This is a genomic window from Streptomyces olivochromogenes, from assembly GCF_001514115.1.
In the GTDB taxonomy this organism is placed as follows: Bacteria; Actinomycetota; Actinomycetes; order Streptomycetales; family Streptomycetaceae; genus Streptomyces; species Streptomyces olivochromogenes.
Map to the genome: position 1 here is coordinate 283,095 of NZ_KQ948452.1, position 56,057 is coordinate 339,151.

A 56,057-nucleotide genomic window follows, 5' to 3' on the forward strand; every position below is an offset into this window, starting at 1 on the left:
GTCCACGTCGACCACGGGCGTGCCGTCGAGGGGCCGTTCGCTGTCCGCCGTACGCCGGCCCGCCGTGTAGACCGGCGGGTGCTCCAGGAGCAGGCAGGTGTCGGGGACCTCGTCCAGGAAACGGGCGGCATGCACGCGGCGCTGCTCGTCCCAGGCCTCTTGGTACTCCACGGCCTCGGCACCGAATCCCATGCGGACGAACCGCAACTCACTCACGGCAAGCGCCTCCCTAGAAGCCTCAGAACCTTCAGAACCTGTGGTGTGGCAACCGGCGGGCCCGTTGCGCGGCAGGCGAAAGAACCTTTCGTCAGGTACGTAACGCGCCCACGCCACTGTACGTCCGGGCCGCGCGCGTCAGCCCAGCGGTCAATCCTCACACGATCGGATGAATGTATGCCGATGCCTGCGATCACGCGCTTACTCTCCGCTACATTCGCGCCGTCCACGAGGCCATAAGGGCTGCTCACAGGCAATCCGGGCACCCAGTGATGCCCGGAAGGCAGGAGACCGCACCGCAGATGACGGAACGACCCGCGCAGCGCACTCCCAATCGCCAGCTCGCCGCGCTCATCGCAGAAGCGGGGTTCTCCAACGCAGGTCTCGCCCGTCGCGTGGACCAGCTCGGCCTCGAACACGGACTTGACCTGAGATATGACAAGACATCGGTGACGCGGTGGCTGCGCGGGCAGCAGCCCCGCGGCACCACACCCGCCCTCATCGCCGAGGTGTTCACACGGCGCCTCGGCCGCCGCCTCACCGCGCAGGACCTCGGGCTCGACGCCTGCGCGCCCGTCTACGCGGGCCTCGAGTTCGCCGCGACTCCCGAGGAGGCCGTCGACATCGTCAGCGGGCTGTGGCGCAAGGACTCCGGCAGCCACGCCGAGCTCCGCAAGATCGCCTTCACCCCGGCGGGACTCGTCGTCCCCAGCCGCGACTGGCTGATCGGACGGGCCGACGACCGGGTGAGCCGCGGCGACCCGGCCGCCGCGCGCATCCCCGCCCAGGGCCGCCCCGCGGTCCCCCGCCAGCGCAGCCAGACCGAACGCGGCCCCGGCCAGAAGGTCACCGGCGGGGACATCGCCGCACTGCGCTCGGTGGGCGAACTGTTCCGCGCCCTCGACCACGCCTACGGCGGCGGCCACGCCCGCCAGGCCCTGGTCCGCTACCTGGAGCACGAGGCCGAGCCCATGCTGCGCGGCGCGTACGGCGAGCAGACCGGGCGGCGCCTGTTCGCGGCCGCCGCCGACCTCACCCGCCTCGCCGGCTGGACCTCGTACGACATCGCCGCGCACGGGCTCGCGCAGCGCTACTTCGTGCAGGCGCTGCGGCTGTCGCAGGCGGCCGGCGACCGGGCGTACGGCTCGTACGTCCTGGTCACCATGAGCCGGCAGGCGGTCTACCTCGGCCACGGGCGCGAGGCCGTGCAGCTCGCCCGGGTCGCGCAGCAGGGCGTCGGCTCGTCCGTGCCGCCCGTCGTCCAGGCGCTGCTGCACTCCGTGGAGGCGCGCGGGCACGGCGTACTCGGGGAGGTACGGGCCTGCACGGCGTCACTGGTGCGCGCCGAGCGGGCCCTCGAATCCGTCCGGCCGGGGGACGAGGCCCCGCACTGGGCACGGTTCTTCGACGAGGCGCAGCTCGCCGACGAGTTCGGGCACTGCCACCGGGATCTGCAGCAGTACCGGGCCGCGGCGCAGCACGCCGAGCGCTCGCTGCAGTTGCGGGCGCCCGGCTTCGCGCGCAGCCGGCTGTTCTGCCGGGTGGTGCTCGCCTCGGCACGGCTCGGGCTCGGGGAGCTCGACCAGGCCTGCCAGCTGGGCGCCGAGGCCGCGGGGCAGGCGGCGGAGATGCGGTCGGTCCGGGCCGTCGAGTACGTACGGGACTTCGAGCGGCGGCTCGAACCGTACCGGGACGCGGCACCCGTCCGGGGCTACCGGGATCGGGTGGCGGCCCTGGGCTGACTCAGGCCGCCGTTTCCAGACGCTCCTCCGCCGCGGCCGGACGGGAGCCCATGTCCCTGATGAGGGCGTGGGCGGCCCGGCGGCCCGAATGCAGGGCGCCCTGGACCGTGCCGGTGTCCCGGTGGTCCCCGCAGACGTACAGGCCCGCCAGGAGGCGTACAGGGCGGCGCAGGTCGTGCGGCGGGGGCATCGCGGGGACCGCGTCACGGGTGTGGTGGACCGCGAGGAGTTCCCAACGGGTCGTCGACGTGCCGTAGAGGCGGGCCAGTTGGGCGCGGACCGCGGTGTCCAGATGGGCGGCGGCCGGGGGAGTGCCCAGCACCGTCGAGGAGACGAGCGCCCGTCCGGCGGGGGCGCGGGACGGGTCGACCTGGCTGATGACCGCTGTCTGCGCCACCGGGCCGCTCCGGTCGGCGTCCAGCAGCAGGGCCGGGTCGGTCAACGGGGGCTCGTCCGTGGTGTGGTGCAGGACCGTCACCGGATGGAAGGCCGGGACGCGCAGACCGGGCAGCAACCGGGCCGCGGCGCGGGCTCCGGTCGCCAGCAGGATGGCCCGGCAGGTGAGTTCGCCGTGGTCCTTCGTCGTGACGGTGGTCGTGGAGACCGCGGTGACCTCGACGCCGGTGTGGACGGTGCCCGGGGGCAGGGAGGCCGCCAGGAGCTCCGGCAGGGTGTCCGCGCCGCCCTCCGGCAGGCACAGCCGGCCCGACGCGAACGAGTGCAGGGCCAGGTCGGCGGCGCGGCTGGAGGTGGTCAGGGCCGGGTCGCACAGCAGTGCGGCGAGCAGGGGGCGCAGAAAGCCGTCGACCGTACGGGGCGGCAGACCACGGGTGGTCAGCGCCTGTGCGGTGGGGAGGTCGGGGCGGCCGAGGAGGCGCTCGGGTGGTGTGACGGCGAGGCGGGCGAGGGCGGTGGCCAGGCGGGTCTGGTCGAGGTGGCCGCCGAGGGGGCCGGGGCGGGAGGACTGGCTCCGGGGGAGACGGGGGGCGCTTGCGAGGGCGCGTGCGGCAGTGAGTGCGCCCCTTGCGCTCCGGGGGGTGGTGGGGGCGGCGGCGCGGTGGTGACGGCCGTCGCTGTGCAGCAGCACGCCCGGGGAGAACGGGCGCAGGGCCAGGGTGTTCAGGCCCGGGGTGCGGTGCAGTTCGGGGTACGAGGTGGACAGGAGCCGGCCGATACGGTCGAGCCGGAAGCCGTCCACCTTCTCCGTCGTCATGCGGCCGCCCACGGTGGGGGCGGCCTCCAGAACCTTCGTCGTGAGGCCCGCCCTGGTCAGGTGCTGGGCGGCCGCGAGTCCCGCGGCTCCGGCCCCGACGATGACGACGTCCACATCCGCCTTGCATACGGGCTCTAGCACGTACCCCTCCTCGAGGTTGCGCGGCCGGTGGGAACGTCATGCCCCCAACGGGCCCTGGGGATACCCGAGTTCGGGTCGAGGGTAGGTGCGTCCGGAGCCGTGGACAGTCGCGCGTCGGGCGTGCACGGTCGCATGGGGGTGCACGGTTTCTTTGTCTGCGGGCCCGGTGGGGGTCGGTCGCGCAGTTCCCCGCGCCCCCGAGGCGGGGCTCCGCCCCGCATCCCCGGGGCGCCCGGATCGGTTTGGCTGCGGGCCGGTGGGGGTTGCTCGCGCAGTTCCCCGCGCCCCTGGGGCGGGGGCTTCGCCCCGCGTCCCCGCCCGTCCGCAGTCGTTCGGCTGACGGGCGGTGGGGGCTGGTCGCGCAGTTCCCCGCGTCCCTGAAGGCCTTCAGCCTGTCCGGCGTTTGAGGACGAGGCCGTTCAGGCCGATGGGGGGCTGGGGGCGGCAGCCCCCAGGGATGGGACGGGTAGGGGCGGCGGGGGCGAGGAACGTCTGTCAGTGCAGGGCCGCTCGCAATGCTCCCTCGATCGTCGGGAAGGCGAAGGTGAAGCCGGAGGACAGCAGGCGGGTGGGGTGGACGCGTTGGCTGCCCAGAATGTCGCCGGACATGTCGCCGAGGGCGAGGCGCAGGAGGGGAGCCGGGGTGGGGAAGACGGTGGGCCGGTGCAGGACGCGCCCCATCGCCTCGGTGATCTCCCGGTTGGTGAGGGGCGTCGGCGCGGTGAGGTTCACCGGCCCGGACAGCGACGGCGTGTCGATGAGATGCCGGATCGCGGCCACCTCGTCATGCAGGGAGATGTAGCTCCAGTACTGGCGGCCGTCCCCCATCCGCCCCCCGAGCCCCGCCTTGAAGAGCGGAAACAGCTTCCCCCACGCCCCACCCTCACGGGCCACCACCAGCCCCGTACGGGCGAAGACGGTACGGACACCCGCCTCCCGCGCCGGTGCCGCCGCCCCCTCCCACGCGACGCACACGGAGGGAAGGAATCCCTCCCCGGGCGGCGCCGACTCGTCCACCTCCCGGTCGCCCGTCTCGCCGTAGAACCCGATCGCACTCCCGTTGACGAACACCCCCGGCCGCTCGTCCAGAGCGGCCACCGCCGCGGCCAGCGTCGCCGTCCCCCGCACCCGGCTGTCCAGGATCTTCCGCTTGTACGCCTCGGTCCACCGCCGCGAAGCGACCCCCGCCCCCGCGAGATTGACCACCGCCGTGCACCCGGCGAGCCCCCCGGCGTCCATCCGCTGCCCGTCCGGATCCCACCGCACCTCGTCCTTCCCACGGGGCGCACGCCGTACGAGACGGACTACCTCGTGTCCGTCCGCGGTCAGGGAGCGCGTCAGCGCGGAACCGATCAGGCCGGACGCACCGGCGATCGCGATACGGGACCTGCGGGAATCCGGAGCGAGCGGTGAGTCGTTCATGCGCCCATCCTGCCGCGCGCGCCGGGAAAGCACGGGACGGGACCGCGCGGGCCCGCCGTAAAGTGACCTTCATGCCGGTACCGCACATACGCATCGCCACCCTCGACGACGAGGACGCGCTCGGCCGTCTCGACCGCGCCACCTGGTCCACCCTGCACGCCGTCCAGCCGCGCCCCCAGCCGCCGTACGAACCCTTCTACAACGAGCGGTTCGGCCCCCGGGACCACCACGTCGCCGAACTCGACGGCGTCCTCGTCGGCTACATCCGGCTGGGCTATCCCACGCCCCTGGCCTGCAACTCCCACGTCCGGCAGATCCAGGGACTCGTCGTCGCCGAGGAGGCGCGCCACGCGGGCGTCGGACGAGGGTTGCTGCGGGCCGTGATGGACGGGGCCCGACGGCAGGGCGCCCGGCGGATCACGCTGCGCGTCCTCGGGCACAACACCCCGGCACGGAAGCTGTACGAGTCCGAGGGCTTCGAGGTGGAGGGCGTCCTGCCCGAGGAGTTCCTGCTCGACGGCGACTACGTCGACGACGTGTTCATGGGCCGCTCTCTCTGAGCTACGAGGTGATCAGGTCGCCCGTGTCCACCGATGTCGTCGCGGCCGCCGCACGCTTGGCGTCGCCCGCGATCTCGTCGGCCGTCAGGACGTAACCCGTCTCGTTGTCCGAGGTCGAGCGGGCGAACACGACGCCGTACACCCTGCCGTCGGTGGTGAGGAGCGGGCCGCCGGAGTTGCCGGGGCGGACGGTGGAGCGGATCGAGTAGATCTCCCGGGTGACCATGCCCGAGTTGTAGATGTTCTGGCCCCGCGCGTTGATCCGGCCCGCGACCGTCGCCGCCTGGAGATCCAGACCGCCGTCCTGCGGATAGCCCGCGACGACCGCCGAGTCGCCGCGTTTGGCGCTGTCGTCGAAACGCAGGAGGGGGATCCTGAGGTCCGGTACGTACAGGACCGCGACGTCCTTGCGCGGGTCGAAGAACACCACCCGCGCCGAGTACACACGGCCCACGCCGCCCACCCGCACGGTCGGGTTGTCGATGCCCGCCACCACGTGGGCGTTGGTCATCACGTGCTGCGCCGCGTACGCGAACCCGCTGCCCTCACGGCCCTGGTTGCCCGCGGCGCCCTCGATCTTCACCGTGCTGCGCTTGGCGGCGCTCGTCGCGGCCGCGGTGACGCTGTCGCCGGAGGGCTTCGCGACACCCGCCGTCGGCTCGTTCTCGAACGGGTTGAAGACCTGCGGGAAGCCCGCCTCCGTCAGCGCCGAGGTGGCCCTCGAGAACCAGGTGGGCGTGGTGTCCGGCATCGCTGTCTGCACGGCGCCCAGCAGCGCGGAGTTGCGGATCGACTGGGTGATGAGGGTGGACGAGGAGGCGCCCAGGACGCTCGCGGCGACCCAGGCCACCAGCAGCACCGCCACCGTGTTCGCCGCCGCCCCGCCGACCCCGTCGGCCACCCGCAGCGGCCCCCGGTCCAGCTCGCGGCGCAGCTTCAGCGCCAGCCGGCCCGCCAGCTCGTGGCCCACCACGGCGGGCACCAGCACCGTCAGCACGGCCGTCACCGTCGCCGCCGACGTCCCCGCCGTCACCAGGTCCATCATCCACGGCAGCACCCATACGCCGATGACGGCGCCGCCCACGAAACCGGCCAGCGAGACACAGCCGGCGACCAGCCCGCGCCGGTAGCCGGACGCCGCGTAAGCAAGGATCACCAGCAACAGCAGGATGTCGAGCAGGTCCACGGAGCCGCCTTTCTCTTGGGCCCCTTAGTACGTGTGGGGCAGGCCCAGTGATCAGGCACGCGCGCGTGGAGCCGGGATACGGCCACGTGTGCGTGGACCTGTAAAAACGTCCCGGACCAGGACGATGGTTCCACCAGGTGGCACAGCACACATCGCGGAGGGATCGGAACCGGGTCAGGGTGGCTCCATGCGTGTCTTCCGAAAGGCGCGGGGGGCATGGACGCGGCTCGCACGGCGGGTGTGGGCGCGGCGTGCCGCCGTCGTCGTGCTCGGGTGCGTGCCCGGCCTGCTCGCCGTGCTCGCGCTGGTGGTGTGTGCGGAGGGGGTCGACCGGCCGGTCGACCCCGGGCGCGAGCGGCCGGTGGCCGCGCCGCTGCCCGCGGGTCCGCATCGCGCGGCGCGACCGGTCATCGTGCCTCGGTCGCGGTGGCTGGACGCCGGCAGCACGCACACGCAGCCGCCCGCCCGCTACGACGACCACGTCGTCGCGGTCTTCGTGCACCACACCGACTCACCGAACGCGTACCAGTGCGCCGACGTGCCCCGTATCCTCCGCGCCCTCTACGCCGGTCAGACCGGTGTCCGGCGGTGGGACGACATCGGGTACAACTTCCTCGTCGACCGCTGCGGCACGATCTACGAGGGGCGGGCGGGTGGGGTCGACCGGGCCGTCACCGGAGCGCATACGCAGGGGTTCAACCACGGCACCGCGGGGATCGCGGCCATTGGTACGTTCGGGGCGGGGACGCCGGTGCCGCGGGCGATGACCGAGGCGATCGCCGCGTTGGCGGCGTGGAAGCTGGGGCTGTCCGACGTGGATCCCCGTGCCAAGGTGCGGCTCGTCTCCAGCAACGACCTCAGCCGCTACACCGCCGGTACGAGTGCGGTGCTGCCCACGCTGGCCGGCCACGACGCGGGCTTCATGACCAACTGTCCCGGCGCCGCGCTGACGTCCCAACTCCCCCGAATCCGCGCCCGAGCCGCCAACCTCCAGGGCCGCTGACCACGCCGGTGCACTTCGGCTGCGACCCGGTGGGGGTTGCTCGCGCAGTTCCCCGCGCCCCTGAGGCGGGGGCTTCGCCCCGCGTCCCCCCGCCCGGTTCGTTCGGCGGACGGCCGGTGGGGGCTGGTCGCGCAGTTCCCCGCGCCCCTAAAAGCGTCAGCCCGTCCGGCGTTTGAGGACGAGGAACGCGTTCACAGACGGACCACAGTCGAGTCAACGGTGTCTCAGATCGCTGCTCTCTAGTGTCCTTCTCGTAACAGCCGACTGGAGGTGGGGAAGATGAGCAGCAGGCGTACCGAGAAGACGGGCAAGGCGAACAAGGCGGCCGGCGTGGGGGGTTGGAACACGGCTTTGCGGACCCCGTGGACCGTGGCCTGTGCCGTGGCGACGGTCCTCGTGGGACCCGCCGCGGCCACCGCCTCGGCACTGGACCGAGCCAACGCCGCACCCCCGTACCACGCCCACGAGAACCACGAGAACCACGAAAACCACAAGAACCACGAGACGCACTTCCCGTACGTCACCCCGTACGCCACGTTGCCTCAGTCCCTGAAGCGCTCCCACAGCCTGGGATAGCGCTCGGCCAGCACGGACTCGTTCTCGAAGTCGAGCGGCGTACCCTCCGGCTCGGGCGACGCGGGCGGAATGCCCAGGTCGGGCGCGACGACCCCGGTCAGCTGCTCGTACGCCTCGTCCGCGGCGTATCCGAGCTCCTCACCGTCCCCGTCGAGGTCCTCGTCGAAGTCGTCCAGGAGGTCGGCGAGCCCGTCGGGATCGTGCATCGCGCCCTCGAAGACCTCCCGGCCCTGGCCGATCAGCCAGCACCGGAAGAAGTCGAAGGCGTCGTCGCTCACCCCGTCGAGCAGGACCCACGCCGCGCCCCACAGATCCCAGCGGTAGGCGCGGTTGTAGCGGGCCTCGAAGTGACGGGCGAAGTCGAGCACGGCGTCCGGGTCCAGCTGGACGAGTCGTTCGACGAGCAGGTCGGCGTGGTCCTCGGGGTCGCCCTCGACGGCCTCGCGGGTCGTGTCCACCAGCTCCCAGAACTCCGTCTCGTCCATCACGGGTCCAGCATCGGGCCTGAACGGGAGTGACGCACGCGGAGTGCCGCAGATTGTTATGCGTGCACATGCCGACGGTAAAACCGCGGGCTACGAGGCGTTTTCCCGGTACAGCGCCGCCAGCCGCACCGCGTCCCCCGCGAATCGGTCCCGCAGCGCCGCGGGCGAGAGCACCTCCACCTCGGGCCCGAGCCCCGTCAGTTGCCCATGGGCGACCTCCTCGGACTCGACGGGGAGAGTGACCGTCACCCAGCCCCGCCCGTCAGGGTCACCGCACCCGCCCAGCGCCTGTCTCGCGGACGCGGGGTCGACGACGTACGCAAGTCTCCGCACGCCCTCCGGAGACAGCCGTACGACGGCCTCCGCCCGCAGGATGGAGCGTGCGAACCGCTCGGCCCGCTCCGCCCAGAACCCGGGCAGGTCGAACCCGTCCTCGCGGGTGAAGCACTCCGTGGCGGGCCGCACCTGCGTGAAGCGGTCGAGCCGGTAGACCCGGAAGGGGTCGGATCCGGCCGGCCCGGGCTCGGGCACCCGCGCGCACAGGTACCAGACGCCCGCCTTCAGTACGAGCCCGTACGGTTCGAGGACCCGCTCCACCTCGGCCGTCCCGCGCCGGTACCCCGCGGTGATCCGACGGTCGTCCCAGACCGCCTCCGCGACCGCGGGCAGCAGCTCGGGCGTCTCGGGCTCGTTGAACCACGCGGGCGCGTCCAGATGGAACCGCTGGCCCGCCGCCCGCGAGGCGTCCCGCAGGGAGGGGAGGAGGGCGGCGGACACCTTCAGGCGCGCGGCGGAGGCGGCGTCCTCCAGACCCATGTCCCGCAGGGCCCCCGGCACCCCGCTCAGGAACAGCGCCTCCGCCTCCGAACGCGCGAGGCCCGTCAGCCGGGTGCGGTAGCCGCCGATCAGGCGGTAGCCCCCGGCCCTGCCCCGGTCCGCGTACACCGGAACCCCCGCCTCCGACAGTGCCTGCGCGTCCCGCGTGATCGTCCGTTCGGACACCTCGAGCTCCCGCGCCAGCTCGGCGGCCGTCATCGACGGCCGTGACTGGAGCAGCAGCACCATCTTGATCAGGCGGGCAGCACGCATACGGCCATGATGCCGGGCCCCACTGACAGCGAAGGGGCGCCGCCGGAACGCCGAAGGGCGCGGCGGCCGTAGCCACCGCGCCCCTCGCGAAACACACGAAACGAAACGCAGGAAACAGGCGGACCGTCAGAGTCCGTAACGCTCCCGCGCCTCCTTCACCGCGGACGCCTTGACCTCGCCCCGCCGTGCCAGCTGCGCCAGCGCCGCGACGACGATCGACTGCGCGTCGACGCCGAAGTGGCGACGGGCCGCCGCACGGGTGTCGGAGAGGCCGAAGCCGTCGGCACCGAGCGAGGAGTAGTCCTGTTCGACCCACTGAGCGATCTGGTCCGGGACCTGGCGCATGTAGTCGGAGACCGCGAGCACCGGGCCCTCGGCGCCGTTCAGCGCCTGGCGGACGAACGGCACCCGCTCCTCGCCGCGCAGCAGGGCCGCGTCGGCCTCCAGCGCGTCGCGCCGCAGTTCCGTCCAGGAGGTCGCGGACCACACGTCGGCGGCCACGCCCCACTCCTCGGCGAGCAGCTTCTGCGCCTCGAGGGTCCAGTGGATCGCCGTGCCGGAGCCCAGCAGCTGGATGCGCGGGGCGTTGGCGACGGGGGACAGGCCCGCCGACTCGGCCGTGTTGAAGCGGTACAGGCCCTTGACGATGCCCTCGTCGATACCGAGGCCGGCCGGCTTGGCGGGCTGCGGCATCGGCTCGTTGTAGACCGTCAGGTAGTAGAAGACGTTCGAGTCCTCGCCCGGGGCCGCCTCGCCGTACATCCGGCGCAGACCGTCCTTGACGATCGTCGCGATCTCGTACGCGAACGCCGGGTCGTAGGACAGGGCGGCCGGGTTGGTCGCCGCGATGACCGGGGAGTGGCCGTCGGCGTGCTGGAGGCCCTCGCCCGTCAGCGTCGTACGGCCGGCCGTGGCGCCGACGAGGAAGCCGCGGCCGAGCTGGTCGCCGAGCTGCCACATCTGGTCGGCCGTGCGCTGCCAGCCGAACATCGAGTAGAAGATGTAGAAGGGGATCATCGCCTCGCCGTGCGTGGCGTACGCGGTGGACGCGGCGATGAAGTCCGCCATGGAGCCGGCCTCGGTGATCCCCTCGTTGAGGATCTGGCCGTCCTTGGCCTCCTTGTAGTACATCAGCTGGTCGCGGTCGACCGGCTCGTACGTCTGGCCCTTGGGCGAGTAGATGCCGAGGGAGGGGAAGAGGCTCTCCATGCCGAAGGTGCGCGCCTCGTCGGGGACGATCGGCACCCAGCGCTTCCCGGTCTCCTTGTCGCGGACGAGGTCCTTGACCAGGCGGACGAAGGCCATCGTGGTCGCCACGTTCTGCGAGCCGGAGCCCTTGTCGAAGGACGCGAACGCCTTGTCGGCGGGGGCGGGCAGCGGGGCGAGCGCGTGCGTACGGCGGGCCGGGGCCGGGCCGCCGAGGGCCGCGCGGCGCTCCTGGAGGTAACGGACCTCGGGGGAGTCGGCGCCCGGGTGGCCGTAGGGGACCACGCCGTCGACGAACTGGCTGTCGGAGATGGGCAGCTCGAGCAGGTCACGCATCTGCTTGAACTCGTCCGTCGACAGCTTCTTCATCTGGTGGTTGGCGTTCTTGGACGCGAAGCCCTCGCCGAGCGTGAAGCCCTTGACCGTCTGGGCCAGGATCACCGTCGGCGCGCCCTTGTGAGCGAGGGCGGCGCGGTAGGCCGCGTACACCTTGCGGGACTCGTGGCCGCCGCGGGAGAGGTGGAAGCACTCGGTGATCTTGTCGTCGGTGAGCAGCTTCGCCATCTCGACGAGCGCCGGGTCGGCGCCGAAGAAGTCCTGGCGGATGTAGGCGGCGTCGCGGGTCTGGTACGTCTGCACCTGCGCGTCGGGTACCTCGCGTAGGCGGCGTACGAGCGCGCCCGTGGTGTCGAGCTGGAACAGCTCGTCCCAGGCCGAGCCCCACAGCGACTTCACGACGTTCCAGCCGGCGCCGCGGAACTGGGCCTCCAGCTCCTGCACGATCTTGAAGTTGGCGCGGACCGGGCCGTCGAGGCGCTGCAGGTTGCAGTTGATGACGAAGGTCAGGTTGTCCAGGCCCTCGCGAGAGGCGAGTGCGAGTGCCGCGGTCGACTCGGGCTCGTCCATCTCGCCGTCGCCGAGGAACGCCCACACGTGGGACTGCGAGACGTCCTTGATGCCGCGGCTGGTCAGATAGCGGTTGAAGCGCGCCTGGTAGATCGCCGACAGCGGGCCGAGGCCCATCGAGACGGTCGGGAACTCCCAGAGCCAGGGCAGGCGCCGCGGGTGCGGGTACGACGGGAGGCCGTTGCCGCCCGCCTCCTGGCGGAAGTTGTCGAGGTGCTGCTCGGTGAGCCGGCCGTCGAGGAAGGCGCGGGCGTAGATGCCGGGGGAGGCGTGGCCCTGGATGTAGAGCTGGTCGCCGGAGCCGGGAGCCTCCTGGGACTCCTTGCCCTTGAAGAAGTGGTTGAAGCCGGTCTCGTAGAGCCAGGCCGCGGAGGCGAAGGTGGCGATGTGGCCGCCGACGCCGTGTTTCGCGCCCCGGGTCACCATCGCGGCCGCGTTCCAGCGGTTCCAGGCGGTGATCCGGGCTTCCATCGCCTCGTCGCCGTCCACGACGGGCTCGGCGGCGGTGGGGATGGTGTTGACGTAGTCGGTCTCAAGCAGCTTGGGCAGCGCGAGACCGTTGCCCTCGGCGCGCTCCAGCGTGCGGCGCATCAAGTACGCGGCACGGTGCGGCCCGGCCGCCTGGGTGACGGCGTCCAGGGAGGCCTGCCATTCGGCGGTCTCCTCGGGGTCGCGGTCCGGGAGCTGGTCGAGCTCGCTCGGCTGGATTGCGGTGGGGTCGGTCATTGCGCCGCCTTCCGGATGCGGAGGGGGGTTCCCTCATCGGCAAGGGGTTTTCGGGGGTGCCCTTATGTCTTTGGCAGGACAGGGCGGCGGGCTCCGGTGGGAGCCCAGCGCTGACTGTAACTCCCTGATCGATGATCGATCAAAGGGTTGAAGGCGAAAACCTCTTCGTAGCGCAAAAGTCGGCACGGGGTGCCTTGACGGCAGGCACGGGGTGCCTTGGATTCCCAGGGTTTCCCCAGGTGAGCGTGGGTGCGCTCGGCTGTGTCACGGGCGCGGCGCGCAGCCCAGCACATGCGCCTTCACCAGGTCGGCGATCAGCGGATCCCGGCGCCGGAAGGCGTCCACGAGCGCCTCGTGCTCCTCCGCGTACGACTGCTGGACGGTGCCCAGCCAGCGGATGGACAGGGCAGTGAAGACCTCGATGCCCAGGCCCTCCCAGGTGTGCAGGAGGACGGAGTTGCCCGCGGCGCGCACGAGTTCGCGGTGGAAGGCGACGGTGTGACGGACCTGACCGGTGCCGTCCGACAGCCGGTCGGCCTCGTACAGCGCCGTGACGTGCGGTTCCAGGGCCGAGCAGTCCTGGGCGAGCCGCTCGGCCGCCAGCTCGGCCGCGATGGCCTCCAGACCGGCCCGTACGGGGTAGCTCTCCTCCAGGTCGGCGGCGGTCAGGTTGCGCACGCGCACACCCTTGTTGGGCGCCGACTCGATCAGCCGCAGCGACTCCAGTTCGCGCAGTGCCTCCCGCACCGGGGTCTGGCTGACCTCCAGCTCGGTCGCGATCCGCCGCTCGACGATCCGCTCACCCGGCTTCCAGCGCCCGCTGACGATCCCCTCCACGATGTGCTCGCGGATCTGTTCGCGCAGCGAGTGGACGACGGGCGCGGTCATGAGGGGCTCCTTCGTTGGGGGTGGGCCGGCCCCAAGGGCGTTTGACCTTTAGACAATAAGGCCGCAGCCCCGTCGGAGAGAGGCGTACGGGGGCGCTTTCATGCAGGTGAGACGAGACTTACACGCTGTCAGAGCGGCCGCGGACGTAAAGACCCGTACCGGGTGGGGTCCGGAGGCGTCACGTCCGTGTCACCCGGAGAACCCGCGGGCCCCGCACGGAGTGTGGGTCGGCACAGGGGTTTCGGCGCGGGGGTCTCCACGGGGGGCTCCCGCGAACGCCAGGGGGTCGGCATGGGCGGATGGGGACGGAAGCGGGCGCTGCGCTGGGCTGCGGTCGCCGGGGCGGTCGCGGCCGTGGCGGCGTGCGGGCCCGTGGACACGGGGGCGGCCGTGCGGCCGAGTGCGACGCGGGCCCACGGCACCTCGGTCGGCTCCGGCGGGGCGTGTGTCTTCGTCAAGCCGGACGGCGCGCAGAAGTTCGGGCATGTCGGCTGGGGCTTCCGGATCACCGGCACCGACCGCTGGGTGTACGGCGCGGTGGAGAACCCGTCGAACGCGCTCTACACCCCGCCCGGCGGCGACATCGGCGCCTGGCACGCGGAGGGCACGTACGCGCGGATGCTCGGCGACATGTCACGTGACGCAAACCACCCAGGGAAGTCCACGCACCCGTACAGCCGCTACCGCTGCACGGACTCGGCGACCAGTGACGTGAACTCCGCCCGCGCCATGATCCGTACGGTCGAGAAGCGGGGCTTCCTCGTCGGCGTCGACCCGCGGACGGGGGACCTCGGCTCGCGCGACTGCCTGGACGCCACGTACGACGTCCTCAGGGCGTACCGGACGCGGCATCTGACACCCGCGTACCCGACGGAGATTCCGAACCTGTGGGTGGAGACGTTGGTGCTGTGGTCGGACAGCGCGCTGAAGCCGCGGTGACCTGCGGCGGAAACGCGAAGCCCCCGTCCGGAAGGTTCCGGACGGGGGCAGCGCGCGAGCGGGGGTGGTTACAGGCCGAGCTCGACCTCGAACTCGCCCGCCTCCAGGATCGCCTTGACCGCGGTCAGGTAACGGGCCGCGTCGGCGCCGTCCACCAGACGGTGGTCGTAGGAGAGCGTCAGGTAGGTCATGTCGCGGACGCCGATGACCGTACCCTCCTCCGTCTCGATGACGGCCGGACGCTTGACCGTGGCACCGATGCCGAGGATCGCGACCTGGTTCGGCGGCACGATGATCGTGTCGAAGAGCGCGCCGCGCGAGCCGGTGTTGGAGATGGTGAAGGTCCCGCCGGACAGCTCGTCCGGAGTGATCTTGTTCGCCCGGACCTTGCCCGCCAGCTCGGCGGTGGCCTTGGCGATGCCGGCGATGTTCAGGTCGCCCGCGTGCTTGATGACCGGGGTCATCAGGCCCTTCTCCGAGTCCACCGCGATACCGATGTTCTCGGTGTCGAAGTAGGTGATCGTGCCCTCGTCCACGTTGATCCGGGCGTTGACGGCCGGGTGGGCCTTCAGCGCCTGGGCCGCGGCCTTCACGAAGAACGGCATCGGGGAGAGCTTGACGCCCTCGCGGGCCGCGAAGGAGTCCTTCGCCTGCGCGCGCAGCCGCATCAGGCGGGTGACGTCGACCTCGACGACCGAGGACAGCTGGGCCTGCTCGTGCAGGGCCTTCACCATGTTGTCGCCGATGACCTTGCGGATGCGGGGCATCTTGACGGTCTGACCGCGCAGCGGGGAGACCTCAAGGGCCGGCGCCTTCTTGGCCGCCGGGGCGGCGGCAGCGGCCGGAGCCGGGGCAGCGGCGGCGGCCTTCGCGGCCTCGGCGGCGGCGAGGACGTCCTGCTTGCGGATACGGCCGCCGACGCCGGTGCCCTTGACGGAGGCCAGGTCGACGTAGTTCTCCGCGGCGAGCTTGCGCACCAGCGGGGTCACGTACGCGCCGTCGTCACCGGCGAGCGCGGCGGGCGCGGGAGCCGGGGTGACGGGCGCGGCAACCGGCGCGGGGGCCGGAGCCGGCGCGGCGGGCGCGACCGGGGCGGCGGCCTGGACCGGAGCCGGGGGCGCGACCGGGGCCGCCGGAGCGACCGGGGCCGGGGCGGGCGCCGGAGCCGCGGGGGCGGCCGGGGCCGGGGCGGCAGCGGCGGGGGCCGGAGCCGCGGGAGCCGGAGCGGCGGCCGGAGCCGCGCCCGGGGCACCGATGACGGCGAGCTTCGCGCCGACCTCGGCGGTCTCGTCCTCGCCGACCACGATCTCCAGCAGCACGCCGGCGACCGGCGCGGGGATCTCGGTGTCGACCTTGTCCGTGGAGACCTCGAGCAGCGGCTCGTCCTCCGCGACCTCCTCGCCGACCTCCTTCAGCCAGCGGGTGACGGTGCCCTCGGTGACCGACTCGCCCAGCGCGGGCAGCACGACGTCGGTACCGGAGACGCCACCGGCCGGGGCGGCGGGAGCGGGAGCGGCGGCGGGGGCCGGGGCGGCCGGGGCCGCGGGGGCCTCGGCGACCGGGGCGGGAGCGGCCGGAGCCGGGGCGGCCACGGGCTCGGCGGCCGGAGCGGGGGCGGCGGCGGGCGCGCCCGTGCCGTCGTCGATGACGGCCAGCTCGGCGCCGACCTCGACCGTCTCGTCCTCGGCGACCTTGATGGAGGCGAGGACACCGGCGGCGGGGGAGGGGATCTCGGTGTCGACCTTGTCGGTCGACACCTCGAGCAGCGGCTCGTCGGCCTCGACGCGCTCGCCCTCGGCCTTCAGCCAGCGAGTGACAGTGCCCTCGGTGACGCTCTCACCGAGCGCCGGAAGGGTTACGGAAACCGCCATGGTTTCTGTTGCTCCTTACGAATGGTGCGGAAGTCTGTGGTCGTCGTCGCGCCCAGGGGCGACGCGATGACTGAAATCAGCCGGGGACTGGATCAGTCGTGCGAGTGCAGCGGCTTGCCCGCGAGGGCCAGGTGGGCCTCGCCGAGCGCCTCGTTCTGCGTCGGGTGGGCGTGGATGAGCTGGGCGACCTCGGCGGGCAGCGCCTCCCAGTTGTAGATCAGCTGGGCTTCGCCGACCTGCTCGCCCATGCGGTCGCCGACCATGTGGACGCCGACCACGGCACCGTCCTTCACCTGGACGAGCTTGATCTCGCCCGCGGTGTTGAGGATCTTGCTCTTGCCGTTGCCCGCGAGGTTGTACTTCAGGGCGACGACCTTGTCCGCGCCGTAGATCTCCTTGGCCTTGGCCTCGGTGATGCCCACGGAGGCGACCTCGGGGTGGCAGTACGTCACCCGGGGGACACCGTCGTAGTCGATCGGAACGGTCTTGAGACCGGCCAGACGCTCCGCCACCAGGATGCCCTCGGCGAAGCCGACGTGCGCGAGCTGGAGCGTCGGGACCAGGTCGCCGACGGCGGAGATGGTCGGGACGTTCGTCCGCATGTACTCGTCGACCAGGACGTAACCGCGGTCCATCGCGACGCCCTGCTCCTCGTAGCCGAGACCGGCCGAGACCGGGCCGCGGCCGACGGCGACGAGCAGGACCTCGGCCTCGAACTCCTTGCCGTCGGCGAGGGTGACCTTGACACCGTTCTGGGTGTACTCGGCCTTCGAGAAGAAGGTGCCCAGGTTGAACTTGATGCCGCGCTTGCGGAACGCGCGCTCAAGAAGCTTGGAGGAGTTCTCGTCCTCGACCGGGACGAGGTGCTTGAGGCCCTCGATCACCGTCACGTCGGTGCCGAAGGACTTCCACGCGGAGGCGAACTCGACGCCGATGACGCCGCCGCCGAGCACGATCGCGGACTGCGGGACGCGGTCCAGGACCAGCGCGTGGTCGGAGGAGATGATCCGGTTGCCGTCGATCACCAGGCCCGGCAGCGACTTCGGCACGGAGCCGGTCGCGAGCAGCACGTGGCGGCCCTGGATGCGCTGGCCGTTCACGTCGACCGAGGTGGGGGAGGACAGTCGGCCCTCACCCTCGATGTACGTCACCTTGCGGGACGCGATGAGACCCTGCAGGCCCTTGTACAGGCCCGAGATGACCCCGTCCTTGTACTTGTGGACGGCCGGGACGTCGATGCCCTCGAAGGTGGCCTTGACGCCGAACTGCTCGCTCTCGCGGGCCTGGTCGGCGATCTCGCCCGCGTGCAGCAGGGCCTTGGTGGGGATGCATCCCCGGTGCAGGCAGGTGCCTCCGACCTTGTCCTTCTCGATCAGGGCGACGTCCAGGCCCAGCTGCGCCCCGCGGAGCGCCGCGGCGTAACCGCCACTGCCACCGCCGAGGATCACTAGGTCGAAAACGGTGCTGGCGTCGTTCGCCACGTCACGTCCTCCATGCATGTGCGCCACGCCGGTCTCCAGTGACCGGTCGGCGGCTGGTGTCCGGCCGCTCTTCTTCGGCCCTGTGGTGGGGGCCCTGTCCTGCCGAGAACCCATCTTCGCACTTGTCCGGAGCGTTCGAGACGCCGGGCCTGTGTGTGAGAAGTCGCACTGTCCGAATACGGGCGGTACCTCCGCGCCCCGAAAGGGGACACGGAGGTACCGCGTGACCGGCCACGCATCACCCGCGGCCGTGAAGCACCGCTAGCCGAGATCGCCCGCGGCGGTCAGCTCGGCGAGCCGCACCAGCGTCCGCACCGCAGAACCCGTACCACCCTTCGGCGTGTAGCCGAACGGGCCGGACTCGTTGAACGCGGGCCCGGCGATGTCCAGGTGCGCCCACGTGATGCCCTCGCCCACGAACTCCTTCAGGAACAGACCGGCGACCAGCCCGCCGCCCATCCGCTCACCCATGTTGGCGATGTCGGCGGTCGGAGAGTCCATCCCCTTGCGCAGGTGCTCCGGCAGCGGCATCGGCCAGGACTCCTCGCCGACCTCCTCCGCGGCCTCGACGATCGCCGTACGGAACGCGTCGTCGTTGGCCATCACGCCGAAGGTGCGGTTGCCGAGCGCGAGCACCATCGCACCGGTCAGCGTCGCCACGTCGATGATCGCGTCCGGCTTCTCCTCGGACGCCTTCCACAGCGCGTCGGCGAGCACGAGACGGCCCTCGGCGTCGGTGTTGAGGACCTCGACGGTCTTGCCGCTGTACATGCGCAGCACGTCACCGGGGCGGGTGGCGGAACCGGAGGGCATGTTCTCGGCGAGCGCCAGCCAGCCGGTGACGTTGACCTCGAGGCCCAGGCGCGCCGCGGCGACCACGGCGGCGAAGACCGCCGCCGCGCCGCTCATGTCGCACTTCATCGTCTCGTTGTGCCCGGCGGGCTTGAGGGAGATGCCGCCCGAGTCGTAGGTGATGCCCTTGCCGACGAACGCGAGGTGCTTGGTCGCCTTCGGCGAGGTGTACGACAGCTTCACCAGGCGGGGAGCGGCGGCCGAGCCCGCGCCGACGCCGAGGATGCCGCCGTAGCCGCCCTTCGCCAGGGCCTTCTCGTCCAGCACCTGCACCTTGATGCCGTGCTCCTTGCCGGCGGCGGTGGCGACGGCGGCGAAGGCCTCGGGGTAGAGGTCGTTCGGCGGGGTGTTGATGAGGTCGCGGGCGCGGTTGAGCTCCTCGGTCACGGCGGTGGCGCGCGTGAGGGCCGCCTTGTACGCCGCGTCCCGGGGCTTGCCGCCGAGCAGCGTGACCTCGGCGAGCGGGGCCTTGCCGTTCTTCGCGTCCTTGCCGTTCTTGCCGTTCTCCTTGTAGGCGTCGAAGGCGTACGCGCCGAGCGCCGCGCCCTCCGCCAGGACGCCCGCGTCGGCGGCGTCGGTGATCGGCAGGGCGAAGACGGCCTTCTTGGCACCGGCGAGCGCGCGGGCCGCGGCACCGGCCGCGCGGCGCAGCGCCTCGGCACTGTACGTGTCGTCCTTGTCCGGGACGGCTCCCAGTCCGACGGCCACGACGACGGGCGCCTTGAAGCCGGTCGGCGCGGGCAGCTTCGTCACCTCGCCCTCGCCGCCGGATGCGCCGAGGGTCTCCAGGATCCCGGCGAGTGCGCCGTCGTACGCCTTGTCCACGGCCTCGGCACCCGGTGCGACGACCGGGCCCTTGGCGCCCTTCGCGACACCGACGACGATGGCGTCGGCCCGCAGGCCGGACACCGCGGCGGTGCTGAGAGTCAGAGCAGTCACTGTGGTGAGATCTCGCTTCCATTGATTTGCTGCGGCCGAGTAGGGATGGGTCGACCGGGCCCTGACGAATGACCCTAGATCCGGCCTCAGGGAGTGTCTTTACCTGGGGTGGCACATACTCGGGACGAGCCTACGCGCGCCGCCGGGTTTCGCTCATTCCTACGCTCGCTGGAAGTTCAGCCGAGGGAGAGCGCCACGAGGGCGGTGGTCGCCGCCGTCTCGGCGAGGCCGCCGAAGACGTCGCCCGTGATGCCGCCGAAGCGGCGTGTGCAGTGGCGCAGGAGCAGTTCGGCACTCGCGCAGGCGGCGAGGACGGCCAGCGGGGCGCGTACGAGGTCGTACGTGCCGAGGAGCGCGCCGGCGCCGGCCGCCGCGACGGTGACGGCGAGGGTCATCAACAGGGCGCCGCGCACGGGCACCGTGCCCGCGACCGCGGCACCCAGGCCGTCGGGGCGGGCCGCGGGCACCCCGGTGCGCGCGGCCAGGGTGAGGGCGAGACGGGCCGCGGTCGCCGAGACGACGGCCGCGAGCACCCCCCGCGCCCACGAGGTCTCGTAGGCCTGGAAGAGCGCGGCGACCTGCGCCAGCAGCACGAAGAGGAGGGTGATCACGCCGAACGGGCCGATGTCGGACTGCTTCATGATGCGCAGCGCGTCCTCGGCGGGCTTGCCGCTGCCGAGGCCGTCCGCGGTGTCGGCGAGCCCGTCGAGATGCAGACCACGGGTGAGCGCGGCCGGTACGGCGGCGGTGGCGACGGCGGCCAGCAGCGGGCCCGCGCCCATCGCGAGCAGTGTCACGCCCACCAGGGCCGCGCCCGCCCCGACGACCAGCCCGGCGACGGGGGCGCACAGCATTCCGCCGCGCGCCGCCTCACGGTCCCAGCGGGTGACCGTGACGGGAAGCACGGTCAGGGTGCCGAAGGCGAAGCGGAGGCCGTGGGAGAGAGGGGTCCTGGACACCGGCGCAGGGTACCCGGGGAGGTGGTGGGCCGACCGGGGACGGGTGCGGCGGCCGGGCGCGAGAGCCGCGGATAAAGTGCGCAATATGGGTCATTGGTTGCAGAGGAACATCATCGAACCGGGAAAGCTGCCGCTTCTGCTGGCACTGGCCTCCTTCGTGCTGACCTTTGTGATCACCCGTGTCATCGTCCGCCTCATCCGCGCGGGCAAGGGTCCGTTCGGCAACGTCAAGGCGGGCGGTCTGCACATCCACCACGTCGTGCCCGGTGTCGTCCTCACGGTCATCGGCGGCTTCGGCGCGGTGGCCAGTTACCGGCACGGCTTCGGCGCCGCCCTGTTCGCGGTGGTGTTCGGGATGGGCGCCGGGCTGGTGCTCGACGAGTTCGCGCTGATCCTGCACCTCGACGACGTGTACTGGAGCGAGCAGGGCCGCAAGAGCGTCGAGGTCGTCCTGGTCACGGCGGCCCTCGTCGGCCTCGTGCTCGGCGGGTTCCTGCCGTTCGGGGTCAACGACATGACCCAGGAGGAACTCCAGGACCGCGGCGGGGTCATCGTGAGCGTCGCCGTGAACTTCCTCTTCGCCCTGCTCGCCCTGAGCAAGGGCAAGGCCCGCATGGCGATCTTCGGCGTGATCGTCCCGTTCGTCGCCCTCATCGGAGCCGTCCGGCTGGCCCGCCCGGTCTCCCCGTGGGCCAAGCGCTTCTACCAGCACAGGCCGCGCGCCCGGGCCAGGTCGATGCTGCGCGCGTACCACCACGACCGCCGCTGGTTCGGCCCGCGCCGCAAGCTTCAGGACTGGATCGGCGGAAAACCGGATCCCGTCCGGCCCCTGCCCGGCCGCCGGTGACGGCGACGGCGGCCGTGGCGGTGGCGGTGACGCAGGATCGAGATCCCGTACAGCACGAAGACCGCGGCGAGCGCGGCGATGTGCTCCTTGCCCGCGAGGTTCCCCTTGAACGCCACCTCGATCACCATCGCCACGACCACCCCCCACCCCGTCCAGTAGGCGCGATAGCGCCAGGCGACGAAGACGGCGAGACCGACCACGGCCGCCGAGGGCCCGGTGTCCACGACCTGCGCGTCCGTCACGGGCAGCCCCAGCGGGTTGCCCGGGCTCAGTGAGATCGCCACGCGCGCGTAGAGCGTGCCGGCCAGCGTGGCGGCGTACGCGATGACGAGCATCCGCCACCAGCCCAGACAGATCTCGGCGATCCCGAACACGACGAGAAGTTGCAGCAGCGCGCCCCACACCGGCAGGTCGAGGGCCGGCACGAACAAGGAGAGCGGGGTACGCAGCAGGGCGAGCCAGAGCGGCTCCTCGGCCCGCACGGAGCCGATGTCCTGCACGAACTGGAAGCCCCAGGGCTGGTTCTGCACGAACTGGAGGAGGGCCGTCAGACAGACGGCCCCGAGCGTCACCGGCATCGCCCGCCAACGCTGCCCGGCGAGTGCCTCGCGCACGGTGACGTACAGCAGTCCCCATTCGGCGCGGGCGAGGCGGGCGAGGGTGTTCATGCAGCGGTCCCCGCCCGTCCTGCTGTTCCGGTCCCCATCCGTCCCGCTGCTCCGGTCCCCGTCCGGCAGGCTTCCCCCGTCTGTCCGGCCACCCTCATCGGTGCGACTCCAGGTGCCTGCGGTGCAGCCACTTCGGCAGTCCGGGTGCTTCGAGAAACCCCTCGGCGCGCGCGGCCGCGAGGCCGATGCGCAGCAGGTCCGCGCTCTTCTCGAAGAGCAGGAACCGGGGTTCCCAGATCGGCCGGTACTTGGCGTTGGCCCGGTACAGCGACTCGATCTGCCACCAGCGCGAGAAGAAGCTGAGCAGGGAACGCCACAGCCGCAGCACCGGTCCGGCGCCGAGGCGTCCCCCTCGTTCGAAGACGGAACGGAACATGGCGAAGTTGAGCGAGACCTGGGTGATCCCGATGTCCTGGGCGCGGCGCAGGAGTTCGATCACCATGAACTCCATCAGTCCGTTCTCGGCGTCCCGGTCACGCCGCATGAGATCGAGCGAGAGCCCCCGCGGCCCCCACGGAACGAAGGACAGCAGCGCCCGCAACTCCCCCTCCCCGTCGGTGCATTCCAGCATCACGCACTGCCCGTCGCCCGGGTCGCCGAGCCGTCCGAGCGCCATGCTGAACCCGCGCTCGGTGGCCCCGTCCCGCCAGTCGTCGGCACGCCGCAGGAGGTACGCCATCTCGTCGGCCGGGATGTCCTCGTGCCGCCGGATGCGCACCTCGTACCCGGCCCGCTTGACCCGGTTGTAGGCCTGCCGGACCGTGCGCATGGCGCGTCCCTCGAGGGTGAATTCGGCGGTCTCGACGATCGCCTCGTCACCGAGTTCGAGGGCGTCGAGCCCGTGCCGTGAGTAGACGGTCCCCGCCTCCTCGCTCGCTCCCATCACCGCCGGGATCCAGCCGTGCGCGCGGGCCTCGGCGAGCCAGGGCTCGATGGCGCCGGGCCACGCCTCCGGGTCGCCGATCGGGTCGCCGGAGGCCAGCGAGACCCCGCCGACGACGCGGTACGCGACCGCGGCCTTGCCGGTCGGCGACCAGATCACGCTCTTCTCCCGGCGCAGCGCGAAGTAGCCCAGCGAGTCGCGGTCGCCGTGCCGGTCGAGCAGGGTGCGCAGCCGTTTCTCGTCGTCCTCGGAGAGCGGGTCGACGGCGCGGCGGGAGCGGAAGGCGGCGTAGAACACGGCGAGGACCAGCAGGGTGCTGAGCACGTTGATGGTGACGTTGACCCAGTTGGCGATCTCCAGGCCGCGGAAGCGGGAGTCGTCGGCGGCGACGGAGACCAGCCGCAGGGCGCCGTAGCGCCAGCGGTCCCAGAAGGTCGAACGGTAGGCGTCCTGCGCGCTGTTGGTGACCGTCACCAGCAGCGCGGCGAGCAGGGAGGCGACGAGCAGTCCCCCGACGGCGACGGCCGCGGCGAGCTTGGGGTTCGACCGGTCGCCCTTCGCGTAGAACTCCCGGCGGCCGACGACGAGCGAGATGACGAAGGCGGCGGTCAGGGCGATCGAGACCCAGTTCTGGGCGTACTGGCGGATCTCCGGGAACGTCATCGCGACGGCGAACAGCATCAGGAACAGTCCGCTGAGCACGAAGTTCAGGATCCACGCGGCCCGTTTGCGGCGACGCATCGTGATGGCCAGGAACATGGTGAACACACCCGACGCGAATCCCGCCGTCAGCAGGTACGGGGTGAAGAAGTTCTCGGTGTTGTGGCGCCGTACGTCCTGCCCGAGCGACACCCACGCGGCGCTCAGGAAGTTGATGAACGCGACGGCCCGCAGGTACCAGACCGCGAAGGCGGCGGCTCTGCGCGACGCGCCCGTGGACAGGTGGTCCCCTTCACCCTGACGGGCCGGGACCCGCTCCTGGTCAGCGGCAATTCGGGCATCTCCCATAAAGGGCGATGATATGGGGCGGGGTGCGTCGTGCGGGGGAGGGGCGGTACGGGTGATGCGGGCCGGGGGTTTGTTGCGGGGTGGGTTTCGCCAGTAGTTCCTCGGCTGCGGGCCGGTGGGGGCTGGTCGCGCAGTTCCCCGCGCCCCTGAAGGCCTCGGGGCGGACGGCGTTCGAGGGCGAGGCCGGAGGTTGCCCCGCCCACCCCGGCCCGCATCCTTCAGCCTGTCCGGCAGTCTGTCCGGCGTTCGACGGCGAGGCCGTTCACTCGTTCTGGTCGGAGACCTCAGTCTCGGGGTCAGTCTCGGGGTCAGTTTCGGGCTCGGGCTCGGGGGTCGGCGTTTCCGGGAGTTCGGCGGAGAGGGCCGCGGCGGCCTGGACGAGGGGGAGGGCGAGGAGGGCTCCCGCGCCCTCGCCGACCGTGACGCCGTGGTCGAGGAGGGGTTCGAGGGCCATGCGGTCCAGGGCCTTCGCCTGGGCCGGCTCGCCGCTGTTCTGGCCGGCCAGCCACCAGTCCGGTGCCCGGAAGGCGACCCGCTGCCCCACGAGGGCGCACGCGGCCGAGACGACCCCGTCGAGGATCACCGGCATCTTCCGCACCGCGCTCTGCAACAAGAACCCCGTCATCGCCGCGAGATCGGCGCCGCCCACCACCGCGAGCAGCTGCAGCTGATCCCCGAGCACCGGCCGAGCCCGCCGCAAGGCGTCCCGTACGGCCGCGCACTTGCGCATCCACGCGAGGTCGTCGATGGGCCGTCCGCCCCGCCCGGTGACCACGGACGCGTCGGTCCCGCACAGCGCCGCGACCAGCACGGCCGCCGCGGTGGTCCCGCCGACGCTCACATCGCCGAGCACCACCAGATCCGTACCGGAGTCCGCCTCCTCGTCCGCGACGGCGACCCCCGCCAGGAACGCGGCCTCGGCCTCCTCCAGGGTCAGCGCGTCCTCGACGTCGATCCGCCCCGACCCGCGCCGCACCCGATGCCCTGCGACCTCCGCGGGCAGCTCCTGCGGATCGCAGTCCAGTGCCATGTCGACGACACGGACCGGCACGCCGAGCCGGCGCGCCAGCACCGCCGCGGGGCTCGCGCCCTCCAGGACCGCCCGTACCAACTGGTCGGCGGTGCCCGCGGGCCGCGCCGACACACCGAGTCCGGCGACCCCGTGGTCGCCCGCGAACAGCACCGCACGCGGGTGCTCGATCGGCCGCACCGGCACCGCGGACTGCGCCGCCGCCAGCCACTCACCCAGTTCGTCGAGGCGGCCCAGCGCCCCGGGCGGCACGATCTGGCGCTCCCGGCGCGCCTCGGCGTCCCGGCGCACGCCTCCGTCGGGGCGCTCGATCAGATCGGTGAAGTCGTCGAGATTAAGCGAGCTCATTCGCCGAACAGTACCGGCAGCGATCGAACACGTCCGCGCCACGTCGTTGCGCCCCGGATCGCGATCCGCTACGTACCGTTTGTGTCGGATTGTCGTACGGCTCGCTCGCCCGCCCCCGCGGTCCCCCACCCTGCCGTCCCCAGGAGCGTCCATGCCCCCCACACCACCCCCGAGCGCCGAGCGCCGCGCCGCCTACGCGGCCGAACTCGCCCAAGGCACCGACCGGTTCCACGAACCGCGCCGGGAGGACTGTCCCTGGTGCGGCTCGAAGCGGCTGCGCACCCGGCTGCGGACGCCGGACCAGGTGCAGCGCAAGCCCGGCACGTTCGTCGTCGACGAGTGCGCGGACTGCTCCCACGCCTTCCAGAACCCCCGGCTCAGCGCGGAGGGGCTGGCCTTCTACCACCGGGACTTCCACGAGGGGCTCGACGGCCTCACCGACCGGCTCCTCGGCGCCCGCGGCAGCAGAGGGCGCCATCGGGCCGCCGCCCGCGCGCTGCTCCGCTACGCCGAACCGGAGAGCTGGCTGGACGTCGGCACCGGGCACGGGCACTTCCCGGCCGTCGCCCGTGAGGTCCACCCGTACACGTCCTTCGACGGCCTCGACCCCACCCGGCGGGTCGAGAAGGCGCGGGCGGCCGGGCACATCGAGGAGGCCCACCGCGGCCGGCTCACCGACCCCCGGATCATCGGGCGGCTGAGCGCCCGCTACGACGTCGTGAGCATGTTCCACCATCTGGAGCACACCCGCGACCCGCGCGAGGAACTGCGCGCCGCCCTGACGGTCCTGCGGCCCGGCGGTCACCTCCTCGTCGAAGTGCCGGACCCCGACTGCGCGTTCGGTGCGCTGCTGGGCAGGTGGTGGGTGTCGTACGGCCAGCCGCGCCATCTGCACCTGATGCCGCTGTCCAACCTGCTGGGCGAACTGGAGTCCCTCGGCTGCGAGATCGTCGCGACGGACCGCCGCGAACCGCACATCCCGTACGACCTCGCCGGCGCCCTCGCGCTGGCCCTCGGCCGGGTCCTGCCCGACCTCGACGCCCCCTGGCGTCCCACCCCGCCGACCACGCTCCAGCGCACCCTGCACACGGTCCTGGCCCGGGCGAGCGTCCCGCTGCTCGCCTCGGTCTCCGCCCTGGACCACGCGATGGCCCCGGTCTTCCGCCGCACCCGCTTCTCGAACGCCTTCCGGATCATCGCCCGCACACAATCCTGAGCCCCGGTCAGGACTGGTCGGCCTCGGTCGGAACTGGTCGGCCCCGGTCAGCCCCGCAGGGCCAGCGCCTGCCCCGCCACCACCAGCAGCACGTGCTCGCACTCCGCCGCGAACCCCGCGTTCAGGCGGCCGAGTTCGTCGCGGTAGCGGCGCCCGGAGGCGGTGGCGGGGACGATGCCGGAGCCGACCTCGTTGGAGACGGCGACGAGGGTGCGGCGCGTGTCGCGGACGGCGGAGGTGAGTTCCTCGACGCGGGCGCGCAGCGCGCGTTCGCCGCCGCCGGCCCACTCCGCGTCGTCCCACGCGTTCACGGAGTCCATCGCGTCCGTGAGCCACAGCGAAAGGCAGTCGACGAGGAGGGGAGGCCCGGAGCCCTCCAGGAGCGGCACCAGGTCGCAGGTCTCCACCGTGCGCCAGGAGCCGGGCCGCCGCTCACGGTGGGCGTGCACGCGCGACGCCCACTCGTTGTCCCCGTTACGGGACCCGCCCGTCGCCACGTACAGCACCCCGGGGAAGGACTCCAGACGCCGTTCCGCCTCCACCGACTTGCCCGAGCGCGCCCCGCCGAGCACGAGGGTGCGGCGCGGTACGTCGGGTACGTCCTCGTAGACGCCCACGTCCAGCGTCGTCCCGTCCGGCACCGCCCGCGCGCCCGCCGCCGCGAGCCGCCGCCGCAGTTCGGGGCCCGGCGGCACGTCGTGGTCGAGGTGGACCGCGATCACGTCCGTCGTCGGCCCGACGGCCCCGACCGCGCGCAGCTTCGCCAGGGCGTCCGGCCGCCCCACCACATCGGCGACCACCATGGCGTACGAGTCGCCGTTCTCGTCGAGTCCCGCGGGTGCCGCGCCCGGCGGCAGATACAGCAGCCGCTGTCCGTCCGGTCCGGTCACCGCGTACCCCGTGCCGGGCGAGTCCATCGGCACCGCCCGCACCCGGTGCCCGGTCAGCAGCGCCAGTTCGCTGCCGTCGGGAACCCGTACGGGCTGTGGCAGTCCGGCCGGCACCTCGACGGCGGGCCCGTCGTGCGGATGCGAGAGCAGGACCTGCCGTACGCCGCCCAACGAGTGCCCGGCGCGGGCCGCGGCGAACGCGGCGCCGGGCGTGAGGTCGAGCAGCAGGGTGCCGTCCACGAGCAGCGCGGTGGCCGCCCGCGCGTCCTCGCCGAGCGCACTCGCACAGGCCGCACAGGGACAGTCGGGACGGGGCAGGCCTTCGGGGGCGCCGGTGCCGAGCAGAGTCAGTTCCACGCCCTGATTTTCCCGTGTCACCGTGGGTGGCGCGCGTTCGGGTACAGCGCCCGTAGACGCGCGGGAGCGTTCACGACCCGCGACGCGTGCCGCGACTCGCGATCTTCTGTTCCACACCCGGCTCAGCGCCTAGGCTTCGGACGGGAGCCGGATCTTGTGCGGCTTCCGCTGTGCAGTGTGCTCATACCTGGGAGGCGTACATGGCGGCATGGACGTGGCGGTTCGAGAAGTCCGACGGGACAGAGGTCCAACCCGCGGTACAGCCCGAGGAGTTCACCACACAGGGGGACGCGGAGTCCTGGATCGGCGAGGTCTGGAAGGACCTCCTGGAGGGCGGCGCGGACCAGGTGTTCCTCTTCGAGGACAGCACGAAGATCTATGGACCGATGAGCCTGCACGCCGAACCGGAGTAGGCCGGCCGGGGTTGCCGGGACCGCTCCCGGCAACCCCCTTCACCGTGCGTCAACCCCTCGCCGTCGCGTTCACTCCGTACCTACTGCTCACCCAGCCGCACACCGACCGTCCGCTCGGCCCCGTCCCGGACGAACGTCACCCGCGTCCGCTGGCCCGGCTTGTCGGCCGCGAGCGCCTCGGCGAGCGAGGTGAGGGTGGTGATGTCGTTCGTGCCGATCCGGGTGATGATGTCGCCGGGCCGGATGCCCGCCGTGTCGGCCGCGCCGCCGGGCTTCACCTCGACCACGGCGACACCCGCGGGCGCATAGGTCTCGTCGAGCACGGTACGGCCGGTGATGCCGAGCGCGGCCCGTCCCGAGTCGGTGACCTTGCCGGTCTTGATGATCTGGTCGGCGATCGTCCGCACCATCGAGGCGGGGATCGCGAATCCGATACCGGGCGCCGTGCCGCCCCCGAGGCTCGGGTCCGTCGCGGCCAGCGTGGGAATGCCGATGACCTGCCCGTTCAGGCCGACGAGCGCGCCGCCGCTGTTGCCCGGGTTGATCGCGGCCGACGTCTGCACCATGTTGGCGATGGTGGCCCCCGTCCCGTCGCCGTTGCCGCCCTCGCTGACGGTGCGGCCGGTCGCCGACACGATGCCCTCGGTCACGCTGGACGACAGCCCGAGCGGCGAGCCCATCGCCAGCACGATCTGGCCGACCTGGACCTTCTCCGAGTTCCCGATGGTGGCCGCCTTCAGCCCGCTCGGCACCTTGTCCAGCTTGATGACGGCGAGGTCCTGGCCCGGGTAGGTGTACACGAGGTTGGCCGTCAGCACGTTCTGGCTGTTGGCCGTCGTCACCCTGAACGTCTTCTCGGTCCCGACCACGTGCGCGTTGGTGACGATGTGTCCCCGGTCGTCGTACACCACCCCCGAGCCCAGTTCGTCGCTGGCCTGGATCTGCACCACCGAAGGCAGGACGTTCTTGATCACCTTCAGGTACGCGTTCTGCAGGTCGTCGGCCGCGAGCGGGACGAAGGCCTGCGTCGTCCCGTCCTTCGTCCCGTCCTTCTTGACGGGCGACCCGGCGTCGGAACAGCCGGAGAGCAGGGCGGCGGCGCAGGCGAGGACGGTGATGACGAGGGCGGTTATGGGGAGCAGCGGACGCGACACGGGGGCACGGGTGACAGCCATGTCCCGAGTGTCCCTTTCGCGGCTCTGCTCCGGCTCGCGGTGCAGGGCCGAACAGGGGGCGACCAGGAAGCGATCGGGACAGCGATCAGTCCGGTACGCCGCGCAGACGCATCAGCCGCGCAGACGCGTCAGCCGCGTACGCCGCAGAGATGCAGCAGGGCCGCCACCTGGCGATAGGGGTCCGTCCGTCCGGCCCGCTCCTCGGCGGCCAGGAGAGTCTCCGCGTCCTCGGGGACGGGGGTCCCGTCGGGCGCCGTGTCGGTGAAGACCCGCACGCCGTACCAGGCGTGCAACGCCGCCCCGATCCCCGCGAGCGTCGACGTCAGCGTGGCGAGCCGGTCCGCGCGGACGGCGAGGCCGAGCCGATTGACGTAGGCGTCCGTGTCGAACGCGGCCACGGTCGCCGTCCAGTCCCCGGACAGGCCCGGCCGCATGGCCAGCGCGTCGGCGTTGCGCACCAGCAGCGAGAGCAGCCCGCCCGGCGCCAGCATCCGCGCCAGCCCCGCGAGGAGCGGGTCCGGCTCCTCCACGTACATGAGTACGCCGTGGCACAGCACCACGTCGAAGCTGCCGGGCAGGAAGTGCACACCCGTCTCGCGGCCGTCGCCCTCGATGAGTCGCACCCGGCTCCGGATGCCCTCGGGCTCGGCGGCCAGCGCCTCCCGGGCCACGGCGAGCATCTTCGCGTCCTGCTCGAGGCCGGTCACCTGATGCCCGGCCCGGGCCAGCCGCAGCGCCTGCGTGCCCTGGCCCATACCGACGTCGAGCACCCGCAACCGCTGTCCCACCGGGAACCGGCCGGCTATCTGCTCGTCGAGCTGCCGGGCCACCAGCTCCTGTCGTACGACATCACGCAGTCCGCCCAGCTTGCTCAGCCAGGCATCCGCCGCGCCCCCGGAGAACGATGTCGCGCTCAGGGCCGCTCTCCGCGCTTGACCTGCGGCTTCGGCAGCCGGAGGCGACGCATCTGGAGAGTGCGCATCAGCGCGTAGGCGACCGCGCCCTTCTTGGGCACGTCGGGGAAGCGGGCGGCCAGCTGCTTCTTCAGGCGGATCGCGATGCCGATCGAGTCGACCACGATCATCACGATCACCACGAGCCACAGCAGCAGCGCGATGTTCTGCAGCGAGCCCACCCGCACCATGCTCAGCACGAGGATGACCACGGCCATCGGCAGGAAGAACTCCGCGACACAGAAGCGCGAGTCCACGAAGTCGCGTGCGAACTTCCGCACCGGCCCCTTGTCACGGGCGGGCAGATAGCGCTCGTCGCCGTTGGCCAGGGCCTGGCGCTGCTTCTCCATCTGGACACGACGATCGTCGCGCTGCCGCTTGGCCGCCTCCTTGCGCGTCGTCGGCGTCTGGGCGACGCTGCGACGCTGGGTCTGGGCCTCACTGCGCTTGGGCGTGGGGCGGCCCTTGGGGGCCTGCGGGTCACGGGTCTGCTTGGAGTCGGTCACCTGCGCCTTGTCGGCGGGGGCCTTCTCTTCCTTGGCACGGCTACGGAACACAAAACCCAAGGGTACGGGGTGCGGCGGCATGGACGTCGTTCGAGTGGGGAACGATCCGGCAACACCGTGCGTCTGTAGTGGGACAGAGGGGACGTTGTGTACGGGTGGACCCCGAGTCCCACCTACTCCCTACGCCGGAGCGGTGCCGTACGCAGTCGTCCTTGGGGATGAGCGCATCCATCCCCGAACAGTGCGGTAATGGATGCAGGGCCCGTACTGTGGGTTCTGTTGCAGTACCTGGAGCTGGAGTCCGTCAGAAGGGGGCGCGCGAAGCCCATGAGCGGTGTCATGAAGCGTATGGGGATGATCTTCCGCGCGAAGGCGAACAAGGCCCTTGACCGGGCCGAGGACCCGCGCGAAACCCTCGATTACTCGTACCAGAAGCAGCTGGAGCTGCTGCAGAAGGTGCGCCGCGGCGTCGCGGACGTGGCGACCAGCCGCAAGCGCCTCGAACTTCAGCTGAACCAGCTCCAGAACCAGTCCACCAAGCTGGAGGACCAGGGCCGCAAGGCGCTCGCGCTCGGCCGGGAGGACCTGGCCCGCGAGGCGCTCTCCCGCCGTGCGGCGCTCCAGCAGCAGGTGACGGACCTGGAGACGCAGCACCAGACCCTCCAGGGCGAGGAGGAGAAGCTCACCCTCGCGGCGCAGCGGCTCCAGGCCAAGGTGGACGCCTTCCGCACCAAGAAGGAGACCATCAAGGCGACCTACACGGCGGCCCAGGCGCAGACCCGCATCGGAGAGGCCTTCTCCGGCATCTCCGAGGAGATGGGCGACGTCGGCATGGCGATCCAGCGCGCCGAGGACAAGACCGCGCAGCTGCAGGCCCGCGCCGGCGCCATCGACGAGCTGCTCGCCTCCGGTGCGCTCGACGACCAGTCCGGTCTGGCCAAGGACGACATCCAGAGCGAGCTGGACCGGCTCTCCGGTGGTACAGATGTGGAGCTGGAACTGCAGCGCATGAAGGCCGAGCTCGCCGGTGGTTCGCCGCAGCAGGCGATCGAGGGCGGCACGGGACAGTCCACGTCGCAGTCCCAGCCGCGGGACACCCCGCGCTTCGACAAGCAGTGACCCACACCTAGGGCGCCTGAGGAGGGCGACATGATCGTACGGATCATGGGGGAGGGGCAGGTGAGGTTGGACGACAGCCACCTCACCGAACTGAACAAGCTGGACGACGAGCTGCTCGCCGAGATGGAGAGCGGTGACGAGGCCGGCTTCCGCCGCACCCTGACCACTCTTCTGGACCAGGTCCGCCGCCTCGGCGCTCCGCTTCCCGACGACGCCCTCGAACCCTCCGACCTCATCCTGCCGTCCCCCGACGCGACCCTCGACGAGGTGCGCGCCATGCTGACCGACGAGGGCCTGATCCCCGGCTGACGGTTCCCTCCGGGGGCAGAGCTGGGGAAGCTCCTCAGCTCCGGGGCCGCCCGGCTCGCCCACGCAGTTCCCCGCCCCCCTGACCGAGGCTGCGCCCCGCGTCCCCCGCCCACCCGAAGTCCTTTGGCTGCGGGCCCGTGGGGGCTGGTCGCGCAGTTCCCCGCGCCCCTGAAAGCCCTGGGTCGTCCGGCGTTCCAGGGCGAGGCCGGTGACCGCACCCCACCCACCCCGACCCGCATCACTCAGCCCGTCCGGCGATTGAGGACGAGGCCGTTCAGGCCGATGCGGGGCTCTGGGGGCGGTAGCCCCCAGGGACGGGACGGGTAAGGGCGGCGGGGGCGAGAATCGTTGGGGTGCGGTGGCGACCGTTCCGCCCCCTGCAAGGGCCCCGTACCGTAAAACGGGTGAGCACCCTAGAGCGCACGAAGTTCAGACTCCGCGCGCACCCGATGGCACTGGACGCCGCTCTGGCGACCGGCGTACTCGTGACGATGATGGCCAGCTCCTTCATCGACCCCCACGGGGAGAACGGAGCGGCCTGGGGCACGCACACCCCGAACGTCCTCAGCCTCATCCTCATGGTGCTCAGCGCCGCCGCCCTGGTGTTCCGCCGCCGCGCTCCCAGAACCATCCTCGCCACGACCGGCGCCTTCTCCGCCGTGGAACTGGTCGCCAGCGACCCCAGAGCCCCGGTGGTGATGTCCGCCGTCGTCGCCCTCTACACCGTCGCGTCGGCCACGGACCGCCCCACCACCTGGCGCGTCGGCCTGCTCACGATGACGGTGCTGACGGCCTGCGCGATGCTGGTCGGCCCCCTGCCCTGGTACGCGCAGGAGAACCTCGCGATCTTCGCCTGGACGGGCATGGCCGCCGCCGCGGGTGACGCCGTGCGCAGCCGCCGCGCGTTCGTGCACGCCATCCGCGAGCGCGCCGACCGCGCCGAGCGCACCCGCGAGGAGGAGGCCCGCCGCCGGGTCGCCGAGGAGCGGCTGCGCATCGCCCGCGACCTGCACGACGTCGTCGCCCACCACATCGCCCTCGTCAACGTGCAGGCCGGAGTCGCGGCCCATGTGATGGACAAGCGCCCCGACCAGGCCAAGGAAGCCCTCGCGCACGTCCGCGAGGCCAGCCGCTCGGCCCTCAACGAACTGCGCGCCACCGTCGGCCTGCTGCGCCAGTCCGGCGACCCCGAGGCCCCCACGGAACCCGCCCCGGGCCTCGCCCGCCTCGACGAACTCGCCGACACCTTCCGCAACGCCGGACTGCCCGTCGAAGTCGCCCGCGCCGACCACGGCACCACCCTGCCCGCCGCCGTCGACCTCGCCGCGTACCGCGTCATCCAGGAAGCCCTCACCAATGTGCAGAAACACGCGGGCCCGGAGGCGAAGGCCGAGATCAGCGTCGTACGCGTGGGACCGAACGTGGAGGTGACCGTCCTCGACAACGGACCCGGGCAGGACGACGGCCCCGAGGAGGGCGGCGGGCACGGGCTGCTCGGGATGCGCGAGCGGGTCACCGCGCTCGGCGGCACCTGCACGACCGGTCCCCGCTACGGAGGCGGCTTCCGGGTCCATGCGATCCTTCCGGTCAAGAACCGCACCGCGCCCGCCCTGGGGGACTCCGCATGACCATCCGTGTCCTGCTCGCCGACGACCAGGCGCTGCTGCGCAGCGCGTTCCGTGTCCTCGTCGACTCCGAGCCCGACATGGAGGTGGTCGGCGAGGCGTCCGACGGCGCGGAGGCGCTGCGGCTCACCCGGGAGGTCCGCGCCGACGTGGTGTTGATGGACATCCGGATGCCGGGCACCGACGGTCTCGCCGCCACCCGGCTGATCAGCGCCGACCCGGGGCTCGCGCACGTACGGGTGGTCATGCTGACGACCTTCGAGGTCGACGAGTACGTGGTGCAGTCGCTGCGGGCCGGCGCCTCCGGCTTCCTCGGCAAGGGCGCGGAGCCGGAGGAGTTGCTGAACGCCATCCGGATCGCGGCGGGTGGCGAGGCACTGCTGTCCCCGGCGGCCACCAAGGGGCTGATCGCCAAGTTCCTTGCCCAGGGGGACGGTTCGGACGAGGGCCGGGACTCCGCCCGGGCCGAGCGGCTCGAGGCGCTCACCGGGCGCGAGCGCGAGGTGCTCGTCCAGGTCGCGGGAGGACACTCCAACGACGAGATTGCCGAGCGGCTCGAGGTCAGTCCGCTCACCGTGAAGACGCACGTGAACCGGGCCATGGCCAAGCTCGGCGCCCGCGACCGGGCCCAACTCGTCGTCATCGCCTACGAGTCGGGCCTGGTACGCCCGAGGGTGGAGTGATCCTGGTACGCCCGAGGGCGGAACGGTCTCCGCGTTACGGCAGCGCCGGCATCGTTCGCTACGGCAGCGCCAGCATCCGCTCCAGCGCCAGCTTCGCGAACGCCTCCGTCTCCTTGTCCACCTCGATGCGGTTGACCAGGTTGCCCTCGGCGAGGGACTCCAGGGTCCACACCAGGTGGGGGAGGTCGATGCGGTTCATGGTGGAGCAGAAGCAGACCGTCTTGTCGAGGAAGACGATCTCCTTGTCCTCGGCCGCGAAACGGTTCGCCAGGCGGCGGACCAGGTTCAGCTCCGTGCCGATCGCCCACTTGGAGCCGGCCGGGGCGGCCTCCAGGGCCTTGATGATGTACTCCGTGGAGCCGACGTAGTCCGCCGCCGACACGACCTCGTGCTTGCACTCGGGGTGGACGAGGACGTTCACGCCGGGGATGCGCTCGCGGACGTCGTTCACCGAGTCCAGCGAGAAGCGGCCGTGGACCGAGCAGTGGCCGCGCCACAGGATCATCTTGGCGTCGCGCAACTGCTCCGCGGTGAGGCCGCCGTTGGGCTTGTGGGGGTTGTAGAGGACGCAGTCCTCCAGGCTCATCCCCATGTCGCGGACGGCGGTGTTGCGACCGAGGTGCTGGTCGGGGAGGAAGAGGACCTTCTCACCCTGCTCGAACGCCCACTCCAGGGCCCGTTGGGCGTTGGAGGAGGTGCAGATCGTGCCGCCGTGCTTGCCGGTGAACGCCTTGATGTCGGCGGACGAGTTCATGTACGAGACGGGCACGACCTGCTCGGCTATCCCGGCCTCGGTCAGCACGTCCCAGCACTCGGCGACCTGTTCGGCCGTCGCCATGTCGGCCATGGAGCAGCCGGCCGCGAGGTCGGGGAGGACCACCTTCTGGTCGTCGGACGTCAGGATGTCCGCGGACTCCGCCATGAAGTGCACACCGCAGAAGACGATGTACTCGGCCTCCGGGCGTGCGGCGGCGTCGCGGGCCAGCTTGAAGGAGTCGCCCGTGACGTCGGCGAACTGGATGACCTCGTCGCGCTGGTAGTGGTGGCCGAGCACGAAGACCTTGTCCCCGAGTTTCTCCTTGGCCGCGCGGGCCCGCTCCACGAGGTCCGGGTCGGACGGCGAGGGCAGGTCTCCGGGACACTCCACGCCGCGCTCGCTCCTCGGGTCGGCCTCACGGCCGAGCAGCAGCAGGGCGAGGGGCGTCGGCTGTACGTCGAGCTCCTGGGTCTGGGCGGTGGTCACGACACGCACCCTTTCTGTTCTGCGGCTCGCTTGGATCACGGGGCGATCCAGCGGGACATTCGGACTAGCCTTTTCGTCGAAATGACGCTATCTATCATAACCGCTTCACGTCATGTTGACGACGGCCATAGTGTCGATGTGACGTGAATCCCGGAGGTTGTCCACAGGCCGCTGTCCGCGCTGCGGCGCGTGTGCGAGCATGGGAGACGAGAACGGAAAGACCACAGAAAGACAGACTCTCGGCCCGGAATGAATCCGCGGCCCCGGCGGTTGCAGACGTCGGCAAGCAGTCTCCGTACAACCCGGGAGAGAAGCAGATGTCCGTATCGGACGAGAAGACCACCGTGAGCGACGGCATCATGCTGTCCGACTCCGCCGCGGGCAAGGTCAAGGCCCTGCTCGACCAGGAAGGCCGCGACGATCTGGCGCTGCGCGTCGCCGTTCAGCCCGGCGGCTGCTCCGGTCTGCGCTACCAGCTCTTCTTCGACGAGCGCTCCCTCGACGGCGATGTCGTCAAGGACTTCGGTGGCGTCAAGGTCGTGACCGACCGCATGAGCGCTCCGTACCTGGGCGGCGCTTCCATCGACTTCGTCGACACCATCGAGAAGCAGGGCTTCACGATCGACAACCCGAACGCGACGGGCTCCTGCGCCTGCGGCGACTCCTTCAGCTGAGTCCCGGCCGACTGCTGAACAACGCGTACGAAGGCGGCGTCCCCCTCCGACAGGGACGCCGCCTTCGCGCATCCGGGGCCCTACGCGGAGCCACCCAGCCCGCTCCCGTGGCTACCGTGCCTGAGGCGTCTTCATCGCGGCGCCGGCCACCTTGCCCTCCGGGATCGGCGTGCCGTCCGAGCCGACGACCTTCCGGTCGCCGAGCGGCTGGTCGAGGTGCACCGTCTTCTCGTACACCTTGGCGATGAGGATGCAGATCTTGCCCTGCCACGGTGTCTCGGTCACCTTGACGGTCACCTTGTCCGTGCTCTCGCTCGCGGAGGCGGAGTAGTCCGCGCACACCCCGCCCGTGAAGCTCACGGTCAGGTCCTTGCCGTCGGCCGTGTAGCCCTGCACCTTGACGTCACGGGACGTCGGCGCCGCGGTCGGCCGCGGGCTGGGGGTGGCGGTCGGCGCCCGGGTCGGCTCCGGTGAGGGCAGGTACTTCGGGTCGACCGCCGGATGCGTCACCGTGAAGGCGGAGTCCGTGCCGGTCGGCCGTACCTCGAACAGCCAGGACGGCACCAGTGTCTGGTGCCCGGACACGAAGTGCGAGGCCAGCCCGAAGACGGCCTTCTCGACGGCCACCGACTCCCGCTTCGGCATCGCCGTCGACGCGCGGCACGGCGTCTCGTCACGGTCCTTCAGCGGTACGGCACTGGCGCAGCCGCCGGGTCCCACGCGCCCGCCGCCCGGCGTCGCGAGAGAGGCCGGGCCGTTCATCAGATCCAGGGTCCGGCTCGCGCTGATCACGGGATACGTGTCTCCCTCGGCCGGCATCTTCAGCAGGCCGTTGCCGCCCACCACCTGGCCGTCCGGGCCGACCTGGACGCCGGTCGTCCAGCCGTACGTGGGTAGGCCCCCGACCTTCGGGTCCGCGTTCACCACCCGTACGGCGCCCATGAGCTCGCTCGCGTCCAGCTTGGCGTCGTCCTGGCCCAGCGCCTTCAGCACGGGCACGGCGGCCTTCCTCGCGGCGGCCTCGGTCACCGCGTGGCTGCTGGGGGAGCCGGGGTCGCTCGTGCACACGGCGCCCTTGCAGTTGTCGGTGCCGGGCGCGTACCGGTTGAACGTCCAGGTTCCGGGGGCCTGCTGGTTCACCTGGAGGCTGGGTCCCGAGCCGTCCTTGTCCTGGCCGACCTTCCAGGTCTCGCCGGTGAGCTTCGGGGTGCCCGCGATGTCCAGGGCCTTCGCGAGACGAGCCACCTCGGCCGCCGTGACCTCGCCCTTCGCCGCGTAGACGGGCGCGGAGTCCGGACCGGCGGGCAGAGTGCCGTCCGCGTGGTAGGTCGCGCCGTAGGGATTGGGCTCGCCGGGCGCGATATCGCCCGTACCGGCCGTGCCACCCGTACCGCCCTCGGTGTAGCCGTCGAGGACCAGCGGCGGGGGAGTGCCGTCGGCGCCGGGGCTCGCGGAGCGGTCGCGGTCGCTCCCGCCGCCGGACGCGGTCGCGGCGAAGTAGGCCCCGCCGCCGCCGACGAGCAGCACCGCGGCCGCGACGGAGGCGACGGCCGCCGGGGAATGGCGGCGGCGCGGCTTCACCGGCTCGCCGCCGTCCTCGGGGGGCTCGGGCGCTTCGGTCTCGGGTCGCTCGGTGCTCACCGCATCGCTCCTTCTGGTCGTACACCGCATCCCCTTTACGGGGGACAGCGATGGGACGCAGCGGGGGAGCGCACGGTTCCCTGCGGGCGCCGTTCGGGGCCGCCCTTTTCGAGGACCTTCGGGTCCTGTCAGTCGCCGTAGTCGGACATCGCGTCCAGCAGACGGGCGGACGCGGGAGGCACGGTCACCCCGTGGATGCGCGACGGGGACACGGGAAGGTCGGGACGGGAGATGATCGGGTCCGGTGCCGCCCAGTCCCGGGCCACGGCGCCGTCGCCGCGCAGCGACGCCAGATCGCCTTCGAGGTCGTGCGGAGCGGAGCCGTGGATCTTGCGGTTCTTCATGACGGAACCGTATGCACGCCGAGTGTTACGAAGAAAGACCTACTATCGGGTAGTTTTGACCGCTTCAGAGGGCACGGGTCGACCGGGTAGCGTGAACTGTCAATCCCCTTCCGTCGCAGGAGCGTGTCCTCGCCGTGCGTATCGCAGTCACCGGCTCCATCGCCACTGACCACCTCATGACCTTCCCCGGCCGTTTCGCCGACCAGTTCGTCGCGGACCAGCTGCACACGGTCTCCCTGTCCTTCCTGGTCGACAACCTCGACGTACGCCGGGGTGGCGTCGGCGCGAACATCGCCTTCGGCATGGGACAGCTGGGCACCCGGCCGATCCTGGTCGGGGCCGCAGGCTCCGACTTCGACGACTACCGGGCGTGGCTCGACCGCCACGGCGTCGACACCGACTCGGTCCGGATCTCCGAGGTGCTGCACACCGCGCGCTTCGTGTGCACCACGGACTCCGACCACAACCAGATCGGCTCCTTCTACACGGGCGCGATGAGCGAGGCCCGGCTGATCGAGCTCAAGTCGGTCGCGGACCGGGTCGGCGGCCTCGACCTCGTCCTGATCGGCGCCGACGACCCGGAGGCGATGCTCCGCCACACGGAGGAGTGCCGTTCCCGCACGATCGCCTTCGCCGCCGATTTCTCGCAGCAGATCGCCCGTATGAACGGCGACGAGATCCGGATACTGCTGGACGGGGCGACCTACCTCTTCTCCAACGAGTACGAGAAGGGGCTCATCGAGTCCAAGACCGGCTGGAGCGACGAGGAGATCCTGTCGAAGGTCGGTCACCGTGTGACGACCCTCGGCGCACGGGGCGTGCGCATCGAGCGGGCCGGTGAGGACCCGATCGAGGTCGGCTGCCCGGACGAGGAGCGCAAGGCGGACCCGACGGGCGTCGGCGACGCGTTCCGCGCCGGTTTCCTCTCCGGCCTCGCCTGGGGAGTCTCCCTGGAGCGTGCCGCCCAGGTCGGCTGCATGCTCGCGACGCTGGTCATCGAGACGGTCGGCACCCAGGAGTACCAGCTGCGCCGCGCCCACTTCATGGACCGCTTCACCAAGGCGTACGGCGACGACGCGGCCATCGAGGTCAGGGCCCACCTGGCCTAGTCGGGACCCCGCCCGGCCGACCCGTCTAGGACACCCGGCGGACCACATAGGCGAAGCCGTGGTCCGCCGGCTCCTCCCCGACGTAGTCCTGCCCCCGCATCTCGCACCACGCCGGGATGTCCAGCCGGGCCGCCTCGTCGTCGGAGAGGACGCGAACCGTGCCGCCCACCGGCACGTCCCCGATGACCTTGGCCAGTTCGATGACCGGGATGGGGCAGAGCTTGCCGAGGGAGTCCACCACGAGCTCGTCGGAGTCGGAGGGCGACGGGGAGGGCGGCGCCGACGCCGTCGGGGCGCCGAGCTTCTCGCGTACGTCCGCGACCGCGTCCGGCAGCACCGACAGGAACCGGTCGACGTCCTCGGACGGCGTACCCGGTGGCAGCGAGACCCGGACGTTGCCCTCGCTCAGGACGCCCATCGCCTTCAGGACATGGCTCGGGGTCAGCGTGCTGCTCGTGCAGGAGGAGCCGGAGGAGACGGAGAAACCCGCCCGGTCCAGTTCGTGCAGGAGCGTCTCCCCGTCGACGTACAGGCAGGAGAAGGTGACGATCCCCGGGAGACGGTGAACCGCGTCCCCGACCACCTCGACGTCCGGGACCAGTTCGGGCACCCGTACGCGGATCCGTTCCGTCAGTTCCCGCAGACGCGCGGCCTCCGCGGCCGCCTCCGCCCGTACCGCGCGCAGCGACGCCGCCGCGGCCACCACGGCCGGGATGTTCTCGAAGCCCGCCGCCCGCCCCGACTCCCGCTCGTCCACGGGCCCTTGGGGAGCGAACCGCACCCCCTTGCGCACGACGAGCAGTCCGACCCCCGAAGGGCCGCCCCATTTGTGGGCACTTGCCGTCAGCAGGGACCAGTCGCCCTCCACCCGGCCCCAGGGCAGTGACTGCGCCGCGTCCACCAACAGCGGCACCCCCGCCGCCCGGCACGCCTCCGCGACCTCCCGCACCGGCTGCTCCGTGCCCACCTCGTGGTTGGCGGACTGGAGGCACGCGAGCGCGGTGTCGGGGCGCAGGGCGGCGGCGTAGGAGGAAGGGGAGACGGTGCCCGCGCGGTCGACGGGCACCGTCGTCACCGAGCCGCCCGCCGCCTCGTGGACCTCTGCCGAATGGAGTACCGACGAGTGTTCGACGGCTGACACGATCAGGTGGCGTCCGACGCGCCGGCGGCCCGCCAGCGCACCCTCGATCCCGGAGTGCACCGCCCGGGTGCCGGACGAGGTGAAGGTCAGCTCGTCCGGGCGGCACCCCACCGCCTCGGCCGCCGCCTCGCGCGCCGCGTCGAGCAACAGCCGGGCCCGCCGCCCCTCCCGGTAGAGCCGCGCGGGATCGGCCCACCCCTCGTCGAGCGAGGCCTGCAGGGCCTGCCGGGCGACGGGATGGAGAGGAGCAGCGGAAGCAGCATCGAAGTAGGCCACACCCCAACGCTAAAGCCCCGGTCAGGGCAGCGCCCCAAGGGGGCGCGAGGAACGGCGCGACAAGCCACAACGATCCCGCAGCCGCCGTGATGTCCCCCGTCCCGAGCTCCTGGGCGCCCCAAACCTCCGTCAGAAGTAGCCCGGAGCAGGGCAACCCACCCCCTTCGGTTGACCCGGCGGCGCGTTGGGCACCCTCCCCGCGCGACCCCAAATAGCGTCCAGTAGGGTTTGGTCCGCATAAACATCCAAACCCCTGCCCGACGCAGGGCGGCGACCGACCAGCGAGAAGGCCGCAGCCAACCGCGCGGGCGAGACTCTCGGGAAGGCGCTACGTGAGTCCCAACGGCTCCGACCGCTCGCCGCGGCGCCCGATGCGGCGGAAGCTGCTGCAGGCATTGACTGCGGGCCTGGTCCTGGCGACCGCCACCGGTTGCACATACAAGGACTTCCCCCGCCTTGGTATGCCCACCCCGACCACAGAAGAGGGTCCGCGGATCCTCTCCCTGTGGCAGGGGTCCTGGGCGGCCGCGCTCGCCGTTGGCGTGCTGGTGTGGGGCCTGATCCTGTGGAGTGTGTTCTTCCACCGGCGCAGTCGCACCAAGGTCGAAGTTCCTCCGCAGACCCGGTACAACATGCCCATCGAGGCGCTGTACACGGTGGTCCCGCTCATCATCGTCTCGGTGCTGTTCTACTTCACCGCCCGCGACGAGACGAAGCTCCTCAGCCTCAAGCAGAAGCCCGACGTCACGGTCAACGTGGTCGGCTATCAGTGGAGCTGGGGCTTCAACTACATCGAGGACGTTCCCGGTGTCACCGGCAACGCCAAGATCGACCCGAACCTGGCCGCCATTCCGGACCGGTTCAAGAAGGACTTCCCGGCGAACGCCGGCGGCGTCTACGAGGTCGGTACGCCGGGTGAGCGGAACCCGCAGACGGGCAACCCCGGTCCGACCCTCTGGCTGCCCAAGGGCAAGACGGTCCGCTTCGTCCTCACTTCGCGTGACGTCATCCACTCCTTCTGGGTGGTGCCGTTCCTGATGAAGATGGACGTCATCCCGGGCCACACCAACTCCTTCCAGGTGACCCCCAACAAGGAGGGCACCTTCCTGGGCAAGTGCGCCGAGCTGTGCGGCGTCGACCACTCCCGGATGCTCTTCAACGTGAAGGTCGTCTCCCCCGAGCGCTACGAGGCCCACCTCAAGCAGCTCGCGGCGCAGGGACAGACCGGTTACGTCCCGGCCGGCATTGAGCAGACGGGCCACGAGAAGAACCGGGAGACGAACAACCTGTGAGCATCCTCAACGAACCTCAGGGTGCCGGGGCAGCCGAAGACTCGTACGAGAACGAGCTGCCGGTGCGCCGCAAGCAGCCGGGCAACGTCGTGATCAAGTGGCTCACCACCACTGACCACAAGACGATCGGCACGCTCTACCTCGTCACGTCGTTCGCGTTCTTCTGCATCGGTGGCGTCATGGCGCTGCTGATGCGCGCCGAACTGGCGCGCCCCGGCACGCAGATCATGTCGAACGAGCAGTTCAACCAGGCGTTCACGATGCACGGCACGATCATGCTGCTGATGTTCGCGACGCCGCTGTTCGCCGGTTTCACGAACTGGATCATGCCGCTGCAGATCGGCGCGCCCGACGTGGCGTTCCCGCGGCTGAACATGTTCGCCTACTGGCTCTACCTGTTCGGCTCGCTCATCGCGGTCGGTGGCTTCCTCACCCCGCAGGGCGCGGCCGACTTCGGCTGGTTCGCCTACAGCCCGCTGTCGGACGCGGTCCGCTCGCCGGGTGTCGGCGCCGACATGTGGATCATGGGTCTGGCCTTCTCCGGCTTCGGCACGATCCTCGGTGCGGTCAACTTCATCACCACCATCATCTGCATGCGCGCCCCCGGCATGACGATGTTCCGCATGCCGATCTTCGTGTGGAACGTGCTGCTCACCGCGGTGCTGGTGCTGCTGGCCTTCCCCGTGCTGGCGGCGGCGCTGTTCGCGCTGGAGGCGGACCGAAAATTCGGTGCGCATGTGTTTGACGCCGCCAATGGCGGAGCCTTGCTATGGCAACACCTCTTCTGGTTCTTCGGCCATCCAGAGGTGTACATCATCGCTCTACCATTCTTCGGCATCATCTCCGAAGTCATCCCGGTGTTCTCCCGCAAGCCGATGTTCGGCTACATGGGCCTGATCGCCGCGACGATCTCCATCGCCGGTCTGTCCGTGACCGTGTGGGCGCACCACATGTACGTCACCGGTGGCGTACTGCTCCCGTTCTTCTCCTTCATGACGTTCCTCATCGCCGTACCGACAGGCGTGAAGTTCTTCAACTGGATCGGAACGATGTGGAAGGGGTCCTTGAGTTTCGAGACCCCGATGCTCTGGGCGGTCGGCTTCCTGATCACCTTCACCTTCGGTGGTCTGACCGGTGTCATCCTGGCCTCGCCGCCGATGGACTTCCACGTCTCGGACTCGTACTTCGTGGTGGCGCACTTCCACTACGTGATCTTCGGTACGGTCGTGTTCGCGATGTTCTCCGGATTCCACTTCTGGTGGCCGAAGTTCACCGGCAAGATGCTCGACGAGCGCCTCGGAAAGATCACCTTCTGGACGCTGTTCGTGGGCTTCCACGGCACGTTCCTGGTGCAGCACTGGCTGGGTGTCGAGGGCATGCCGCGTCGCTACGCGGACTACCTCGCCGCCGACGGCTTCACCGCGCTGAACACGATCTCGACGATCAGCTCGTTCCTGCTCGGCCTGTCGATCCTGCCGTTCTTCTACAACGTGTGGAAGACCGCCAAGTACGGCAAGAAGGTCGAGGTCGACGACCCGTGGGGTTACGGCCGCTCGCTGGAGTGGGCCACGTCCTGCCCGCCGCCGCGCCACAACTTCCTCACGTTGCCGCGGATCCGTTCCGAATCCCCGGCCTTCGACCTGCACCACCCGGAGATCGCCGCTCTCGACCAGCTCGAGAACGCCGGTCACGGTGAGAAGGCCCTCGCTGGTGGCAAGGAGGCCGGCAAGTGAAGGTCCAAGGCAAGATGTTCCTCTGGCTGGCTGCCTTCATCCTCGTCATCGCCATCGTCTATGGCGTGTGGTCGAAGGAGCCGGCCGGCACCACGGCGCTCTTCCTGGCCTTCGGCCTGAGCGTGATGATCGGCTACTACCTGGCCTTCACGGCCCGGCGGGTCGACCAGTTGGCGCAGGACAACGACGAGGCCGATGTCGCGGACGAGGCCGGCGAGGTGGGCTTCTTCAGCCCGCACAGCTGGCAGCCGCTCGCGCTCGGCATCGGCGGCGCACTCGCCTTCCTGGCCGTCGTCTTCGGCTGGTGGCTGCTGTACTTCGGGTTCCCGCTCATCCTGATCGGCCTGTGGGGCTGGGTCTTCGAGTACTACCACGGTGAGAACCGCACCCAGTAGCACGCACGCGGTCCCGTAGCGATCGCTGGACACCCCGGAAGCCCGGATTCTCCTGACGGAGAGTCCGGGCTTCCTCTTTTGCCGTACGTCGTATCCCCCGACCGGCTCACTCGCCGTGCCATGGTTGACGGGTGTTCATAGCGTGAGTCCATGAATCACGCACCGCGAATCCGCACGGTCGTCAGCCGCACCACGCTGGTGGTCGCCCTCGGCGCGGCCGCCGCTGCCTGCGGCGGAAGCGGCCACCCGCTCTCCGCCAGGCCGTACGACGCGGCGGGTCAGCTCTCCTTCACCGACGTGGTCGGCGACAGCCGCAAGGTCGACCCGGACAAGCCCCTGGAAATCACCTCCAAGGGCGACGAGGAGCGCATCACCGATGTGACGGCCGTCGACGCGTCGGGGCGCTATGTGGCGGGCGAACTCGCCGCCGACGGCTCCCGATGGCACAGCACCTCACCACTGGCCGCGGGCGCCCACTACACGGTGCACGTGAGCACGGAGGACCAGGACGGCGCCCCCGGCCGCCAGATCGTCGACTTCGAGACCACCGCGCCCACCACGAACAAGCCCCTGGGCGTGACCCTGGGGCCCGCCTCGGGCGAGTACGGCGTCGGTCAGCCCATCACCGCCGAACTCAGTGCCCCGGTCAAGGACAAGGCCGCTCGCGCGATCGTCGAGGGCGCCCTGAAGGTCGACTCCGTGCCCGCCGCGGAGGGCGCGTGGCACTGGGTGGACGACAAGACGCTGCACTACCGCCCCAAGGAGTACTGGCCCATCCACGCCACCATCCAGGCCCACAGCAACCTCAAGGGCATCAAGGTCGCCGACCGGCTCTGGGGCGGCGACGCGAAGCCCCTGACGCTCACCACGGGGGACCGCTTCGTCGCCGTCACGGACGCCGCCGCGCACTCCATGACGATCTACAAGAACGACCAGGTGATCAACCAGATCCCCGTCACCACCGGCAAGCCGGGCTACGAGACCCGCAACGGCGTCAAGGTCGTACTGAGCAAGGAGCCCTACGTACGCATGCGCGGTACCACCGTCGGCATCGCCGAGGGCAGCGCGGACTCCTACGACCTGCCCGTCTACTGGGCGACCCGGGTCACCTGGAGCGGCGAGTACGTGCACGCCGCGCCCTGGTCGGTGGGAGAGCAGGGGTCCGCCAACGTCAGCCACGGCTGTACCGGGATGAGCACCAGCAACGCCGAGTGGTTCTTCAAGAACGTCCGACCGGGCGACATCGTGAAGGTGCAGAACTCCAACGGTGACGCGATGACCCCGTTCAACAACGGCTTCGGCGACTGGAACGTCGCCTGGAAGGACTGGCGCAACGGCAGCGCCCTGACAGCGGGCACCCCAGAAGGCCCGAAGTTGACGGACCGGGCCCGCCTGCGTCCCGAGTCCGTGTGACCCAGACCCCCGCCACCGCGCCCCGAAAGGGGCGCGGGGCCTTGTTCTTCCGCGGCTCCGCGCTCTCAGGCGCCCTGGAGGGCCTTGCGACGGAGCAGCGAGGCCAACGCGGACGCGAACTCGACCGGGTCCACCGGAAGGGTCACCGCCGCGTCCGCACGGCTCCACGTGGCCAGCCAGGCGTCCTGAGGCCGCCCGATGAGCACCAGCACGGGCGGGCAGTTGAAGATCTCGTCCTTGATCTGCCGGCAGACGCCCATGCCGCCCATCGGAACCGCCTCACCGTCCAGCACACAGACGTCGATCCCGCCCTTGTCCAGCTCCGTCAGGACGGCGGCGGGCGTGGCGCACTCGATGAACTCGACCTGGGGGACGTCGGGGGCCGGTCTGCGGCCGGTCGCCAGCCGCACCTGCCCCCGGGTGTTGGAGTCGTCGCTGTAGACCAGCACCGTGGCGGTCGGCTGCATTGTTCCTCCACGCATCTAAGAAGCACGGCATTGCTCGGGAACTCCTGGTACCGATGGCGCGGATGCTACCCCCTCGAACACCCCGTCAACACCGGTTCGGACAGGGCTTCGATGGGCCATACGGGCTGGACACACCCCATCAACACCCCGAACGGCACCCCCGGGCGTGAGGGCGGGATAAGCGACCGACATAATGTCGGTCGTGGCGACAGCAACGACAGTAGAAACCGGGCACGCGCACCCGTCGGTCAATCGACCGAACCTCACCAGCGTCGGAACCATCATCTGGCTGAGTTCCGAGCTGATGTTCTTCGCGGCCCTCTTCGCGATGTACTTCACCCTGCGATCGGTGACCGGGCCGGATCACTGGAAAGAGATGGCGGGCCATCTCAACATCCCGTTCTCGGCCTCGAACACCACGATCCTGGTGCTCTCCTCCCTGACCTGCCAGCTCGGCGTCTTCGCCGCCGAGCGCGGGGACGTGAAGAAGCTCCGGATGTGGTTCATCGTCACGTTCGTGATGGGTGCGATCTTCATCGGCGGTCAGATCTTCGAGTACACCAATCTGGTCAAGGAGGACGGCATCTCGCTCTCCTCCGACCCGTACGGCTCGGTGTTCTACCTGACCACCGGCTTCCACGGCCTGCACGTGACGGGTGGCCTCATCGCCTTCCTGTTCGTTCTCGGCCGCACCTATGCGGCCAAGAGGTTCACTCACGAGCAGGCGACCGCCGCCATCGTCGTGTCCTACTACTGGCACTTCGTCGATGTCGTCTGGATCGGCCTCTTCGCCACGATCTACTTGATCAAGTAACCGGGCGGCGTCCGCGGCGAACCGATCGCACGCGACGAACCGATCCATTTCCAGAAGCATCGACGCAGAAGATCCTGACACCGGGGTAATCCGTGAAAAAGCTCTCCGCACGACGACGCCATCCGCTGGCGGCGGTCGTCGTCCTACTCCTCGCGCTGGCGGCCACCGGGGGGCTGTACGCCGCGTTCGCACCCGCGAGCAAGGCGCAGGCCGATACGACCGCCCAGTCCCTTGCCATCGACGAGGGCAAGAAGCTCTTCTCCGTGGGCTGCGCCAGCTGCCACGGAACCGGCGGTCAGGGGTCCTCCGACGGGCCGAGCCTGGTGGGTGTGGGCGCCGCGGCGGTCGACTTCCAGGTCGGCACCGGCCGCATGCCGGCCCAGCAGCCGGGCGCACAGATCGCGCGCAAGAAGGTCATCTACTCGCAGGCCGAGATCGACCAGCTCGCGGCGTACATCGCCTCGCTCGGCGCCGGTCCCACGATTCCGACGAAGAGCCAGGTCAGCCCCGAAGGCGCGGACATCGCCAAGGGCGGCGAACTCTTCCGTACGAACTGCGCGCAGTGCCACAACTTCACCGGCAAGGGTGGCGCGCTGACGCACGGCAAGTTCGCGCCGAGCCTTGAGGGTGTCGACCCCAAGCACATCTACGAGGCCATGCAGACCGGCCCGCAGAACATGCCGTCCTTCCCCGACACCACGCTGTCGGAGAAGAACAAGAAGGACATCATCGCGTACCTCAACGCGGTCAACGGTGACGACACCGAGAGCCCCGGCGGTCTGGAGCTGGGCGGCCTCGGGCCGGTCAGTGAAGGCCTCTTCGGCTGGATCTTCGGTCTTGGCGCCCTGGTCGCCGTCGCCGTCTGGGTCGCCGCTCGGACCGCAAAGGCCAAGAAGTCATGAGTAGCCAAGACATTCCAGAAGAGAACCTGCCCGCTGAGCAGGTCGACGAGCACGGTCACGGCGCGGTAGCCCTCGCGGACGAGACCAACCCGTTCGCGGACCCGGGCCTGCCGCCCCACGAGCACCGCATCCAGGACATCGACGAGCGGGCCGCCAAGCGGTCCGAGCGCGTCGTCGCCATGCTGTTCACGTTGTCGATGCTGGCCACCGTCGGCTTCATCGCCTCGTACGTGGCGATCCCGAGGGACAAGTCGATCTTCGTCTTCCCGCTCGGGCACATCAGCGCGCTGAACTTCGCGCTGGGGATGACCCTCGGTGTGGCGCTGTTCGCGATCGGCGCGGGCGCGGTCCACTGGGCCCGCACCCTGATGTCCGACGTGGAGATCGCCGACCAGCGTCACCCGATCGAGGCGGAGCCCGAGGTCAAGGCCAAGGTCCTGGCCGACTTCAAGGAGGGCGCCAAGGAGTCCGCGCTCGGCCGCCGCAAGCTGATCCGCAACACGATGTTCGGCGCGCTGGCCCTGTTCCCGCTCTCCGGCGTCATGCTGCTGCGTGACCTGGGCCCGCTGCCCGGCACCAAGCTGCGCCACACGCTCTGGTCCAAGGGCAAGCTGCTCGTCAACATGAACACGAACGAGCCGCTGCGCGCCTCCGACGTCGCCGTCGGCTCGCTCACCTTCGCCAAGCCCGAGGGCCTGGAGGAGCACGACGAGGACTTCCAGCTCCAGATCGCCAAGGCCGCCCTGATGATCGTCCGGCTCCAGCCGGAGAACATCAAGGACAAGCGCGAGCTCGCCTGGTCGCACGAGGGCATCGTGGCGTACTCGAAGATCTGCACCCACGTCGGTTGCCCGATCTCCCTGTACGAGCAGCAGACGCACCACGTGCTCTGCCCCTGCCACCAGTCCACCTTCGACCTCTCCGACGGTGCCCGAGTGATCTTCGGCCCGGCCGGTCACGCCCTGCCGCAGCTGCGCATCGGTGTGAACGAACAGGGCTACCTCGAAGCGCTCGGCGACTTCGAAGAGCCCGTCGGTCCTGCCTTCTGGGAGCGCGGATGAGCACTACCACCACTTCCGACTCGCGCCCCTCGCGCGAGAAGGCCCCGGCCGGCGAGAAAGTCGCCGACTGGGCCGATGGACGGCTCGGGATCTACTCCCTGGCCAAGTCCAACATGCGCAAGATCTTCCCCGACCACTGGTCGTTCATGCTGGGTGAGATCTGCCTCTACAGCTTCATCATCATCATCCTCACGGGTGTGTACCTGACGCTGTTCTTCCACCCGTCGATGAACGAGGTCACGTACCACGGCAGCTACGTCCCCCTGCAGGGACAGCTGATGTCCGAGGCGTTCAACTCGACCATGCACATCTCCTTCGAGGTGCGCGGTGGTCTGCTGGTCCGGCAGATCCACCACTGGGCGGCGCTGATCTTCCTCGCCGGCATGTTCGTGCACATGATGCGTGTGTTCTTCACGGGTGCGTTCCGCAAGCCGCGTGAGGTCAACTGGCTGTTCGGCTTCCTGCTGTTCGTCCTGGGCATGTTCACCGGCTTCACCGGTTACTCGCTCCCGGACGACCTGCTCTCCGGCACCGGTGTCCGCTTCATGGAGGGCGCGGTCCTGTCCGTGCCGGTCGTCGGCACGTACCTGGCGTTCTTCCTCTTCGGCGGCCAGTTCCCGGGCGGCGACTTCGTCGCGCGGTTCTACTCGGTCCACATCCTGCTGCTGCCGGGCATCATGCTCGGCCTGGTGGTCGGCCACCTGATCCTGGTCTTCTACCACAAGCACACGCAGTTCGCGGGTCCCGGAAAGACGAACAACAACGTCGTCGGCATGCCGCTGCTGCCGGTCTACATGGCCAAGGCCGGAGGGTTCTTCTTCCTGGTCTTCGGTGTCATCGCGGCCATCGCGGCCATCGCCTCGATCAACCCGATCTGGTCCATGGGCCCCTACCGTCCGGACATGGTGTCCACGGGCGCCCAGCCCGACTGGTACATGGGCTTCTCCGAGGGTCTGATCCGTGTCATGCCGGGCTGGGAGATCAACCTCTGGGGTCACACGCTCGTGCTGGGCGTGTTCATCCCGCTGGTGATCTTCCCGCTGGTCCTGGTCGCGATCGCGGTCTACCCGTTCATCGAGTCCTGGGTCACCGGCGACAAGCGTGAGCACCACATCCTGGACCGCCCGCGCAACGTCCCGACCCGGACCGCGTTCGGCGCCGCCTGGATCAGCTGGTACTTCGTCCTGCTCGTCGGTGGTGGCAACGACATCTGGGCCACGCACTTCCACCTGTCGATCAACTCGATCACCTGGTTCGTGCGTATCGGCTTCTTCGTGGTGCCGGTCATCGTGTTCGTCATCACCAAGCGGGTCTGCCTCGGCCTCCAGCGCCGGGACAAGGACAAGGTGCTGCACGGCCGCGAGTCGGGCATCATCAAGCGCCTGCCGCACGGTGAGTTCATCGAGGTGCACGAGCCGCTCAGCCAGGAGGCTCTGCACACGCTCACCGCGCACGAGCAGTACCAGCCCGCCGAGATCGGCGCGACGGTCGACGAGAACGGTGTCGAGCGCAAGGTGAAGGGCTCGGAGAGGCTGCGCTCCAAGCTCAGCGAGGGCTTCTACGGGGAGGACAGCCAGATCCCGAAGCCCACGGTCGAGGAGTACAAGGAGATCACGAGCGGCCACGGCCACCACTGATCTTCCGACCGGTTGACCGGTCTTCACTGATCGCCACGGCGAGAGCCTCCGTCCATTGCCTGGACGGGGGCTCTTTGCCGTCTCCGGGCCTGGATAGGGTGTTCCCATCCACACAAGGAGTCCCTTTGCCGGGACGACGGACCCAGGAGCGGCTTATGAGCGCTGTGAACCCCGCTGGAGGCAACACCGCGGCGGGCCGTTCCTGGCCCGTGGTGCTGAACGGCCTGCTCGAGGGACGCGACCAGAGCGCGGACGACACGGCCTGGGCGATGGACCGGATCATGAGCGGCGAGGCGACGGACGCGCAGATCGCCGGGTTCGCGGTGGCGCTGCGGGCCAAGGGCGAGACGGTCGAGGAGATCTCCGGTCTCGTCCGGACGATGTACGAGCACGCCAATGTGATCGAGGTGCCGGGGGACACCGTCGACATCGTCGGTACGGGCGGTGACGGCGCGAAGACGGTGAACATCTCCACGATGTCGTCGATCGTCGTGGCCGGGACCGGCGCCAAGGTCGTCAAGCACGGCAACCGGGCCGCCTCCTCCGCGTCCGGAGCCTCGGACGTCCTGGAGAAGCTCGGCGTCAATCTGGACCTGACGACGAAGCGGGTGGCCGAGGTCGCGGAGGAGGCCGGGATCACCTTCTGCTTCGCGGTGAAGTTCCACCCGGCGCTGCGTCATGTCGCGGCGGCCCGGGGGCAGTTGGGGATCCGGACCACGTTCAACGTGCTGGGTCCGCTGACGAACCCGGCGCGGGTGAAGGCGCAGGCCGTCGGAGTCGCGGACCTGCGCATGGCGCCGATCGTGGCGGGCGTGTTCGCCGAGCGCGGCAACTCCTCGCTCGTCTTCCGCGGCGACGACGGCCTGGACGAGCTGACCACCACCGCGACGTCCCGGGTCTGGGTCGTCCGCGACGGCAAGGTCACCGAGGAGCGCTTCGACCCGCGTGACGTCGGCCTCGAACTCGTCCCCGTGGAGGCCCTGCGCGGCGCCGACGCGTCCTACAACGCGGACGTCGCCCGTCGCCTGCTCAACGGCGAGACGGGGCCCGTACGGGACGCTGTGCTCCTGAACTCCGCGGCGGCCCTCGTCGCCCTGTCCCCGACCGACGCGCCGCTCGCGGACCAGCTCCGCGCCGGGATGGCGAAGGCGGCGGAGGCGATCGACTCGGGGGCGGCGAAGCGAACGCTGGAACGCTGGGTGGCTGCCAGCCAGGCGTAGGCCTCCGGAGGGGCCCGCTGCTTCGTCCGCGGGCCGGTGGGGGTTGCTCGCGCAGTTCCCCGCGCCCCCAAGAAGATCGCGCTCGGCGTCCCGGTATGCGGACGCCGGGTTGCGGGGGGAAGATCTTGTGGCAGGATGCCGTATCAGGTCATGAGCGACAGCCATCAGGCCCCGGCCGGCTGTCCGGCAACCCTCCGTCCGTGGCGGGGTGCCCCGGGTGAAGACCAGGCCGTAGGCAGCGAGGTCTACGGCAAGCGCGGACCCCTCGAGAATCCCAGGGGTCCTGGTCGTTCGAGGGAGCCTTCTGTGAGCAAGCGAATGCGATAGGGCGTAGAGCCCCTCTTCCGCATACCCCTTTTGCCTTTCCTCCCTGCGCCGAGCCGTGCAGTCGCACACGCGTACCCCCGTGCACCCGGCCCGCGCAGCGATTCCGCCTGCCTCTCACAGGAGCTCGCCATGTCTGTCTCCACCGCTGCCGCCGACCAGACCGTTTGTGCCCCTCTGCCCGTTCTGGGCCGCGATGTCACCGTCCCGCTCGTGACCGGCGGTGAGGTCACCTACGCCGCGCTCGACTACGCCGCCAGCACCCCCGCCCTCCAGCGGGTGTGGGACGACGTCGCCGCGTACGCCCCGTACTACGGCAGCGTGCACCGCGGCGCCGGGTACCTCTCCCAGCTGTCCACCGACCTCTTCGAGAACGCCCGCAGGACCGTCGCGGAGTTCCTCGACTGCCGGGGCGACGACCAGGTCGTCTTCACCCGCTCCACCACCGACTCCCTCAACCTGCTCGCCGCCACCCTTCCGGCCGACTGCCAGGTGTTCGTCTTCGAGACGGAGCACCACGCCTCGCTGCTGCCGTGGAAGGACGCCCGGGTCACCTACCTCAACGCGCCCCGCACCGCGCAGGAGGCCGTCACGGCCCTGGAGCGGGCCCTCGCCGCCCGCGACCCCCACGGCCCGGCCCTGGTCTGCGTCACCGGCGCCTCGAACGTCACCGGCGAGCTGTGGCCGGTGCGCGAGCTGGCCGCCGCCGCGCACGCGCACGGTGCCCGGATCGTCCTGGACGCCGCCCAGCTCGCCCCGCACCACCCGGTGTCCGTGCGGGACCTCGACGTCGACTGGGTCGCCTTCTCCGGGCACAAGCTGTACGCGCCGTTCGGTTCCGGCGTGCTCGCGGGCCGCGCCGACTGGCTGCGCGAGGCCCAGCCGTATCTCGCGGGCGGCGGCGCCAGCCGCAAGGTCACGCGGCGGGTGGACGGCGGCGTGGACGTGGAGTGGCACGAGAGCGCGGCCCGGCACGAGGCCGGTTCGCCGAACGTGATCGGCGCCTACTCCATCGCCTCCGCCTGCAAGGCGCTGACCGAGGCCGGTTTCGACACGCTCGTCGCCCGCGAGGAGCAGCTGATCGCGGCCGTCCGCGCCGGTCTGGCCGAGGTGCCCGAGGTCCGCGTCCTGTCGCTCTTCGGCGACGACGCCCCGCGCGTCGGCGTCATCTCGTTCGTCGTCGAGGGCTGGAACAGCTCGCACTTCGCGGCCGCGCTGTCCGCCGAGTACGGGATCGGGGTGCGGGACGGTCTCTTCTGCGCCCACCCGCTGCTGCGGACGCTGCTCGGCAGCGATCCGCAGACGCAGGGGGAGTGCGGGGCGCCCGAGGCGGCGCCCGGGGAGAAGTCACTCAACGCGATCCGCGTCAGCTTCGGGGCCGGTACGCCCGACGAGCATGTGGAGCGGTTCGTGCGCGCGGTGAAGGAACTGGTGCGGGACGGGGCGAAGTGGAACTACCGCACGGAGGACGGCCGCTGCGTCCCGGCGGTCTGAGGCTGGCTCGGGGGTGCGTGGGGGCTTCGCCCCCTGGCCCCGTGGTTCTTCGGCCGCGGGCCGGTGGGAGCCGGCCGCGCAGTTCCCCGCGCCCCCGGTGCGGCCCTAGCTGTCGAGGCCGATGGCGAACGCCGCCTCCAGGTCGTGCTGGGAGTACGTGCGGAACGCGACGTGGGTGTCCGTACCCTCGACGCCGGGGATCTTGCTGATCTTGCCGGGGATGACGTCCGCCAGGTCGTCGTGGGCCTTCACCCGGACCATGGCGATCAGGTCGTACGTGCCGGTGACGGAGAAGACCTCGCTGACACTGTCCAGCGCGGCGATCGACTCGGCGATCTCGGGGATCCGGTCCACGCTGGTCTTGATGAGCACGATCGCGGTGATCACGGCTGGTTTTCTCCCTCGGGGGCTGCTGCTGGGGTTTTCACTCTAGTCGGCCGCCCGAACCGCACCCACGCGTAGACGAACCCCAGCGAGAAGCCCACCAGGTGGGCCAGATAGGCGACCCCGGGGCCCGAGGGGCTGCGGCCCGCCGCCAGCCACTGCAGGGTCACCCAGAAGGGCAGCACGACCCAGGCGGGGAAGCGCAGCGGCAGGAAGAAGAGGAACGGGAAGAGACTGGTCACCCGGGCCCTGGGGAACAGGTACAGGAACGCTCCGAGGACCGCGGAGATCGCCCCCGAGGCGCCGACCAGGGTCTGCTCGGAGCCGGAGTTGGCGATCGCGTAACCGAGCAGAGCGAGGTAGCCGCAGACCACGTAGAAGACGGCGAACTGGACGTGGCCCATGCGTTCCTCGGTCATCGCTCCGAAGACGTAGAAGAAGAGCATGTTGCCCAGGAGGTGGAGCCAGCTGCCGTGGATGAACAGGGCCGTGGCCGGGGTGAGCCAGGCGCTCGGGGTGCCGTCGAAGAGCTCGGCGGGGATCACGCCCCAGCGCCGGAAGTAGGCCCGCTGGGCGACCACCAGCGCGTCCCCGGTGCCGAACGACGGATTGAGTCCCGAGGCGGGGCCGATCAGGAAGATCAGGCAGCACAGGAAGATCAGCCCGTACGTCACCGGCGCGGACTGAGCGCGCATCGTCCTGCCGACCGCCGTACCCCAGGTGCTGATCATGGAACAGAGCATGACGTAACCGGACCGATGCGCACAGAGTGCCTCGCCGCCATGGACGGCCGAGCGTCGAGTACCCGCCAGGCCGTAGGGTAACGAGCCACACGCGCCGGACACCGGTGTCGGACGGACACTAGAAGGAAAGCGACTGCCACATGACGGTTCCCCTCCCGACCGCCGAGACTCGCTGGCGCTGCACACTCTGCGGCAACCTCACGCGATTCGACGTGACCCGCTCGTCCAAGGTCGTCGAGTATGTGCACCTCGACCTGGCCGGTGAGCCGAACGTCGAGGAGCGCAAGGTGGTCAGTGAGACCATCGAGTCGGTGCGCTGCCGGTGGTGCAACGCGGTGGACCAGGTGGAACTGGTGGACAGGCCGGGTGCCGGCTCCTGAGGGAGCGGGCCCCGCACAGACATTGGGGTGACGGATGGTGGAGACCACAGGCGGGGAGCCGGACGACGGCACCGCTGAGGTGCTCGACCGTCCGCTGCCCGACGGTGTGCGCCGGCGGGTCGTACAGATCGTGTCGGACGGGTTCGGCGGGCTGACCGTCGCCGAACTGCCCGCCCAATTGCGGCAGTATGCGCGGTTCGCCCCCAATCGGCGCGCGAAGTTCGCCGGCAACGCCATGGCTGCCGCGCTGGAGACCGATCCGCTGTTCCGGCAGCGTATCGCCGAGAAGCTCAGAGAGGCGCAGCCGGAGCTCGCCGGTGCCCTCGACTCGTGCGCGCCGCCGCCGGCCGCGGATCCGCTCGACGTGGCGGCCGCGGCCTATGTGCTGCGCCCCACGGGCTGGGTGAAGCTGGTGACCGCCGCGGGCGAGGAGGCCCTGCGGGCGGACGCCGAGCGCGCGGACGACGAGAGCCGGGCGGAGCTGGAGCGCCTGCGCGAGGAGCTCGCGCAGGCACGTGGTCAGACCAAGGCCGAAACCGAGCGGTTGCGCACGGAGTTGGAGTCCGCGAAGAGGGAAGCGGAATCGCTTCACCGCAAGTTGCGCGGCGCCCTCAGCGACGTCAAGCGGGGCGAGGCCGCGCTGCGCAAGCTGCAGGGCGAGATGGACACCGCGCGGGCGGACGGGCAGGCCCAGGTGTCCGCCGCCGAGAGCGAGACCCGGCGGCTCAAGGCGCGGCTCTCGGAGGCCGAGGCGGCCCTGGAGGCCACCCGCAAGGCGGCGCGCGAGGGTCGCAGCGTCGAGGACATGCGCGTACGGCTGTTGCTCGACACCGTGCTGGAGGCGGCCCAGGGGCTGCGCCGGGAGCTCGCGCTGCCGCCCGTGTCCGTACGGCCGGCGGAGACCGTGGACGCGGTCGAGCCGGGGCGCATGACGCCCAAG

General features: G+C 70.8%; 52 protein-coding genes and 1 riboswitch (2 of these 53 cut by a window edge). Of the genes, 26 read left to right on the plus strand and 26 right to left on the minus strand.

What is annotated here, in order from left to right:
• Nucleotides 1-216 carry the start of a lipoyl(octanoyl) transferase LipB gene (gene lipB, locus AQJ27_RS07215; protein WP_067363464.1) on the minus strand. The gene continues 582 nt to the left of window position 1, outside the view, so the window shows 216 of its 798 coding nt (coding positions 1-216); it begins with the start codon at nucleotides 214-216; the stop codon falls past the left edge of the window.
• A 302-nt stretch (nucleotides 217-518) separates the two neighbouring features.
• Between lipB and AQJ27_RS07220 the strand changes: the two genes are divergently transcribed.
• Nucleotides 519-1,958 (plus strand): NsdA family TPR-like regulatory protein, encoded by a 1,440-nt coding sequence (locus AQJ27_RS07220; protein ID WP_067363467.1) that lies wholly within the window; start codon nucleotides 519-521, stop codon nucleotides 1,956-1,958.
• Nucleotide 1,959: 1 nt separating this feature from the next.
• On the opposite strand, the gene AQJ27_RS07225 is transcribed toward AQJ27_RS07220, so the two are convergent.
• Complete coding sequence (locus tag AQJ27_RS07225; protein ID WP_067363470.1) at nucleotides 1,960-3,312, minus strand: NAD(P)/FAD-dependent oxidoreductase; 1,353 nt, start codon at nucleotides 3,310-3,312, stop codon at nucleotides 1,960-1,962.
• Between the two features lie 495 nt (nucleotides 3,313-3,807).
• On the minus strand, nucleotides 3,808-4,734 hold the full coding sequence (locus AQJ27_RS07230) for a TIGR01777 family oxidoreductase (RefSeq protein WP_067363473.1): 927 nt from the start codon (nucleotides 4,732-4,734) through the stop codon (nucleotides 3,808-3,810).
• Nucleotides 4,735-4,805: 71 nt separating this feature from the next.
• On the opposite strand from AQJ27_RS07230, the gene AQJ27_RS07235 reads away from it, so the two are divergent.
• Nucleotides 4,806-5,294 (plus strand): GNAT family N-acetyltransferase, encoded by a 489-nt coding sequence (locus tag AQJ27_RS07235; RefSeq protein ID WP_201264288.1) that lies wholly within the window; start codon nucleotides 4,806-4,808, stop codon nucleotides 5,292-5,294.
• Between the two features lies 1 nt (nucleotide 5,295).
• On the opposite strand, the gene AQJ27_RS07240 is transcribed toward AQJ27_RS07235, so the two are convergent.
• A complete protein-coding gene (locus tag AQJ27_RS07240; protein WP_067363479.1) occupies nucleotides 5,296-6,480 on the minus strand; it encodes a MarP family serine protease in 1,185 nt (394 codons plus the stop codon).
• 88 nt (nucleotides 6,481-6,568) lie between these two features.
• On the opposite strand from AQJ27_RS07240, the gene AQJ27_RS07245 reads away from it, so the two are divergent.
• Entirely contained in the window at nucleotides 6,569-7,483 is a 915-nt protein-coding gene (locus AQJ27_RS07245; RefSeq protein ID WP_425275188.1) for a peptidoglycan recognition protein family protein, read from the plus strand.
• 279 nt (nucleotides 7,484-7,762) lie between these two features.
• On the plus strand, nucleotides 7,763-8,059 hold the full coding sequence (locus tag AQJ27_RS58540) for a hypothetical protein (protein WP_067363485.1): 297 nt from the start codon (nucleotides 7,763-7,765) through the stop codon (nucleotides 8,057-8,059).
• Here AQJ27_RS58540 and AQJ27_RS07255 read toward each other — a convergent pair.
• The 4 genes from AQJ27_RS07255 to AQJ27_RS07270 all read right to left on the minus strand — a co-directional run bounded on the left by AQJ27_RS07255 (nucleotide 8,026) and on the right by AQJ27_RS07270 (nucleotide 13,359).
• Nucleotides 8,026-8,544 carry a DUF4240 domain-containing protein gene (locus tag AQJ27_RS07255; protein WP_067363488.1) on the minus strand — a complete coding sequence of 173 codons (519 nt, stop codon included), beginning with the start codon at nucleotides 8,542-8,544 and terminating at the stop codon, nucleotides 8,026-8,028. The two genes, AQJ27_RS58540 and AQJ27_RS07255, sit on opposite strands and share 34 nt — an antisense overlap.
• A gap of 90 nt (nucleotides 8,545-8,634) precedes the next feature.
• Complete coding sequence (locus AQJ27_RS07260; RefSeq protein ID WP_067363491.1) at nucleotides 8,635-9,633, minus strand: helix-turn-helix transcriptional regulator; 999 nt, start codon at nucleotides 9,631-9,633, stop codon at nucleotides 8,635-8,637.
• A 126-nt stretch (nucleotides 9,634-9,759) separates the two neighbouring features.
• A complete protein-coding gene (gene aceE, locus AQJ27_RS07265) occupies nucleotides 9,760-12,471 on the minus strand; it encodes a pyruvate dehydrogenase (acetyl-transferring), homodimeric type (protein ID WP_067363494.1) in 2,712 nt (903 codons plus the stop codon).
• A gap of 264 nt (nucleotides 12,472-12,735) precedes the next feature.
• Nucleotides 12,736-13,359 carry a GntR family transcriptional regulator gene (locus AQJ27_RS07270; protein ID WP_054230749.1) on the minus strand — a complete coding sequence of 208 codons (624 nt, stop codon included), beginning with the start codon at nucleotides 13,357-13,359 and terminating at the stop codon, nucleotides 12,736-12,738.
• A gap of 291 nt (nucleotides 13,360-13,650) precedes the next feature.
• On the opposite strand from AQJ27_RS07270, the gene AQJ27_RS07275 reads away from it, so the two are divergent.
• Nucleotides 13,651-14,298 (plus strand): hypothetical protein, encoded by a 648-nt coding sequence (locus AQJ27_RS07275; protein ID WP_067363497.1) that lies wholly within the window; start codon nucleotides 13,651-13,653, stop codon nucleotides 14,296-14,298.
• 68 nt (nucleotides 14,299-14,366) lie between these two features.
• Here the strand turns inward: AQJ27_RS07275 and sucB are convergent, their stop codons facing one another.
• The 4 genes from sucB to AQJ27_RS07295 form a co-directional block, all read right to left on the minus strand.
• Complete coding sequence (sucB, locus tag AQJ27_RS07280; RefSeq protein ID WP_067363500.1) at nucleotides 14,367-16,169, minus strand: 2-oxoglutarate dehydrogenase, E2 component, dihydrolipoamide succinyltransferase; 1,803 nt, start codon at nucleotides 16,167-16,169, stop codon at nucleotides 14,367-14,369.
• Nucleotides 16,170-16,261: 92 nt separating this feature from the next.
• Nucleotides 16,262-17,650 carry a dihydrolipoyl dehydrogenase gene (gene lpdA / locus AQJ27_RS07285; RefSeq protein ID WP_067363503.1) on the minus strand — a complete coding sequence of 463 codons (1,389 nt, stop codon included), beginning with the start codon at nucleotides 17,648-17,650 and terminating at the stop codon, nucleotides 16,262-16,264.
• A 261-nt stretch (nucleotides 17,651-17,911) separates the two neighbouring features.
• Nucleotides 17,912-19,441: a leucyl aminopeptidase gene (locus tag AQJ27_RS07290; protein WP_067363506.1), complete on the minus strand. Its 1,530-nt coding sequence runs from the start codon at nucleotides 19,439-19,441 to the stop codon at nucleotides 17,912-17,914.
• A 176-nt stretch (nucleotides 19,442-19,617) separates the two neighbouring features.
• Nucleotides 19,618-20,400, minus strand: coding sequence for an adenosylcobinamide-GDP ribazoletransferase (locus AQJ27_RS07295; protein ID WP_067363508.1), 783 nt, complete (start codon nucleotides 20,398-20,400; stop codon nucleotides 19,618-19,620).
• A gap of 85 nt (nucleotides 20,401-20,485) precedes the next feature.
• Between AQJ27_RS07295 and AQJ27_RS07300 the strand changes: the two genes are divergently transcribed.
• Nucleotides 20,486-21,247: a G protein-coupled receptor family protein gene (locus AQJ27_RS07300; protein WP_067363511.1), complete on the plus strand. Its 762-nt coding sequence runs from the start codon at nucleotides 20,486-20,488 to the stop codon at nucleotides 21,245-21,247.
• Here the strand turns inward: AQJ27_RS07300 and AQJ27_RS57880 are convergent.
• The 3 genes from AQJ27_RS57880 to cobT form a co-directional block, all read right to left on the minus strand.
• Nucleotides 21,190-21,915, minus strand: a complete 726-nt coding sequence (locus AQJ27_RS57880; RefSeq protein ID WP_067363514.1) for a hypothetical protein — start codon at nucleotides 21,913-21,915, stop codon at nucleotides 21,190-21,192. The genes AQJ27_RS07300 and AQJ27_RS57880 overlap by 58 nt on opposite strands.
• A gap of 94 nt (nucleotides 21,916-22,009) precedes the next feature.
• Nucleotides 22,010-23,806, minus strand: a complete 1,797-nt coding sequence (locus tag AQJ27_RS07310) for a phosphatidylglycerol lysyltransferase domain-containing protein (RefSeq protein ID WP_067363517.1) — start codon at nucleotides 23,804-23,806, stop codon at nucleotides 22,010-22,012.
• A 262-nt stretch (nucleotides 23,807-24,068) separates the two neighbouring features.
• Nucleotides 24,069-25,184, minus strand: coding sequence for a nicotinate-nucleotide--dimethylbenzimidazole phosphoribosyltransferase (gene cobT, locus AQJ27_RS07315; RefSeq protein ID WP_067363520.1), 1,116 nt, complete (start codon nucleotides 25,182-25,184; stop codon nucleotides 24,069-24,071).
• A 151-nt stretch (nucleotides 25,185-25,335) separates the two neighbouring features.
• On the opposite strand from cobT, the gene AQJ27_RS07320 reads away from it, so the two are divergent.
• Nucleotides 25,336-26,400: a class I SAM-dependent methyltransferase gene (locus AQJ27_RS07320; protein WP_067363524.1), complete on the plus strand. Its 1,065-nt coding sequence runs from the start codon at nucleotides 25,336-25,338 to the stop codon at nucleotides 26,398-26,400.
• Nucleotides 26,401-26,447: 47 nt separating this feature from the next.
• On the opposite strand, the gene AQJ27_RS07325 is transcribed toward AQJ27_RS07320, so the two are convergent.
• On the minus strand, nucleotides 26,448-27,647 hold the full coding sequence (locus AQJ27_RS07325) for a bifunctional adenosylcobinamide kinase/adenosylcobinamide-phosphate guanylyltransferase (protein ID WP_067363528.1): 1,200 nt from the start codon (nucleotides 27,645-27,647) through the stop codon (nucleotides 26,448-26,450).
• Between the two features lie 200 nt (nucleotides 27,648-27,847).
• Between AQJ27_RS07325 and AQJ27_RS07330 the strand changes: the two genes are divergently transcribed.
• On the plus strand, nucleotides 27,848-28,060 hold the full coding sequence (locus AQJ27_RS07330) for a hypothetical protein (protein ID WP_054231569.1): 213 nt from the start codon (nucleotides 27,848-27,850) through the stop codon (nucleotides 28,058-28,060).
• Between the two features lie 80 nt (nucleotides 28,061-28,140).
• Here the strand turns inward: AQJ27_RS07330 and AQJ27_RS07335 are convergent, their stop codons facing one another.
• From AQJ27_RS07335 to AQJ27_RS07345, 3 genes are all read right to left on the minus strand, one after another.
• Nucleotides 28,141-29,235, minus strand: coding sequence for a S1C family serine protease (locus AQJ27_RS07335; RefSeq protein WP_067363531.1), 1,095 nt, complete (start codon nucleotides 29,233-29,235; stop codon nucleotides 28,141-28,143).
• A 128-nt stretch (nucleotides 29,236-29,363) separates the two neighbouring features.
• Nucleotides 29,364-30,065 (minus strand): class I SAM-dependent methyltransferase, encoded by a 702-nt coding sequence (locus AQJ27_RS07340; protein ID WP_067363534.1) that lies wholly within the window; start codon nucleotides 30,063-30,065, stop codon nucleotides 29,364-29,366.
• 83 nt (nucleotides 30,066-30,148) lie between these two features.
• Nucleotides 30,149-30,775 carry a DUF3043 domain-containing protein gene (locus tag AQJ27_RS07345; protein WP_079064850.1) on the minus strand — a complete coding sequence of 209 codons (627 nt, stop codon included), beginning with the start codon at nucleotides 30,773-30,775 and terminating at the stop codon, nucleotides 30,149-30,151.
• Between the two features lie 246 nt (nucleotides 30,776-31,021).
• Here AQJ27_RS07345 and AQJ27_RS07350 point away from each other — a divergent pair, with 246 nt between their 5' ends.
• The 4 genes from AQJ27_RS07350 (at nucleotide 31,022) to AQJ27_RS07365 (ending at nucleotide 34,430) form a co-directional block, all read left to right on the plus strand.
• A complete protein-coding gene (locus AQJ27_RS07350) occupies nucleotides 31,022-31,813 on the plus strand; it encodes a PspA/IM30 family protein (RefSeq protein WP_067363540.1) in 792 nt (263 codons plus the stop codon).
• Nucleotides 31,814-31,843: 30 nt separating this feature from the next.
• Nucleotides 31,844-32,122 carry a PspA-associated protein PspAA gene (gene pspAA / locus AQJ27_RS07355; protein ID WP_067363543.1) on the plus strand — a complete coding sequence of 93 codons (279 nt, stop codon included), beginning with the start codon at nucleotides 31,844-31,846 and terminating at the stop codon, nucleotides 32,120-32,122.
• Nucleotides 32,123-32,526: 404 nt separating this feature from the next.
• Nucleotides 32,527-33,750, plus strand: coding sequence for a sensor histidine kinase (locus AQJ27_RS07360; protein WP_067363545.1), 1,224 nt, complete (start codon nucleotides 32,527-32,529; stop codon nucleotides 33,748-33,750).
• Nucleotides 33,747-34,430 (plus strand): response regulator, encoded by a 684-nt coding sequence (locus AQJ27_RS07365; RefSeq protein ID WP_060895957.1) that lies wholly within the window; start codon nucleotides 33,747-33,749, stop codon nucleotides 34,428-34,430. The genes AQJ27_RS07360 and AQJ27_RS07365 overlap by 4 nt, the downstream gene beginning before the upstream one ends.
• Nucleotides 34,431-34,488: 58 nt before the next feature.
• Here the strand turns inward: AQJ27_RS07365 and nadA are convergent, their stop codons facing one another.
• Entirely contained in the window at nucleotides 34,489-35,673 is a 1,185-nt protein-coding gene (gene nadA, locus AQJ27_RS07370) for a quinolinate synthase NadA (RefSeq protein ID WP_067364751.1), read from the minus strand.
• Between the two features lie 317 nt (nucleotides 35,674-35,990).
• Here nadA and AQJ27_RS07375 point away from each other — a divergent pair, with 317 nt between their 5' ends.
• A complete protein-coding gene (locus tag AQJ27_RS07375) occupies nucleotides 35,991-36,347 on the plus strand; it encodes a HesB/IscA family protein (RefSeq protein ID WP_067363548.1) in 357 nt (118 codons plus the stop codon).
• Between the two features lie 111 nt (nucleotides 36,348-36,458).
• Here AQJ27_RS07375 and AQJ27_RS07380 read toward each other — a convergent pair whose 3' ends face one another.
• Both AQJ27_RS07380 and AQJ27_RS07385 read right to left on the minus strand, forming a co-directional pair.
• The gene (locus tag AQJ27_RS07380) at nucleotides 36,459-38,018 is read right to left on the minus strand and encodes a hypothetical protein (RefSeq protein ID WP_167552112.1); all 1,560 of its coding nucleotides are present in this window, start codon (nucleotides 38,016-38,018) and stop codon (nucleotides 36,459-36,461) included.
• Between the two features lie 98 nt (nucleotides 38,019-38,116).
• Complete coding sequence (locus AQJ27_RS07385; protein ID WP_067363554.1) at nucleotides 38,117-38,332, minus strand: hypothetical protein; 216 nt, start codon at nucleotides 38,330-38,332, stop codon at nucleotides 38,117-38,119.
• Between the two features lie 134 nt (nucleotides 38,333-38,466).
• Here AQJ27_RS07385 and AQJ27_RS07390 point away from each other — a divergent pair, with 134 nt between their 5' ends.
• Entirely contained in the window at nucleotides 38,467-39,441 is a 975-nt protein-coding gene (locus AQJ27_RS07390) for a carbohydrate kinase family protein (protein WP_067363557.1), read from the plus strand.
• Nucleotides 39,442-39,466: 25 nt separating this feature from the next.
• Here AQJ27_RS07390 and AQJ27_RS07395 read toward each other — a convergent pair whose 3' ends face one another.
• Nucleotides 39,467-40,858: a cysteine desulfurase/sulfurtransferase TusA family protein gene (locus AQJ27_RS07395; RefSeq protein WP_067363560.1), complete on the minus strand. Its 1,392-nt coding sequence runs from the start codon at nucleotides 40,856-40,858 to the stop codon at nucleotides 39,467-39,469.
• Between the two features lie 332 nt (nucleotides 40,859-41,190).
• On the opposite strand from AQJ27_RS07395, the gene ctaC reads away from it, so the two are divergent.
• The 4 genes from ctaC to AQJ27_RS07415 all read left to right on the plus strand — a co-directional run bounded on the left by ctaC (nucleotide 41,191) and on the right by AQJ27_RS07415 (nucleotide 45,691).
• Nucleotides 41,191-42,150: an aa3-type cytochrome oxidase subunit II gene (gene ctaC / locus AQJ27_RS07400; protein ID WP_067363563.1), complete on the plus strand. Its 960-nt coding sequence runs from the start codon at nucleotides 41,191-41,193 to the stop codon at nucleotides 42,148-42,150.
• Entirely contained in the window at nucleotides 42,147-43,883 is a 1,737-nt protein-coding gene (gene ctaD, locus AQJ27_RS07405; protein ID WP_054231556.1) for an aa3-type cytochrome oxidase subunit I, read from the plus strand. Before ctaC ends, ctaD begins: the two co-directional genes overlap by 4 nt.
• On the plus strand, nucleotides 43,880-44,278 hold the full coding sequence (locus AQJ27_RS07410; RefSeq protein WP_067363566.1) for a cytochrome c oxidase subunit 4: 399 nt from the start codon (nucleotides 43,880-43,882) through the stop codon (nucleotides 44,276-44,278). The genes ctaD and AQJ27_RS07410 overlap by 4 nt, the downstream gene beginning before the upstream one ends.
• 150 nt (nucleotides 44,279-44,428) lie before the next feature.
• Nucleotides 44,429-45,691: a L,D-transpeptidase gene (locus tag AQJ27_RS07415; protein ID WP_067363569.1), complete on the plus strand. Its 1,263-nt coding sequence runs from the start codon at nucleotides 44,429-44,431 to the stop codon at nucleotides 45,689-45,691.
• Between the two features lie 65 nt (nucleotides 45,692-45,756).
• On the opposite strand, the gene AQJ27_RS07420 is transcribed toward AQJ27_RS07415, so the two are convergent.
• Nucleotides 45,757-46,158 carry a response regulator gene (locus AQJ27_RS07420; protein ID WP_067363572.1) on the minus strand — a complete coding sequence of 134 codons (402 nt, stop codon included), beginning with the start codon at nucleotides 46,156-46,158 and terminating at the stop codon, nucleotides 45,757-45,759.
• Nucleotides 46,159-46,351: 193 nt separating this feature from the next.
• Here AQJ27_RS07420 and ctaE point away from each other — a divergent pair, with 193 nt between their 5' ends.
• The 6 genes from ctaE (at nucleotide 46,352) to AQJ27_RS07450 (ending at nucleotide 53,610) form a co-directional block, all read left to right on the plus strand.
• Nucleotides 46,352-46,972, plus strand: coding sequence for an aa3-type cytochrome oxidase subunit III (gene ctaE, locus AQJ27_RS07425; protein ID WP_067363575.1), 621 nt, complete (start codon nucleotides 46,352-46,354; stop codon nucleotides 46,970-46,972).
• Nucleotides 46,973-47,064: 92 nt separating this feature from the next.
• Nucleotides 47,065-47,874, plus strand: coding sequence for a cytochrome bc1 complex diheme cytochrome c subunit (gene qcrC, locus AQJ27_RS07430; RefSeq protein WP_067363578.1), 810 nt, complete (start codon nucleotides 47,065-47,067; stop codon nucleotides 47,872-47,874).
• Nucleotides 47,871-48,935: a cytochrome bc1 complex Rieske iron-sulfur subunit gene (qcrA, locus tag AQJ27_RS07435; protein WP_067363581.1), complete on the plus strand. Its 1,065-nt coding sequence runs from the start codon at nucleotides 47,871-47,873 to the stop codon at nucleotides 48,933-48,935. The genes qcrC and qcrA overlap by 4 nt, the downstream gene beginning before the upstream one ends.
• A complete protein-coding gene (gene qcrB, locus AQJ27_RS07440) occupies nucleotides 48,932-50,572 on the plus strand; it encodes a cytochrome bc1 complex cytochrome b subunit (RefSeq protein ID WP_067363585.1) in 1,641 nt (546 codons plus the stop codon). The genes qcrA and qcrB overlap by 4 nt, the downstream gene beginning before the upstream one ends.
• A 155-nt stretch (nucleotides 50,573-50,727) precedes the next feature.
• Nucleotides 50,728-51,792: an anthranilate phosphoribosyltransferase gene (gene trpD / locus AQJ27_RS07445; protein ID WP_067363588.1), complete on the plus strand. Its 1,065-nt coding sequence runs from the start codon at nucleotides 50,728-50,730 to the stop codon at nucleotides 51,790-51,792.
• A 146-nt stretch (nucleotides 51,793-51,938) separates the two neighbouring features.
• Nucleotides 51,939-52,055: riboswitch (SAM riboswitch) on the plus strand.
• Nucleotides 52,056-52,248: 193 nt separating this feature from the next.
• The gene (locus AQJ27_RS07450) at nucleotides 52,249-53,610 is read left to right on the plus strand and encodes an aminotransferase class V-fold PLP-dependent enzyme (protein WP_067363591.1); all 1,362 of its coding nucleotides are present in this window, start codon (nucleotides 52,249-52,251) and stop codon (nucleotides 53,608-53,610) included.
• Nucleotides 53,611-53,715: 105 nt separating this feature from the next.
• On the opposite strand, the gene AQJ27_RS07455 is transcribed toward AQJ27_RS07450, so the two are convergent.
• A complete protein-coding gene (locus AQJ27_RS07455) occupies nucleotides 53,716-53,997 on the minus strand; it encodes an Lrp/AsnC family transcriptional regulator (protein ID WP_054231546.1) in 282 nt (93 codons plus the stop codon).
• Entirely contained in the window at nucleotides 53,994-54,725 is a 732-nt protein-coding gene (locus AQJ27_RS07460; RefSeq protein ID WP_067364754.1) for a rhomboid family intramembrane serine protease, read from the minus strand. The genes AQJ27_RS07455 and AQJ27_RS07460 overlap by 4 nt, the downstream gene beginning before the upstream one ends.
• Before the next feature lie 152 nt (nucleotides 54,726-54,877).
• Between AQJ27_RS07460 and AQJ27_RS07465 the strand changes: the two genes are divergently transcribed.
• Both AQJ27_RS07465 and AQJ27_RS07470 read left to right on the plus strand, forming a co-directional pair.
• Nucleotides 54,878-55,117 carry a hypothetical protein gene (locus AQJ27_RS07465; protein ID WP_054231545.1) on the plus strand — a complete coding sequence of 80 codons (240 nt, stop codon included), beginning with the start codon at nucleotides 54,878-54,880 and terminating at the stop codon, nucleotides 55,115-55,117.
• Between the two features lie 34 nt (nucleotides 55,118-55,151).
• On the plus strand, nucleotides 55,152-56,057 hold the 5' portion of the coding sequence (locus tag AQJ27_RS07470; RefSeq protein WP_067363593.1) for an NYN domain-containing protein. It continues 444 nt past the right edge of the window; only the first 906 of its 1,350 coding nucleotides appear in the window; its start codon is at nucleotides 55,152-55,154; its stop codon lies off the right edge, out of view.

Coding starts and splice junctions, on each gene's coding strand:
- AQJ27_RS07220 (WP_067363467.1), top strand. CDS start 519: ATGACGGAACGACCCGCGCAGCGCACTCCCAATCGCCAGCTCGCCGCG.
- AQJ27_RS07230 (WP_067363473.1), bottom strand. CDS start 4,734: ATGAACGACTCACCGCTCGCTCCGGATTCCCGCAGGTCCCGTATCGCG.
- AQJ27_RS07235 (WP_201264288.1), top strand. CDS start 4,806: ATGCCGGTACCGCACATACGCATCGCCACCCTCGACGACGAGGACGCG.
- AQJ27_RS58540 (WP_067363485.1), top strand. CDS start 7,763: ATGAGCAGCAGGCGTACCGAGAAGACGGGCAAGGCGAACAAGGCGGCC.
- AQJ27_RS07255 (WP_067363488.1), bottom strand. CDS start 8,544: ATGGACGAGACGGAGTTCTGGGAGCTGGTGGACACGACCCGCGAGGCC.
- AQJ27_RS07260 (WP_067363491.1), bottom strand. CDS start 9,633: ATGCGTGCTGCCCGCCTGATCAAGATGGTGCTGCTGCTCCAGTCACGG.
- aceE (WP_067363494.1), bottom strand. CDS start 12,471: ATGACCGACCCCACCGCAATCCAGCCGAGCGAGCTCGACCAGCTCCCG.
- AQJ27_RS07270 (WP_054230749.1), bottom strand. CDS start 13,359: ATGACCGCGCCCGTCGTCCACTCGCTGCGCGAACAGATCCGCGAGCAC.
- AQJ27_RS07275 (WP_067363497.1), top strand. CDS start 13,651: ATGGGCGGATGGGGACGGAAGCGGGCGCTGCGCTGGGCTGCGGTCGCC.
- sucB (WP_067363500.1), bottom strand. CDS start 16,169: ATGGCGGTTTCCGTAACCCTTCCGGCGCTCGGTGAGAGCGTCACCGAG.
- AQJ27_RS07300 (WP_067363511.1), top strand. CDS start 20,486: ATGGGTCATTGGTTGCAGAGGAACATCATCGAACCGGGAAAGCTGCCG.
- AQJ27_RS57880 (WP_067363514.1), bottom strand. CDS start 21,915: ATGAACACCCTCGCCCGCCTCGCCCGCGCCGAATGGGGACTGCTGTAC.
- AQJ27_RS07310 (WP_067363517.1), bottom strand. CDS start 23,806: ATGGGAGATGCCCGAATTGCCGCTGACCAGGAGCGGGTCCCGGCCCGT.
- cobT (WP_067363520.1), bottom strand. CDS start 25,184: ATGAGCTCGCTTAATCTCGACGACTTCACCGATCTGATCGAGCGCCCC.
- AQJ27_RS07320 (WP_067363524.1), top strand. CDS start 25,336: ATGCCCCCCACACCACCCCCGAGCGCCGAGCGCCGCGCCGCCTACGCG.
- AQJ27_RS07330 (WP_054231569.1), top strand. CDS start 27,848: ATGGCGGCATGGACGTGGCGGTTCGAGAAGTCCGACGGGACAGAGGTC.
- AQJ27_RS07335 (WP_067363531.1), bottom strand. CDS start 29,235: ATGGCTGTCACCCGTGCCCCCGTGTCGCGTCCGCTGCTCCCCATAACC.
- AQJ27_RS07345 (WP_079064850.1), bottom strand. CDS start 30,775: ATGCCGCCGCACCCCGTACCCTTGGGTTTTGTGTTCCGTAGCCGTGCC.
- AQJ27_RS07350 (WP_067363540.1), top strand. CDS start 31,022: ATGAGCGGTGTCATGAAGCGTATGGGGATGATCTTCCGCGCGAAGGCG.
- pspAA (WP_067363543.1), top strand. CDS start 31,844: ATGATCGTACGGATCATGGGGGAGGGGCAGGTGAGGTTGGACGACAGC.
- AQJ27_RS07365 (WP_060895957.1), top strand. CDS start 33,747: ATGACCATCCGTGTCCTGCTCGCCGACGACCAGGCGCTGCTGCGCAGC.
- AQJ27_RS07375 (WP_067363548.1), top strand. CDS start 35,991: ATGTCCGTATCGGACGAGAAGACCACCGTGAGCGACGGCATCATGCTG.
- AQJ27_RS07380 (WP_167552112.1), bottom strand. CDS start 38,018: ATGCGGTGTACGACCAGAAGGAGCGATGCGGTGAGCACCGAGCGACCC.
- AQJ27_RS07385 (WP_067363554.1), bottom strand. CDS start 38,332: ATGAAGAACCGCAAGATCCACGGCTCCGCTCCGCACGACCTCGAAGGC.
- AQJ27_RS07415 (WP_067363569.1), top strand. CDS start 44,429: ATGAATCACGCACCGCGAATCCGCACGGTCGTCAGCCGCACCACGCTG.
- AQJ27_RS07420 (WP_067363572.1), bottom strand. CDS start 46,158: ATGCAGCCGACCGCCACGGTGCTGGTCTACAGCGACGACTCCAACACC.
- ctaE (WP_067363575.1), top strand. CDS start 46,352: ATGTCGGTCGTGGCGACAGCAACGACAGTAGAAACCGGGCACGCGCAC.
- qcrA (WP_067363581.1), top strand. CDS start 47,871: ATGAGTAGCCAAGACATTCCAGAAGAGAACCTGCCCGCTGAGCAGGTC.
- qcrB (WP_067363585.1), top strand. CDS start 48,932: ATGAGCACTACCACCACTTCCGACTCGCGCCCCTCGCGCGAGAAGGCC.
- trpD (WP_067363588.1), top strand. CDS start 50,728: ATGAGCGCTGTGAACCCCGCTGGAGGCAACACCGCGGCGGGCCGTTCC.
- AQJ27_RS07450 (WP_067363591.1), top strand. CDS start 52,249: ATGTCTGTCTCCACCGCTGCCGCCGACCAGACCGTTTGTGCCCCTCTG.
- AQJ27_RS07460 (WP_067364754.1), bottom strand. CDS start 54,725: ATGATCAGCACCTGGGGTACGGCGGTCGGCAGGACGATGCGCGCTCAG.
- AQJ27_RS07465 (WP_054231545.1), top strand. CDS start 54,878: ATGACGGTTCCCCTCCCGACCGCCGAGACTCGCTGGCGCTGCACACTC.